The 57,671-nt window shown below is 60.3% G+C and carries 44 protein-coding genes, 5 rRNA genes and 1 riboswitch (1 of these 50 only partly in view); of the genes, 31 read left to right on the forward strand and 18 right to left on the reverse strand.

Translation table 11 applies throughout. The features are described 5' to 3' along the window. A protein-coding gene (locus LG294_RS00285) for an HAD-IA family hydrolase (RefSeq protein WP_404288401.1) crosses the window boundary here: on the forward strand, positions 1 to 654 show its 3' end. Its footprint begins 2,526 nt before the window's first position; 654 of the gene's 3,180 nt are visible here — the last part of the coding sequence; the start codon falls outside the window, past its left edge; it ends in the stop codon at positions 652 to 654. A 111-nt stretch (positions 655 to 765) separates the two neighbouring features. On the opposite strand, the gene LG294_RS00290 is transcribed toward LG294_RS00285, so the two are convergent. From LG294_RS00290 to LG294_RS00320, 7 genes are all read right to left on the reverse strand, one after another. Continuing rightward, positions 766 to 2,172, reverse strand: a complete 1,407-nt coding sequence (locus LG294_RS00290) for a sugar porter family MFS transporter (RefSeq protein WP_404288403.1) — start codon at positions 2,170 to 2,172, stop codon at positions 766 to 768. 257 nt (positions 2,173 to 2,429) lie between these two features. Beyond that, positions 2,430 to 3,701, reverse strand: a complete 1,272-nt coding sequence (locus tag LG294_RS00295; protein WP_404288406.1) for a uracil-xanthine permease family protein — start codon at positions 3,699 to 3,701, stop codon at positions 2,430 to 2,432. Positions 3,702 to 3,730: 29 nt separating this feature from the next. Continuing rightward, positions 3,731 to 5,167 carry a bifunctional hydroxymethylpyrimidine kinase/phosphomethylpyrimidine kinase gene (gene thiD, locus LG294_RS00300; RefSeq protein WP_404288408.1) on the reverse strand — a complete coding sequence of 479 codons (1,437 nt, stop codon included), beginning with the start codon at positions 5,165 to 5,167 and terminating at the stop codon, positions 3,731 to 3,733. Further along, a complete protein-coding gene (thiE, locus tag LG294_RS00305) occupies positions 5,164 to 5,805 on the reverse strand; it encodes a thiamine phosphate synthase (protein ID WP_404288410.1) in 642 nt (213 codons plus the stop codon). The genes thiD and thiE overlap by 4 nt, the downstream gene beginning before the upstream one ends. Continuing rightward, on the reverse strand, positions 5,798 to 6,592 hold the full coding sequence (gene thiM / locus LG294_RS00310) for a hydroxyethylthiazole kinase (RefSeq protein WP_404288412.1): 795 nt from the start codon (positions 6,590 to 6,592) through the stop codon (positions 5,798 to 5,800). Before thiM ends, thiE begins: the two co-directional genes overlap by 8 nt. Further along, positions 6,582 to 6,676: riboswitch (TPP riboswitch) on the reverse strand. Its footprint overlaps the gene before it by 11 nt. 34 nt (positions 6,677 to 6,710) lie before the next feature. Continuing rightward, complete coding sequence (locus LG294_RS00315) at positions 6,711 to 7,079, reverse strand: GntR family transcriptional regulator (RefSeq protein ID WP_404288414.1); 369 nt, start codon at positions 7,077 to 7,079, stop codon at positions 6,711 to 6,713. Then, a complete protein-coding gene (locus LG294_RS00320; RefSeq protein ID WP_404288416.1) occupies positions 7,076 to 8,605 on the reverse strand; it encodes a hypothetical protein in 1,530 nt (509 codons plus the stop codon). Before LG294_RS00320 ends, LG294_RS00315 begins: the two co-directional genes overlap by 4 nt. Positions 8,606 to 8,692: 87 nt before the next feature. On the opposite strand from LG294_RS00320, the gene LG294_RS00325 reads away from it, so the two are divergent. Both LG294_RS00325 and LG294_RS00330 read left to right on the forward strand, forming a co-directional pair. After that, positions 8,693 to 10,126: an aldehyde dehydrogenase family protein gene (locus LG294_RS00325; RefSeq protein ID WP_404288418.1), complete on the forward strand. Its 1,434-nt coding sequence runs from the start codon at positions 8,693 to 8,695 to the stop codon at positions 10,124 to 10,126. 76 nt (positions 10,127 to 10,202) lie between these two features. Next, positions 10,203 to 11,645 carry an amino acid permease gene (locus LG294_RS00330; RefSeq protein ID WP_404288420.1) on the forward strand — a complete coding sequence of 481 codons (1,443 nt, stop codon included), beginning with the start codon at positions 10,203 to 10,205 and terminating at the stop codon, positions 11,643 to 11,645. Here LG294_RS00330 and pgm read toward each other — a convergent pair. Beyond that, a complete protein-coding gene (pgm, locus tag LG294_RS00335; RefSeq protein ID WP_404288421.1) occupies positions 11,642 to 13,240 on the reverse strand; it encodes a phosphoglucomutase (alpha-D-glucose-1,6-bisphosphate-dependent) in 1,599 nt (532 codons plus the stop codon). The two genes, LG294_RS00330 and pgm, sit on opposite strands and share 4 nt — an antisense overlap. A 55-nt stretch (positions 13,241 to 13,295) precedes the next feature. Here pgm and LG294_RS00340 point away from each other — a divergent pair, with 55 nt between their 5' ends. Further along, a complete protein-coding gene (locus LG294_RS00340) occupies positions 13,296 to 13,619 on the forward strand; it encodes a DUF4190 domain-containing protein (protein ID WP_404288423.1) in 324 nt (107 codons plus the stop codon). Between the two features lie 89 nt (positions 13,620 to 13,708). On the opposite strand, the gene LG294_RS00345 is transcribed toward LG294_RS00340, so the two are convergent. After that, entirely contained in the window at positions 13,709 to 15,166 is a 1,458-nt protein-coding gene (locus LG294_RS00345) for a peptide MFS transporter (protein ID WP_404288425.1), read from the reverse strand. A gap of 94 nt (positions 15,167 to 15,260) precedes the next feature. Next, a complete protein-coding gene (locus LG294_RS00350; protein ID WP_404288427.1) occupies positions 15,261 to 16,607 on the reverse strand; it encodes an amidase in 1,347 nt (448 codons plus the stop codon). Positions 16,608 to 16,674: 67 nt separating this feature from the next. Between LG294_RS00350 and LG294_RS00355 the strand changes: the two genes are divergently transcribed. Then, positions 16,675 to 17,001 carry a rhodanese-like domain-containing protein gene (locus tag LG294_RS00355; RefSeq protein ID WP_404288429.1) on the forward strand — a complete coding sequence of 109 codons (327 nt, stop codon included), beginning with the start codon at positions 16,675 to 16,677 and terminating at the stop codon, positions 16,999 to 17,001. Next, positions 16,998 to 17,921, forward strand: coding sequence for a prephenate dehydratase (pheA, locus tag LG294_RS00360; protein ID WP_404288432.1), 924 nt, complete (start codon positions 16,998 to 17,000; stop codon positions 17,919 to 17,921). Before LG294_RS00355 ends, pheA begins: the two co-directional genes overlap by 4 nt. Here pheA and LG294_RS00365 read toward each other — a convergent pair. Then, on the reverse strand, positions 17,918 to 18,964 hold the full coding sequence (locus LG294_RS00365) for a diacylglycerol/lipid kinase family protein (protein WP_404288435.1): 1,047 nt from the start codon (positions 18,962 to 18,964) through the stop codon (positions 17,918 to 17,920). The two genes, pheA and LG294_RS00365, sit on opposite strands and share 4 nt — an antisense overlap. 38 nt (positions 18,965 to 19,002) lie before the next feature. On the opposite strand from LG294_RS00365, the gene serS reads away from it, so the two are divergent. After that, positions 19,003 to 20,280: a serine--tRNA ligase gene (gene serS / locus LG294_RS00370; protein ID WP_404288436.1), complete on the forward strand. Its 1,278-nt coding sequence runs from the start codon at positions 19,003 to 19,005 to the stop codon at positions 20,278 to 20,280. A gap of 111 nt (positions 20,281 to 20,391) precedes the next feature. Then, positions 20,392 to 21,222: an HAD family hydrolase gene (locus tag LG294_RS00375; RefSeq protein ID WP_404288439.1), complete on the forward strand. Its 831-nt coding sequence runs from the start codon at positions 20,392 to 20,394 to the stop codon at positions 21,220 to 21,222. Positions 21,223 to 21,283: 61 nt separating this feature from the next. Here LG294_RS00375 and LG294_RS00380 read toward each other — a convergent pair whose 3' ends face one another. Then, positions 21,284 to 22,735, reverse strand: coding sequence for an HNH endonuclease (locus tag LG294_RS00380; protein ID WP_404288441.1), 1,452 nt, complete (start codon positions 22,733 to 22,735; stop codon positions 21,284 to 21,286). Positions 22,736 to 22,775: 40 nt separating this feature from the next. Beyond that, on the reverse strand, positions 22,776 to 23,279 hold the full coding sequence (locus LG294_RS00385) for a hypothetical protein (protein ID WP_404288443.1): 504 nt from the start codon (positions 23,277 to 23,279) through the stop codon (positions 22,776 to 22,778). Between the two features lie 224 nt (positions 23,280 to 23,503). Between LG294_RS00385 and LG294_RS00390 the strand changes: the two genes are divergently transcribed. Together LG294_RS00390 and LG294_RS00395 are read left to right on the forward strand one after the other, a co-directional pair. Then, on the forward strand, positions 23,504 to 24,697 hold the full coding sequence (locus LG294_RS00390) for an amidohydrolase (protein WP_404288445.1): 1,194 nt from the start codon (positions 23,504 to 23,506) through the stop codon (positions 24,695 to 24,697). After that, positions 24,694 to 26,184 (forward strand): MFS transporter, encoded by a 1,491-nt coding sequence (locus LG294_RS00395; RefSeq protein WP_404288447.1) that lies wholly within the window; start codon positions 24,694 to 24,696, stop codon positions 26,182 to 26,184. The genes LG294_RS00390 and LG294_RS00395 overlap by 4 nt, the downstream gene beginning before the upstream one ends. Here LG294_RS00395 and LG294_RS00400 read toward each other — a convergent pair. Further along, complete coding sequence (locus LG294_RS00400) at positions 26,181 to 26,810, reverse strand: YitT family protein (protein ID WP_404288449.1); 630 nt, start codon at positions 26,808 to 26,810, stop codon at positions 26,181 to 26,183. The genes LG294_RS00395 and LG294_RS00400 overlap by 4 nt on opposite strands. A 26-nt stretch (positions 26,811 to 26,836) precedes the next feature. Continuing rightward, entirely contained in the window at positions 26,837 to 27,427 is a 591-nt protein-coding gene (locus LG294_RS00405; RefSeq protein ID WP_404288451.1) for a pyroglutamyl-peptidase I, read from the reverse strand. A 39-nt stretch (positions 27,428 to 27,466) separates the two neighbouring features. On the opposite strand from LG294_RS00405, the gene LG294_RS00410 reads away from it, so the two are divergent. Next, positions 27,467 to 28,696: a DNA recombination protein RmuC gene (locus LG294_RS00410; protein WP_404288453.1), complete on the forward strand. Its 1,230-nt coding sequence runs from the start codon at positions 27,467 to 27,469 to the stop codon at positions 28,694 to 28,696. Here the strand turns inward: LG294_RS00410 and LG294_RS00415 are convergent. After that, entirely contained in the window at positions 28,693 to 29,187 is a 495-nt protein-coding gene (locus LG294_RS00415; RefSeq protein WP_404288455.1) for a GNAT family N-acetyltransferase, read from the reverse strand. The two genes, LG294_RS00410 and LG294_RS00415, sit on opposite strands and share 4 nt — an antisense overlap. A 60-nt stretch (positions 29,188 to 29,247) precedes the next feature. Next, positions 29,248 to 29,727, reverse strand: coding sequence for an inorganic diphosphatase (locus LG294_RS00420; protein WP_404288457.1), 480 nt, complete (start codon positions 29,725 to 29,727; stop codon positions 29,248 to 29,250). Between the two features lie 98 nt (positions 29,728 to 29,825). On the opposite strand from LG294_RS00420, the gene LG294_RS00425 reads away from it, so the two are divergent. The 13 genes from LG294_RS00425 (at position 29,826) to panC (ending at position 41,999) form a co-directional block, all read left to right on the forward strand. Further along, complete coding sequence (locus LG294_RS00425) at positions 29,826 to 31,187, forward strand: D-alanyl-D-alanine carboxypeptidase/D-alanyl-D-alanine-endopeptidase (protein ID WP_404288459.1); 1,362 nt, start codon at positions 29,826 to 29,828, stop codon at positions 31,185 to 31,187. 9 nt (positions 31,188 to 31,196) lie between these two features. Next, the gene (locus LG294_RS00430; protein WP_404288461.1) at positions 31,197 to 32,120 is read left to right on the forward strand and encodes a zinc-dependent metalloprotease; all 924 of its coding nucleotides are present in this window, start codon (positions 31,197 to 31,199) and stop codon (positions 32,118 to 32,120) included. After that, complete coding sequence (tilS, locus tag LG294_RS00435; protein WP_404288466.1) at positions 32,117 to 33,073, forward strand: tRNA lysidine(34) synthetase TilS; 957 nt, start codon at positions 32,117 to 32,119, stop codon at positions 33,071 to 33,073. Before LG294_RS00430 ends, tilS begins: the two co-directional genes overlap by 4 nt. Positions 33,074 to 33,123: 50 nt before the next feature. Continuing rightward, positions 33,124 to 33,675, forward strand: coding sequence for a hypoxanthine phosphoribosyltransferase (gene hpt, locus LG294_RS00440; RefSeq protein ID WP_404288468.1), 552 nt, complete (start codon positions 33,124 to 33,126; stop codon positions 33,673 to 33,675). A gap of 107 nt (positions 33,676 to 33,782) precedes the next feature. Continuing rightward, the gene (gene ftsH, locus LG294_RS00445; RefSeq protein ID WP_404288470.1) at positions 33,783 to 35,708 is read left to right on the forward strand and encodes an ATP-dependent zinc metalloprotease FtsH; all 1,926 of its coding nucleotides are present in this window, start codon (positions 33,783 to 33,785) and stop codon (positions 35,706 to 35,708) included. Between the two features lie 10 nt (positions 35,709 to 35,718). Then, complete coding sequence (folE, locus tag LG294_RS00450; RefSeq protein ID WP_404288472.1) at positions 35,719 to 36,297, forward strand: GTP cyclohydrolase I FolE; 579 nt, start codon at positions 35,719 to 35,721, stop codon at positions 36,295 to 36,297. Between the two features lie 5 nt (positions 36,298 to 36,302). Then, positions 36,303 to 37,205 carry a dihydropteroate synthase gene (gene folP / locus LG294_RS00455; protein ID WP_404288474.1) on the forward strand — a complete coding sequence of 301 codons (903 nt, stop codon included), beginning with the start codon at positions 36,303 to 36,305 and terminating at the stop codon, positions 37,203 to 37,205. Continuing rightward, complete coding sequence (folK, locus tag LG294_RS00460; protein ID WP_404288476.1) at positions 37,192 to 38,025, forward strand: 2-amino-4-hydroxy-6-hydroxymethyldihydropteridine diphosphokinase; 834 nt, start codon at positions 37,192 to 37,194, stop codon at positions 38,023 to 38,025. The genes folP and folK overlap by 14 nt, the downstream gene beginning before the upstream one ends. Continuing rightward, positions 38,022 to 38,483 carry a DUF3180 domain-containing protein gene (locus tag LG294_RS00465; protein WP_404288478.1) on the forward strand — a complete coding sequence of 154 codons (462 nt, stop codon included), beginning with the start codon at positions 38,022 to 38,024 and terminating at the stop codon, positions 38,481 to 38,483. Before folK ends, LG294_RS00465 begins: the two co-directional genes overlap by 4 nt. Beyond that, a complete protein-coding gene (locus LG294_RS00470; protein WP_404288480.1) occupies positions 38,452 to 38,949 on the forward strand; it encodes a PH domain-containing protein in 498 nt (165 codons plus the stop codon). The genes LG294_RS00465 and LG294_RS00470 overlap by 32 nt, the downstream gene beginning before the upstream one ends. Then, on the forward strand, positions 38,946 to 40,256 hold the full coding sequence (locus LG294_RS00475; RefSeq protein ID WP_404288482.1) for a PH domain-containing protein: 1,311 nt from the start codon (positions 38,946 to 38,948) through the stop codon (positions 40,254 to 40,256). Before LG294_RS00470 ends, LG294_RS00475 begins: the two co-directional genes overlap by 4 nt. A 4-nt stretch (positions 40,257 to 40,260) precedes the next feature. Continuing rightward, on the forward strand, positions 40,261 to 41,127 hold the full coding sequence (locus LG294_RS00480) for a Rossmann-like and DUF2520 domain-containing protein (protein WP_404288484.1): 867 nt from the start codon (positions 40,261 to 40,263) through the stop codon (positions 41,125 to 41,127). A gap of 17 nt (positions 41,128 to 41,144) precedes the next feature. Further along, positions 41,145 to 41,999 (forward strand): pantoate--beta-alanine ligase, encoded by an 855-nt coding sequence (gene panC / locus LG294_RS00485; protein ID WP_404291595.1) that lies wholly within the window; start codon positions 41,145 to 41,147, stop codon positions 41,997 to 41,999. Position 42,000: 1 nt separating this feature from the next. Here the strand turns inward: panC and LG294_RS00490 are convergent, their stop codons facing one another. After that, on the reverse strand, positions 42,001 to 42,963 hold the full coding sequence (locus LG294_RS00490) for an NAD(P)H-dependent flavin oxidoreductase (RefSeq protein WP_404288486.1): 963 nt from the start codon (positions 42,961 to 42,963) through the stop codon (positions 42,001 to 42,003). A 444-nt stretch (positions 42,964 to 43,407) separates the two neighbouring features. Here LG294_RS00490 and LG294_RS00495 point away from each other — a divergent pair. The 7 genes from LG294_RS00495 to LG294_RS00525 all read left to right on the forward strand — a co-directional run bounded on the left by LG294_RS00495 (position 43,408) and on the right by LG294_RS00525 (position 57,589). Further along, positions 43,408 to 44,933: ribosomal RNA gene (locus tag LG294_RS00495) — 16S ribosomal RNA — on the forward strand. Positions 44,934 to 45,437: 504 nt separating this feature from the next. Then, positions 45,438 to 48,569, forward strand: a 23S ribosomal RNA gene (locus LG294_RS00500). A 206-nt stretch (positions 48,570 to 48,775) separates the two neighbouring features. Continuing rightward, positions 48,776 to 48,892 (forward strand): 5S ribosomal RNA (rrf, locus tag LG294_RS00505). The 16S, 23S and 5S rRNA genes sit together here, the layout of an rRNA operon. A gap of 274 nt (positions 48,893 to 49,166) precedes the next feature. Continuing rightward, on the forward strand, positions 49,167 to 49,430 hold the full coding sequence (locus LG294_RS00510; RefSeq protein WP_404288488.1) for a helix-turn-helix transcriptional regulator: 264 nt from the start codon (positions 49,167 to 49,169) through the stop codon (positions 49,428 to 49,430). Then, the gene (locus LG294_RS00515) at positions 49,427 to 50,623 is read left to right on the forward strand and encodes a type II toxin-antitoxin system HipA family toxin (RefSeq protein WP_404288490.1); all 1,197 of its coding nucleotides are present in this window, start codon (positions 49,427 to 49,429) and stop codon (positions 50,621 to 50,623) included. The genes LG294_RS00510 and LG294_RS00515 overlap by 4 nt, the downstream gene beginning before the upstream one ends. A gap of 1,804 nt (positions 50,624 to 52,427) precedes the next feature. Beyond that, positions 52,428 to 53,953 (forward strand): 16S ribosomal RNA (locus tag LG294_RS00520). Positions 53,954 to 54,457: 504 nt separating this feature from the next. Then, positions 54,458 to 57,589, forward strand: a 23S ribosomal RNA gene (locus LG294_RS00525). Positions 57,590 to 57,671: the final 82 nt, after the last annotated feature.

Raw genomic sequence — 57,671 nt, forward strand, 5'->3', positions numbered from 1 at the left:
CTGCTGTTGCACTACCACCCGCTGGTGATTTACCGCTTCCAGGTCATCAAGCAGGCCGATACGGTACTGGCGCTGTGGCTGCGTTCCAGCGATTTTACTCCCGAGCAGAAACTCGCCGATTTCAATTACTACGACCCATTGACCACTGGGGACTCGACGCTCTCTGCGACCGTGCAGTCAATCCTCGCGGCCGAGGTTGGATATCAGGATCTAGCCTTTGACTACTTCGATCATGCGTTGAATGTGGACCTGGAAAACCTCCACGGAAATACCGCCGACGGCGTGCACGTGGCCTCCGCCGGTGGTGTGTGGGCCGCGCTGGTCAACGGCTTCGCCGGCCTGCGTGATGATGATCGACGGTTGCAATTTGACCCGCGGTTGCCCGAAAGCTTCAGATCCATGCGATTCCAGCTGGCCTACAACGGCTCGGTGATCAAGGTGCGGCTCGATGCCTCCGGAATCGAATTCTCCCTCACCGGCCAGGGGCCGCAAAGCGTCTGGGTGCGCGGTGAAGAAATCGTGCTGCAGGCGGGCCAGCGCAACCGTGTGGCGTTGCGCGATCAGGGACAGCATCTTTCCGGGCGTCCGAGCTTGGAGCACGTACTTTCGCTGCAACGTGAAGCCGGTGTAGAGGTACCAGATAAACCCTGGTAGCCAAAGTGGATCGTACGCGCAGGGCTGCCGCGCAGCGCAATGAAAAAGACGTCCGGTGGGTACCTCATGGTATCCACCGGACGTCTTTCCTCCCGGAGGAGTTTCTTTGTCTTACAAGGTCATTTCTTCGAGCTGGCGGCCCTTGGTTTCGCGCACCATGAAGATCACGAAGATCAATGAAAGCAGGGCGAAGAAGGCGTAGATGCCATAAGCCAAAGCCAGGCCAGCTTCCGCCAGCGAGGGGAAAGTGGTGGAGACGGCGAAGTTTGCGATCCACTGGGCGGAGGCCGCAACGCCGAGCGCCAGCGCGCGGATGGAGTTGGGGAAGATTTCGCCAAGCAGCACCCAAACGGCCGGACCCCAGGTCGCGCCGAAGCCAACCACGAACAGGTTCGCGGAAACCAGCGCCACGATGCCCCAGCTGCCAGGCAGTGAAACTGCGCCGTCGATGGTGACCGACTGGGCGAAGGCGATGGCCATCATGCCCAATGACACGGTCATGATGGACGAACCGATGATCAGCAGCAGCTTGCGGCCGAGCACGTCGATCAGCAGCACTGCAATGATCGTGGCTACCACGTTGGTGATCGAGGTGATCAGCGAGATGGTGAAGGAATCGGATTCGGCAAAGCCGACAGACTTCCACAGCGTCGTGGAGTAGTAGAAGATCACGTTAATGCCGACAAACTGCTGGAAGACCGAGAGCAGGATGCCCACCCATACCAGCGGGTGGAAGCCGAAGCGTCCGAGCAGGTCCTTGAACACCTGGCGGCGCTCGACGTGGACGGTGTTGCGGATTTCCTCGATCTTGGCCTCCGTATCCACGCCTGGAACCATGCCCATATCGCGGGTCAGCACGGTAGCCGCCTCAACGTAGCGGCCGCGTTCGACCAGGTAGCGAGGAGATTCCGGCAGGCGCATTGCCAGCACGCCGTAGAGGATCGCCGGGATAGCCAGGGAGAGGTACATCCAGCGCCAGGCCGAGAGGCCGAACCAGCCGATTGCGTCGGCCGAACCCATCACGAAGACCAGCAGTGCGCTGACCAGGAAGGCAACGAAGATACCCAGCACGATCGCCATCTGCTGCATCGAGCCCAGCCGTCCGCGGTGCTTGGCGGGAGATATCTCGGCGATATAGGCCGGGGCGATTACCGAAGCGAAGCCAACGCCGATACCGCCGACGATGCGCCAAATGATCAGATCCACCGCGCTGAAGCACAATCCGCAACCCAATGCGGAGAGCAGCAGCATCGCGGAGGCGATCACCATGGTGCGCACGCGGCCTATGCGTTCGGAAACCATGCCGGCGATCCACGCGCCGATAGCCGCGCCGAGCAGGGCGCAGGAAACGGTGAAACCGATGGTTAGCGCGTTGAGCCCGAACTCGTGCTCGACAGCGTCCACGGTGCCGTTAACGATTGATGAGTCATATCCGAAAACGAACCCACCCAAGGCAGCCCCGAGGGCTATCAGGATGAGTCGAGCGGATATCTTTCCGTCAGATGTAGTCGCAGTCACAAGGAGCCATGCTATCGGATTGAGCTGGGGCGCAAAACATTTCCAGCGGGTTTTATGCCCAGCGGGGCTCAGGACTCAAGCGACCTTCGGCATAATTAGGAAAGAATCCTTACAATAGCCATTTGTGCGGTCCGGGGATCGGCGCAAACCAACCCCGAAATCTCGCGAAAACCAAGGGTAGCCCAGATGCCGCATCGGCAAAAGAAAACCGGCATCATGAGCTTCGTCACAATGCCGGTTCGCGCTCCCGCCGTGGCCTAGCGCGCAACCTGCTTCAGGTTGCTGCCGCGCATCTTGGCCACGGTATTCATCAGGTGGTAAACCACCAATGCAGCGATGGTGCCTAGCGCGATGCCGCCTACTTGGAACTGGCCGAAGGTCAGGTCGGTGGTGATCGCAATCGCGATGATCAGCCCGGTTCCAGCGGTCATCAGGTTCACCGGGTTCTGGAAATCCACTTTCGCCTCGATCCACAACCGGGCACCGATAATGCCGATCATGCCGTAAAGCACGATCCCCAGTCCGCCGATCACTCCGGCCGGAATGGTGTTGATCAACGCACCGAACTTCGGCAGGAAAGCCAGCGCTATTGCGGAGATCGCCGCGACCCAATAGGCCGCGGTGGAATAAACGCGCGAGGCGGCCATCACGCCGATATTCTCCGCATAGGTGGTTGTCGCCGAACCGCCGCCCATGCCGGCCACCAGGGTTCCGACGCCATCGGCCATCAGCGCGCGTCCGTTGAATTCGGAGAGGTCCTTGCCGGTCATGAGGCCCACGGTGCGCACGTGGCCGATATTCTCCGCGATCAGCACGAATACCGCCGGCAGGAACATCAGTGCCACGCTGAAATCAAAGCTGGGGGCATGGAACTGCGGCAGTCCAATCCAGCCCGCCTCGCCCAGGGCGGAGAAGTCCACCTGGCCCTGGAGAAGCGCAATCGCATAGCCGATCACCAAGCCAACCAGGATCGACAGGCGTCCGAGCAGCCCCTTGAATGCGACGGTCGCCAGCACCACGGCGAGCACCGTGAGGAAGGTCGTTGCAGGGAAGTCGCGCATCGGAGCCAGAGTGGCGCTGGCGAGGTTCAAGCCGATCAGCGCCACGATGGTGCCCATAACCACCGGCGGCATCAACGCGTGAATCCACCGGGTGCCGGTCTTCGCCACGATCGCGCCGACGATGAACAGCGCCGCACCGGTCATCACGATGCCGCCCAGCGCCGCGGAGAAGTCGTCGCCGACCTTCGCGGCCATCACCGGCGCGATCAGCGCGAAGGAGGAACCCAGATAGCTGGGCACCTTGTTCTTCGTGATCAGCAAGAAGATGATCGTCGCGACGCCGGTGAACAGCAGCGTGGTGGTCACCGGGAAGCCGGTCAGCGTCGGCACCAGGATGCTGGCGCCGAACATCGCCAGAATATGCTGGGCGCCGATGGAAATGGTCTGCGGCCAATGCAGCCGCTCATCCGGGGCAACGACCTCACCCTCGGTGATGGTCTTCCCGTTGCCGTGAATGCTCCACTTCATGCGTTCCTCCAGAATTCCTGGCCCCGCGTTTAGGCCGTAGAGAAGTCTACTCCCTTGGCATGCGCTTGGGCGAAGAAAGAGAGCTCATGCTCGGCCGAACGCCGAAACGCATCCCACATCCGCTCGCGCAACCCCGGGTCCGCAAGCTGCCAGGCGGCCGCCACCATATCGATTGCCTGCGCGGTGGCCTCGTCGAATTCCGCCGAGCCGTAGGTGGCCAGCCAGCTCTCAAATGGGTGCCCGGCATAATTCGCTTCGCTCAGCCGATTGCCGATGTCCTGGTAGATCCAGTAGCACGGCAGGATCGCGGCGATCAGCTCCGGATAGCTTCCCGCGCAGGAGCTGAGGTGATTGACGTAGTTCAGCGTGGTCGCGCTCGGCTCGGGTGCCAGGTCCAGCAGCTCGCTGCGGTGCAGCTTCAGCTCGCCTTCCAGGATCCCTTCAGCGCCCTTGGCCCAGAAGCGTTGCGCCTCGATTTGCGGGGCCAGGCTGCTGGCCTGCGCGAGCACCTGAGCATAGCGCTGCAGATACAGAGCATCCTGGGCCAGGTAGTACTCGAAGCGTTCGCGGTTCAGCGTGCCGTCGGAGAGCTCGAGGATGAACTGAAGTCCATCAATCCCACCGCGCAATCCGGCAATCCGCTCCCACCAATCAGCCATCGGATCCATGGTTTGTGCCTCGAAGAGCCCGGCAAAGTGGTTCACCGGTCCGTGCCCGCTGCCCACCTGCAGCTCATCGGCCGCAAGAATCGCCGCATACAGGTATTCCTTCGCCGCGCCCAAGGCCTTGGCCCAATCCCCGCTGCGGGCATAGTGCGTTGCCAGCGCGCTGGATAGGGTGCAGCCGGTGCCGTGGGTATTGCCTGTGGCGTGGCGCGGACCGTCATAGCAAGCGATCAGCCCGGCCGAGCCGACTAGCGCGTCGGGGCAGCGATCTCCGGGCAGGTGGCCACCCTTGGCAATCACCAACACGTCGTACTTCGCCGCCAAGCGTTGGGCCTGCTCCAGCAGCTCCTCCCATGCGCGCACCGGTTGCTCCCCGAGCAGGGCGCCAAGTTCTCCGATATTCGGGGTGAGCACATCCGCCCGGGAAAGCAGCGCATCCAACGCCGAGCCATCGGCCAGCAGCCGGTCCCCGCTGGTCGCGATCATCACCGGGTCCAGCACCACCGGGGCGTTCACGGTTTCCAGCCATCGGGCGACCGCGTCGATGATCTGTGAATTAGCCAGCATGCCGATCTTGATCGCGTCGATGCGCACGTCCGCGGACACCGATTCCAGCTGCTTGGCCACGAACTGCGCGTCGACGGCCTGCACCGCATCCACCCTTAGGGTGTTCTGCGCGGTGAGCGCGGTGATCACGGCCATGCCGTAGCCGCCGTTGGCGCCGATGGTCTTCAGATCCGCCTGGATGCCCGCGCCTCCCGAGGGGTCGGAGCCGGCAATGGAAAGAATGTTGAGGCTCATTTGGCACCTTCCCAGCGGTCCAGCAGTTCGGCGCTCGCCGCCCGTGGATCCTCGGCGGCGCAGATCGCGCGCACCACTGCCATTCCGGCGGCCCCGCCGGCGCGCAATTGGGCGGCATCTGCCGCGCTCAGCGAGCCGATGGCCACGCAGGGCAATTCGGTGAGCCCATTGGCCCGCAGGAATCCGTCAATGCCCAGCGGCGTCGGATGATCCTTTTTCGTGGGGGTAGCGCGGATTGCGCCGACCCCCAGATAATCGATGTATTGCGCGTCGGCGTTGGCCTGGGCCAGCTGTTCATCGGTGGAAGCGCTGAGCCCGATAATCCCCTCGCCGATGACCTCCCGGGCGTAGCGCACCGCTATATCCTTCTGTCCGATGTGGATGCCGGTGACCGCAGCGCCCGCCGCACGGGCGGCGAGGAACACGTCGATGCGGTCATTGACCAGCAGTTCGGCCTTTCCGGCGGTGAGCTGTGCCGCCGCAATGCTCAGTTCAAAGAATTCGCGGGCGGTCTCATTCTTGGCCCGCAGCTGCACCCACTGCACTCCCGCGGCCACAGCGCCTTCGATGGCTTCCAAGGTGCTGCGCGGTTGGCAGCTTTCCGTGTTCGCTACCAGGTAGATTCCGAGATCACGCATTGTTTGCCTCCTCAAGGCGCAGGTTCTGCAATTCTTCGGGGTCCATCGCCGAGAGCTCGTCGAGGAAGGCCATGGCGAAACTTCCCGGACCCCGGCTGATGGCCAATGCCTTCTCGGCGGCCAAGCCATACATGCCATGGGCGGCGATCGCCGCTTCGAAGGGGTCTTCGCTCACCGCGAGCATTCCGGCGCAGATTGCTCCGAGGGAGCAGCCCCCGCCGGTAATCCCGGTCAATCCGATGCCGTTGCTGTGCACCAAGACGCTGCGCGTAGCATCGATGATTGCATCGGCCGCGCCGGAGATCGCGACCACCGAACCGTAGTCGGTGGCCAATTCGCGTCCCGCCTCGATGGCAGCTTGCACGGTGTCCTTCGCGTCCACTCCGCGCCCGGTCGAGCTCCGTCCGGAAAGCGCCAAAATCTCTGAGGCATTACCGCGGATCAGGGTGGGACGCTGGGCCAGGATCTTTCGTGCAAAGTCCGTACGCACCGGCAATGCGCCCACGGCCACCGGGTCCAGCACCCAGGGGGTGCCTGCCTCGTTCGCGCCGTGGATCGCTTCGTCCATGGCACGCAGCTGTTCGGTGCTCGGGGTGCCCAGGTTCACCAGGACGGCCGAGGCAACCGAGGCAAATGGCCCGGCTTCACCGGGCAGATTGGTCATGGCTGGCGCCGCCCCGGAGGCAAGCAGGACATTTGCGGTGAAATTGGTGACCACGGTATTGGTCAGACAAAACACCAAAGGGGATTGTTGCCGGTATTTCTGGGCAACGGAAGTCAGGGTCATGCGACATCCCTCCGCTAGTTTGAACTAGTTCAGGTTCGACGGGTCTCATCTCAGTCGGTGAATCCGACACCCCGTGTCACTGGCTAGAGCGTACTCACCAAAGCCGCGGAAGGACAAATTATTTCCGTGCCCGGCGCTGGACCAGCGCCCGCACGGTGGCCTCGTCGATACCCTGCGCCCGGGCCAGCTCCCACACCCGATCCACCGCTTCCACCAAATCACCGGAGGATTTCTCCCTATCGGCCCCGGCGTTCACCACCGTTCCGGCACGCCGGCGCGAGGAAACCAGTCCGGCTGCCTCGAGTTCCTTGTAGGCGCGGGCTACCGTCCCGGAAGCCACCCCCAAATCGGTGGCCAGTGCGCGTACCGTAGGCAGTTTGCTTCCCGCAGGCAGCTCGCCCAGGGAAATCAGCAAAGAGATCTGCGTGCGGATCTGCTCATAAGGCGGAACCGCCGCATCCAGGTCCACAAAAATATGGTGGCTCATACGCTTTGCGGCACTTTAGCTTCGGGGCGGGCCAAAATGATCACTGCAGGGCAGCAGAAGACGAGGATCGCCACGGCTGACGCGTAGAGACCGGCCCCGTAGCCCCATGCCAGCATGGCCACCGCCGCCGCAGTGGCTACTCGGAGGGCGCGCAATTCGTGGACCTGGCGATACCAAATTTCTTGCTCAGCGGTGACATCCCAAGGCAAGGCCGCTCGGCGAACCCACCAGATGTGGCAGGACGTAGCCAGGAGCAGCGCGGTGATCGCACCGAGCGCAAAGGCCGGCTTGAGCGCAATGAGACCCCAGAAATACTCCAATGGGGGATTGATCAGCAGATATGTACTGCCGCCTACCAGCAGTCCGGCGAGCACATAGACATAGCGCGGCAGGTATGCGCTGTGCCGAGCCAGACCGTGGGTCGCCCTGGATTTCAGGTGCAGGTAACCCAGGAACCCCGCATTCAGTGCCAAGAACAAAATGGCTAGCACTAGGAGCAAAGCCATAACCTGCGGGGCATTCTCTCCGGGACGTGCATCGTACGCGACCTCGGTCTGCGCAAGATACGGAGAGCAGGCCAGCGCTATGAGCGTCAGTGCAGTGGTGAGGAAACCAATGGCAAATAGATTTTCGCGCATCCGCGAGAATGCGGAGGATGGCTTAGCTCCAGGAAGCTTGGCAAAATGTTCCGGTGGTTTCCACAGTGCCATGGCAATGAAGATGATGAGCATTCCAAGATTGGAGGTGTTTTGCCACGGCTGATACATGGCGTGATCCAGGGACGAAAGCCATGAGGCCTTGTACTGCATCGCCGAGGCTCCGACGGCCGCAAACGCCAGAACGGAGGTGCGCAGGAGACGGTTGAGCCAGACTTCGCGCAATACCTGATTATCGTGCGGGCTGAGCGAACTAAGCGGCTTGCGCAGCAAGATGAAGAGCATGGCGATCAGCCCGGCTAGCGCTAGGGATGACAGATTGATGGCGAACAAGGAAATCATCTGGTCCGCCGCGCGCAGACCGCCGGTCGCGGACTGCGAAACCCAAGTGCTTCCGTCGGCATCCATGGAGTCAACCTCATATTGCGGTGCGATCCCGGTGACGTCCTGGATCAGCCACAGGGTAGCGGCGGCGCAAAGGAGCACCAGCAGAGCTACGGCACTCAAGGCCTTGGGCAGTGGGGTCATCACGGAGCGAGGTTTCAAGGACGCCGCCCGGACATTATTCACCGAGGCTGGCCATGAATAGAGGCCGATCAGGTAAATCGCCAGCAGCCAGACGGCCGGGCTGGTGGCGGCGAGCAGATCGCTGGCCCACAAGGATTCGCTGGCGTCCGTGTTGGCCGCTAGCTGGTTGCTCGCCCCGCCGGAGTTGCTCACGAAGAAGGCGATCAACGCGCACCAGAAAGAATGCGACCGCGCTCGGACAAGCGCGGGCCTTTCGTCTTGCCGGGCAACTGCGCGCAGCCACACGTAGATCAGCGCCGCGCCGATCGCCATGCTAAACGCGGCGGAGGAGAGTTGATCCATAATTACCTCCGTAAGTTGAATAACTAATGTATCAAACACCTGATACAAATGGAATATCCCGGGGAATCAATGAAGTAGCATCGATTCATGGGTCTCTTTACCTCAAATCCGCTACCTGATCCCGTCGGCGATGCCGCGCCACCAGTAGACGAGCATCCCTCGCGCATCACCGAGGTTCTCGGACATCTCCGCAGCTCCGCCGATTCGCGCATCACGCACCCGCGGCGTTTTCGTGCCCAGCAGCTGCGGGCCCTGGAAAAAATGCTGGCAGAACGCATGGGTGAATTTCTCGCTGCGCTCGCCGAGGACCTGGGCAAAAGCGCGACGGAGGCCAAATTCAGCGAAATCGACGTGGTGCGTTCGGAAATCGACCATGCCCAACGGCATCTGTCGGAGTGGATGGATTCAACCACCGTCAAAGTCCCTTTCGCGCTGCAGCCGGCCATAGCAAAGGTCGAACCGCGGCCATTGGGAGTGGTGCTGATCATTGGACCGTGGAACTATCCGTTGCAGTTGATGCTCGCTCCATTGGTCGCCGCGATCGCCGCCGGCAATGCGGCGGTGCTCAAACCATCGGAGCTCGCACCGGCCACCTCGGGGGCGCTGGCAAAACTGCTCCCGATGTATCTGGACGCCCGGGTCTACGCGGTCATCGAGGGCGGCGTTGACACCGCCACTGAGCTGCTCCACGCACGCTGGGACCACATATTTTTCACCGGCGGACAGCAGGTCGCGCGGGTCGTAGCCGAAGCGGCCGCCAAACACCTGACACCCACCACCCTGGAACTGGGCGGCAAGAGCCCAGCGGTGGTGGACAACCACCTGTTGCCGACAGCTAAACGCCTGGCCTATGCGAAGTTCATGAATACCGGACAAACCTGCGTGGCCCCGGATTATGTGCTCTCCTTCGGGGACACCGACGCGTTGATCTCGCGGCTTGGCCAAGCAATCACCAGCTTCTACGGCAAAGACCCGATCAACCACCCGGACTTTGGCAGAATCGTCAACCGGAAGCATTTCGACCGGCTCGTGGGCATGCTTGATTCGGGCGAGGTAGTCCACGGCGGTGACTACGACGCCGATACCTTGCGCATCGCACCGACCATCATGCGCCACATCGACCTCGATTCGGCGTTGATGCAGGAAGAGATCTTCGGCCCGATCCTGCCGGTCATCGAGGTGGCCACCTTTGACGAGGCGCTTGAATTCATTGCTTCTCGCCCCTCCCCGCTCGCTGCCTATCTGATGAGTGAGTCCCCGCGACTGCAGTCGATCTTCTCCGATCGAGTGCGCGCCGGAGCAATTGTGCACAATGCGCCACTGGCCCAAATGGTCATCCCGTCCCTGCCTTTTGGCGGGGTGGGGGCCAGCGGAATGGGCTCGTACCACGGCAAGTATGGCTTCGACCGGCTTTCGCAAATCCGCTCAGAACTCAGCAAAACGACGGTCATTGACACTTTGAGCGCAATATATCCTCCATATACGTGGGCTAAGCGAAAGATTATTGATCGCTTACTGTAGCGCGGTTCATAGCTGCTGGAGATTCCCAAGTGGAATGATTGTTAAGGCCCAAAAACCTTAATCCAGGAGCATTTGCATGACTGAGACCGCACCGTCCACCGATGGTTTGAAGCGAGGTCTCAAAGCCCGCCATATGCAGATGATCGCCATTGGCGGGTCGATCGGCACCGGGCTCTTTGTCGCCTCCGGCGGCACGATCGCCCAGGCCGGCCCTGGCGGATCGCTGCTCGCCTACGGGCTGATCGGCCTGATGGTCCTGCTCCTGATGCAGTCCTTGGGCGAAATGAGCGCACGGTTGCCGGTGGCAGGATCCTTCCAGACCTATGCCTCGGTATTCGTCAATCGCCACTTCGGCTTCGCCATCGGCTGGAACTACTGGTTCAACTGGGCTATTACCGTCGCCGCGGAACTGGTTGCCGCGGGCATCGTGATGTCCTACTGGCTGCCGGATGTCCCCGGTTGGATCTGGGCAGGGATCTTCCTGCTGGTGCTCACCGCGCTGAATGCGCTGTCCACCAAGGCCTTCGGCGAAAGCGAATACTGGTTGGCGATGATCAAGGTCATCACGGTGATCGTGTTCCTCGTCTGCGGTGTAGCCATGGTGCTTGGCATTATGGGTGGCAGTTCCCCGGGCTTCAGCAACTGGTCAAGCGGAGACGCGCCGTTCGTTGGCGGCTGGCTCTCGGTGATCTCGGTATTCATGATCGCCGGCTTCTCCTTCCAGGGCACCGAGCTGGTGGGCGTGGCCGCCGGCGAAGCGGAAAATCCGCGGCGCGATATCCCCAAGGCGATCAAGGCGGTCTTCTGGCGCATCATGCTCTTCTACGTGGGCGCAATCTTCATCATCGGCACCCTGCTTCCATACACCGACCCGACCTTGCTCGCCAGCGGTGAGTCTGACATCGCCAGCTCCCCATTCACCATGGTCTTCGAGCGTGCCGGCATTGCCTTCGCCGCGGCCCTGATGAACGCGGTGATCCTCTCCGCGATCCTCTCGGCGGGCAACTCCGGGCTTTATGCTTCTGCGCGCATGCTTTATTCCATGGCCCGCGACGGCAAGGCGCCAAAGATCTTCGGGCGCCTCAACCGCCGCGGAGTGCCGGTACCGGCCATGCTGTTGACCGCTTCGGTAGGCCTTTTCGGCTTCCTCACCGCCCTCATCGGCCAAGGCTCGGCGTACACCTGGCTGCTGAACGTCTCCGGGCTCTCCGGGTTTATCGCCTGGGTGGGCATCGCGGTCAGCCACTACAAGTTCCGCAAGGCATATATCGCCAGCGGACAGGACCTGGCACAGCTTCCCTACCGGGCACCGCTATTCCCGCTGGGGCCGATCCTCGCTTTCGTGATCCTGATCGTGGTGATCGCCGGGCAGAACTATGAGGCGGTACTCCAGGGCCGGGTGCTGGAGGTGCTCTCCAGCTATATCGGCCTGCCGATCTTCCTGCTGCTCTGGGCGGGCCACTGGTGGAAGACGCGCAAGCAGCCTGAGGTCAAGGTCGACCCCTGGAGCCTTCGCTAAGCGGCCAGTGCGGCGTTGACGATGACCTGGGCTTCGCGCAATACCTGCGCGAGGTGCTCGGCGGAGCGGGTGGATTCGGCGTAGATCTTGTAGATGTCCTCGGTCCCCGAAGGGCGGGCGGCAAACCACGCGTATTGGCTGGAGACCTTCAGCCCGCCAATGGCGAACCCCGACGCCTCGGTGAGCTTCGCGGTGATCGAGTCCCCGGCAAGTTCGGTCGCGGTGACCGCCTGCGGGTTCAGCTTGCCCAGCACGGCCTTTTGCGCCCGGGTTGCCGGGGCATCGAAACGGTCGTAGAAACTTTGCCCGTATTGGGCGACCAGCTCAGCGTGGCGCTGGCTCGGACTCTTGCCGGTCACCGCGCGGATTTCGCTGGCGAGCAGCGCAAGCATCAGCCCGTCCTTGTCGGTGCTGAAGGCCTGCCCGTTGAAGTCCAGGAAGCTTGCTCCAGCCGATTCCTCGCCGCAGAAGGCCACCTTGCCGGAGGCCAGTGGTTCGACGAAGTACTTGAAGCCCACCGGCACCTCGCGCAGTTCGCGCCCATGCGCCGCAACCACCTTGTCGATCAGTACCGAAGAAACCAGCGTCTTGCCGATCTGCGCGTCAGCAGGCCACTGCGGGCGATGCGTGAGCAGGTAGTCGATGGCTACGGCCAGGAAATGGTTCGGGTTCATCAATCCGCCATCTGGGGTGACGATTCCGTGCCGGTCGGCGTCCGCATCATTGCCCGTGGAGATATCGTATTTGTCGCGGTTCGCGACCAACGAGGCCATCGCATGCGCCGAGGAGCAGTCCATGCGGATCTTTCCATCTTTATCCAGCGTCATGAAGCCAAAGCGCGGGTCCACTTTTTCGTTGACCACGCTCAGGTTCAGCCCGTAGCGCCGTCCGATCTCACCCCAGTAGTGCACCGAGGCGCCCCCGAGTGGATCCGCGCCGATCGAGATCCCCGAGGCGGCGATCGCTTCGAAGTCGATCACCTGCGCCAAATCGGTGATGTACAGCTCGCGGAAATCGAAATCCGCCGCGTTCGCCATCCCGCGCAGGATTTCCCCGCTGGCCATCAGCTCATTGGCTCGAGCGGCGATCGGACCGGTGATTTCGGATTCCGCCGGTCCGCCATGGGGCGGGTTGTATTTGATGCCGCCGTCAGCCGGCGGGTTATGCGAGGGCGTGATGACCAGGCCGTCCGCAAGCTCGGCCGCGCCTGCGTTGTGGACCAGGATAGCGTGGCTAACCGCCGGGGTAGGGGTCAGGCCGGCATCGGCGAGAACCTGCACGCCATTGCCCGCCAATACCTCAAGGGCGGTCCGGTAGGCGGGTTCGGAGAGCGCGTGGCTGTCCTTGCCGACATACATCGGCCCGGTGATTCCCGCATCCTTGCGGTAATCGACCACCGCCTGGGTGATGGCCGCAATGTGAAGCTCATTGAAGGTTCCGTTCAGCGAGCTGCCGCGGTGCCCGGAGGTGCCGAAGATGACTGCCTGGTCTGGATTATCCGCCGACGGGAGGATTGCGTCGTAAGCGTCAAGTACCGCGTCCAGGTCGATGAGATCTGCTTCGCGGGCAAGCGCTCCGGCTCGTTCGTGTGCCATGTGGTCCCTCTTGTCTTCGTGCATTTTGGCCGGGTTCATAGAATAATCGAAATCGATGACTTACTATCCGAACAATCCGTATCAGCAGCCACGTGAGTCCGCAGGGCTTTCGACGGCATCGCTCGTGCTGGGCATCCTCTCGATGCTCGGCTTCTGCATAATCATCTTAGTTCCATTAGCCGGGGTAATCACCGGTCATCTGGCCCAGCGCCGTGAACCGGCGAGCCGCGGGCTGAGTTTGGCCGGTTTGATCACCTCATGGGTCGGTCTGCTGGTCGCCGTTGTGCTTTACGCGTTCATCATCTGGTTGATTGTCTTCTCCGTTGGGGTGATCGAGAACTACGAAGTCGACTATTCGGGACTGAGCGAGTTCGCTTAGATCGAGGTATTTCAGCATCTTGCCGGTTCTGGCTTAAAGCAAAGGCAGGCCCCCGCATGAATGCGGAGGCCTGCCAAAAAATCCGGAGCTTAGAGCACCGAGCCCATGAGCTTCTTCAGCGCCGGGGTGGCTGCGATCATCGCCACGCCTAGCACGATGGCGGTGCCGCCCATCGCGAGGAAGTACGGGATTTCGTTGCCTTCAACGTAGTAGCCGGCGAGCACACCAGAAAGCGTGGTGCCCAGGGATACCGAGAGGAAGAAGAGCGCGATCATCTGCGTGCCGAAGGCGGCCGGGGCCAGCTTGGTGGCAACGGCCTGGCCGATCGGGGAGAGCAGCAGCTCGGCGATGGTGCACAGCAGCAGGATGCCGACCATTGCAAGCAATGGAGTCATCTCCAGGGATTCGAGCGGGATGAAGCACAGGAAGGCTGCGCCTACGACGACCAGTGCCAGGCCGAATTTCACCGAGGTGCGCGGCTGGCGCTTGCCCAGCTTGGTCCACATGGCAGCGAACACGCTGGCAAGCAAGATGATGAACACCGGGTTGATCGATTGAACCCAGCTCGCAGGCATCTCCCAACCGCCCAGGGAGCGATCCAAGCGGCTATCCGAGTAGGCCGCGATGAAGGTGAACTGCTGCTGGAACAGCGCCCAGAAGGCCGCCGAGCCGATGTAGAACGGGATGAACGCCCAGACGTGCTTGCGTTCGACGGCGCTGACCTTCTTGCTGCGCAGGATCAACACGAAGTACACCACGCTGGCTGCGATCACCACGTAAGCGATGGTGCTTGCCAGGTTCGCCGGGGTTACGATCTTCAGTGCGAAAACGAGCACGATCACGGCCAGGATGCCAGCGAAGATGCCCGCGTAGCGCTTGCGCTCGTTGGCCGGCAGCGGGTTGGCCACCTGCCCTGCGGTTTCCGGCAGGTTCTTGCGGCCCTTGGTGTAGATCACCAGTCCGAGGGCCATGCCGACGGCCGCGGCGCCAAATCCGTAGTGGAAGCCGAGCTTCTGGTGCAGCAGGCCGGTCAGCAGCGGGCCGAGCAGACCGCCGATGTTCACGCCCATGTAGAACAGCGAGAAGCCCGCGTCGATGCGCGAGTCTTCCTTGGAGTACAGCGAACCGACCAAGGCCACGGCATTGGCCTTCAGGCCACCGGAGCCGATGGCCACCAGGATCAGCCCCAAGGTGAGGCCAATGTAGCCCGGCAGCAGCGCCAGGGCGACGTGGCCGGCCATGATGCCGATCGCGGAGAAGAACAGCACCCGTTCGGAGCCGAAGAGGCGGTCCGAGAGCCAAGCGCCAAGAATTGTGGACAGATAGACGGCGCCACCGTAGGCGCCGACGAGCGACAGCGCCAAGCCTTGATCCATGCCAAGGCCGCCGTCGGTGACCGAGTAGTACATGTAGTAGGCCAGCAGGGCCTGCATGCCGTAGAAGGAGAAGCGCTCCCACATTTCGACACTAAAGAGGTTTGCGAGCGCACGAGGATGACCAAAGAAAGTTTTATTGGTTCCCGGGGTGCTCGAAGTAACAGTAGACATGCGTAACATTTTTCGCGTTTCCTTGGGCAAGTGCCCACTTTTGCGATCTATTTCACATGTTTCCCATACCGTCAGTATCGGTAAATTCGCCCGCTCACTTGCCCAATTGTTTGGCCAACGCCAAAAGCATCCCTTCATCGGCGCGCGGCGAGATCAGCTGCACGCTCATCGGCATTCCGGAGCTCGAATTCGTGATCGGAACCGTGATTGCAGCGACCGAGGAGACGTTCACCATCGAGGTATACGGGGTGTACTGGCACTGCAGCATGTAGTCGGTGTCCGCATCCTGCCGGGTGAAATAACCGACTTCCGGCGGCGTCGAAGCCATCGCCGGGGTGAGAATCACGTCATGTGCGGACCATTGTCGCACAAAATTCGCGGCGATCTGCTTCAACCGAGATGCCGCCTGCAGGCTCACCTCCAGGCTGCGCGCGGTGGAACGCCGGCGGAAATCCCGGGCCAACTCGCCGAGCAGGCTCTCATCATCAACCGGAATGTTGCGCAGCCCATTGGTCCACACGGTGGCGAAGGTTTGTGCATAATCGCTTGCGTAGTTCAGCTCCGCGGGTTCCACCCGGTGCCTGGCCTCCAGCAGCCGCTTGGCGCGTTCGAAGGCCTGAAGGGCGGGCGCCTGCAAAGTAATTGGATAGGCGCCCTCGAAAGGGGAAAGGGTGCTGTAGCCGATGCGCAACCCCTTGAGCCTTTCGGGGTAGCTGCCACGCAGCATGGGCAGGTAGTGGTCGCTGCCGCGCATCGCATCGAGCAGCATTGCCGCGTCCAAGGCATCGTGGGCCAGCGGACCGGATACCGTCATCTTCGGTGCGCCGAACCCGTCCAGATAGCCGTCCGCCACGTCGGCGGGCACTCGGCCCAGTGAAGGCTTGAGCCCCACCAGGCCGCAGGCCGCGGCAGGAATCCGCACCGAACCGCCGCCATCGGAACCCGGGCCCACTGGAATCATCCCGGCGGCGATCGCAGCGGCCTGTCCGCCAGAGGACCCCCCAGAGGTCAGCCGCGGATCCAAGGGGTTGCGCGATGGCGCAGCGACAAGGTTCTCCGAGTAGCTGCTCAGCCCGAATTCCGGAACCTGCGTCTTGCCGGTGATCACCACGCCCTCGGAGCGCAAACGCGCGACCAGCGGGTGATCCGCCCTGGCGATCTGGTGCTCCATGGCGGCGGTTCCGTAGGTGGTGGGCATCCCGGCCACCTCGTTCAGGTCCTTGAATGCCGAAGGCAGCCCATGCAGCCGGCCGATCTGCCCGCGCACCTGCTTCTCATCGGCCGCCGCCGCTGCATCCATCGCGTCGGGAGACACATACACAAATGCGCCAAGGGATTCGAGCTCCTCGATGCGACGCAGATAGTGTTCGGTGACCTCGCGGCTGGAACGTTCTCCACTTGCCAGCTCATCACGCAATTTCAGGGCGGATCTCGTCTTCATATCTGCTTTCGAGGCGGGGAATGACTAGTCTTATAAGCAAACACCCAACTTGAGAGGAATGCCAACCATGAGCGACTTTGAGACTGTTCAGGTCACCGACGTACCGAAGGGCGCGTTGATTCTCGACGTGCGCGAAGACTTCGAGTGGGAGGCCGGCCGCGCCGTCGGAGCCAAGCACATCGTGCTCGGCGAACTGCCTGCCCGAGTCGAAGAGCTGGACCCGGATGTTGACACCTACGTCATCTGCCGCACCGGCGGCCGCTCGGCGCAGGCCGCGGCTTGGTTGACCGGCCTGGGCTACACGGCGTTCAACATCGCCGGCGGTTCGGACGCATGGCTGGAGGCCAAGCTGCCGATGGACGCGGATAATGGCCAGGAACCCACCGTTCGATGAAATACGCCTATCTAGGCCCGGCCGGAACTTTCACCGAGGCGGCGCTACTGCAGGTGCCGGGGGCGCACGATTCCGAACGCATCCCGGCCAGCAGCGTTAATAGCGCACTGGCGATGGTCCGCGAAGGCAGCGCCGACGCCGCGATGGTACCGATCGAGAACTCGGTGGAGGGCGGCGTTTCGGCCACCCTGGACGCCATCGCCGCCGGGGAATCCCTGCAGATCATCGCCGAGGTGCTGGTGCCGATCAGCTTCGTGCTGGCGGTCCGCGATAATATCGGCGCGCTGGAGCAGATCCGCGAAATTTCCACGCATGGGCACGCCTGGGCGCAATGCAGATTGTGGGCCGAAGCGAATATTCCGGCCGCGGCATTCACCCCGGCTGCCTCCACGGCCGCCGGAGCGCTGGGACTGCTGGATCCCGAGCAGCACCATGACGCGGCGATCTGTTCACCACTGGTTGCCCAAGCGCGCGGCCTGAAGGTTTTGGTGCGCGGCGTGGAAGATAATGCCGGGGCGGTCACTCGATTCATCCTGGTCACCTCGCCGGGGGCGATCCCGGCGTCGACGGGTGTGGATAAGTCAACGCTGATTCTGCCGCTGGCAGAGGACCGGCCGGGCGCCTTGATGGGCATTTTGGAGCAATTCACCGCGCGCGGCGTCAACCTCTCGCGCATTGAATCCCGTCCCACCGGCGCGGGCCTGGGGCGCTATTTCTTCTCCGTCGACGTCGAGGGGCACATCGCCGAAGAGCGCGTCTCCGCGGCCCTTGCCGGGCTGCACCGGCTCTGCCCGGAGCTGCGCTTCTTGGGGTCCTACCCGGCGGCGCAGGGCACCCGCCCGTTCATCGACACGCACAATTCAGACGGCGCGTTCAGCGATGCCCGGGACTGGGTGCTCAAGCTGAAGTCCCGCCTCTAAGGGGTGCGAATGCGCAGCGAGGACGGGTTGACCGAGACCTGGAGCTCGTTGACCTGCCCGGTCGGATCCCCGTCGATCTGCGTGTTCATCGGTTCCGCGCAGCGCAACGAGATGTCGGTGCTCTGGTAGAAACTCATCACCGGGATCTTATTGCGCGAGCGGAATGCCGTCTTCAGCAGGATCCAGCCCCATCCGGCGGCCGAACGCGGCGAGAGCACAACCGCGTCGAGCAGACCGTCGTCGATCTTCGCATCCGGGACAAAGTCCACGCCCTGCAGCTTGCCGCAGTTGGCGAAGAGCACCGAGCGGACCTTGCGGGACTGCCAAGCGTCATCGCTGGAGAGCTTGATCGAGACCTTCTTGCGTCGCCCGGGCAGCTGACGCAGCCCGGCTTCGGAATAGGCAAGCCAGCCGACCTTCGATTTCAGCTCTTCGTTGGTGTCATCGAACAGGTCCGCGTCGGTACCCACCCCGGCAATCACCAAGAATGCGTGATCTGCGCTGGTGCCATCGAGCAGCTTCAGCTTCATATGGCCAACATCGATGCGCCGCACCATGCCACGCACGGAGATCAGTGCAGCGGTGTGCAGGTCATCGATCGGCACCTCAACGTTCCTGGCCAATAGGTTGCCGGTACCCAATGGCAGCAACCCCAGAGTCGCATCGGTGCCTTCAAGTACTTCTGCGACGGCGCGAATCGTGCCGTCGCCACCGGCGGCAATAATTGTGTCGCATCCGGCATCGAGCGCTTTTTGGGCAGCTTCCTGGCCGGCGTTCTCCGGTGTGGTCTCAAAAACCAGAGGCTCCTCGAGCCCAGCCTCGGCACATACCCGAGCTACCGCGTCACGAGCCTCATCCGCACCTGACTTGGACGGATTGATGACAAGCGCAACCTTCCTCGACTCGGATTGCTCCTTGGCCGAGGGCTGTTGACTCATTGGTTTTCCGTCCTGCGAAAGCTTGCGCACGGAATAGGCGGTCGCGGCCGCGAGCGCTGCTGCGGCACCGGCTACAGAAATAAAGATCACGCGGTTTGTCTGCATAGTGCTCTCATCGTACTCATGATTGCTACGCTTTAGATGTGATCGACCTGAAAATGCTCACCGATAATCCGGATATGTACCGCGCCTCGCAACGCGCGCGCGGTGCCGACGAAGCGCTGATCGACCAGCTGATTGAGGCTGACTCGGCGCGTCGCGAAACCATAGCCACCTACGAACGCCTGCGCGCAGAGCAGAATGCGTTCTCCAAGAAGGTTGGTGCCGCCAAGGGCGAGGAACGAACGGCCCTGCTTGCGGAGGTCAAGGAGCTTGCGGTGGCCGTCAAGGCTGCCCAGGCTTCTTCCGACGAAGCGGCCGCTACGTGCACCTCCTTGCAGCGCTCCATCCCAAACCTGATCATCGACGGCATCCCAGCCGGTGGTGAAGACGACTTCGCTTTGGTGAAGACCGTAGGCACCCCGCGTGACTTCGCCGCCGAAGGCTTCGAGCCGTTGGACCACCTGCAGATCGCCGAGAAGCTCGGCGCGATCGATATGGAACGCGGTGCGAAGGTCTCCGGGTCACGCTTCTATTTCCTGAAGGGCATCGGCGCGCGGCTGGAAATCGCGATGATGAACATGGCACTGGAGCTCGCGGTCGAACGCGGATTCATTCCAATGATCACCCCGACCTTGGTCCGTCCGGAAACCATGCAAGGAACCGGATTCGACGTCGAACACGACGATGAGATCTACAAGCTGGAACGTGACGACCTGTACCTGGTCGGCACCTCAGAGGTCGCGCTGGCCGGATACCATGCAAACGAGATCATGGACCTGTCCGACGGCCCGATCCGCTACGCCGGCTGGTCCACCTGCTACCGCCGCGAGGCTGGTTCCGCGGGCAAGGACACTCGTGGCATCATCCGCGTGCACCAGTTCAACAAGCTCGAAATGTTCATTTACGCCACGGTTGACCAAGCCGAGGCGGAACACGAAGGTCTGTTGGCGATGGAAGAAGAGATGCTCAAGCGCATGGAGCTTCCATACCGCGTCATCGACACCGCCGCCGGGGATCTAGGGATGAGTGCGGCGCGCAAGTTCGACTGCGAGGCCTGGGTGCCATCGCAAGAGACTTTCCGCGAGCTGACCTCGACCTCGAACTGCACGACCTTCCAGTCCCGTCGGCTGAATATCCGCGAACGCGAGATCGTCGACGGCAAGCCTGGCAAGACCCGCGCGGTAGCCACCCTGAACGGCACGCTCGCCACCACCCGTTGGATCGTCGCGATTCTGGAAAACCACCAGAACGCCGATGGCTCGGTCAACGTGCCGAAGGCGCTGCAACCCTACTTGGGTGGGCTTGAAGTCCTGAAGTAACCTGATCGACCGGCCCCGCAAAGGCCGGTCGATTTTCTTTTAATCCGCAGTTCACCAGCCGTTGTGCCGTGGATCATCGCAATATCCACACAGCGGTGGTTAACTAGAATTATGACTATTTTGACTAAGACCGGCATCGACGACCGGCTGGAGAACGAAAAATTGATGATCTGCCTTGACGTCGACGGGACGATCGTCAATCACCAAGGCTCGATGAGCTCCCGGGTCCGCGATGTGGCTCGTGCGGTGGTGACCGCCGGTCATGAGGTAGTGATCTCTACCGGACGTTCGCTCGGTGCGGCATTGCCAATTATGAGCGAACTAGGCATCGACCATGGCTTTGTCGTGGCCAGCAACGGTGGCGTGCTCGCCCGAGTTCAGGGGGAGAAAATAGAAGTTCTGCACCGCGAGGTATTTGACCCGTCGCTTGCGCTGGCGGCACTGATGCGCCAGTTGCCGAACGCGAAATATGCGGTGGAGAACGAATATGGTGAATTCTTGTCCAGCGACGTTTTCACCGACGCAAGTTTTGGCGCCGAATCCAAGGTTGTCGATTTCGAAGAACTGCTGCGCAGCAAGGCTGTCCGCGTGGTGGTCTTCTCCACCGATGCGACGGCCGAAGACTTTGGCCAGGCCGTACACGGTCTGGGTCTTTCCGGTGTCACCTATTCGGTGGGTTGGACCGCATGGTTGGATATCGCCGCCGAGGGCGTCACCAAGGCCAGCGGTCTGGAGCGCTTGCGCACCGAACTGAAGCTCGAATTGGCTCAGTCAATCGCTGTAGGCGATGGCCGCAACGACATTGAGATGCTCCAGTGGGCCGGGCTCGGGGTCGCGATGGGCCAAGCCCCCGACGAGGTCAAGGTCGTTGCTGACGAGGTAACCGCTTCGGTGGACGAGGACGGTTTGGCGATCGTTCTTGAAAGGCTTTTGAAGCGCTAGCTTGCGAGGCAGGGAAAGCCACGTGCCTAACTTTTGGCTGAGCGCGTGAAGAGAGCGGCGGCTATGGATCGGAGTTGCTGGATTCCTGATTTATCAGCCGGAGCTTGACGCCGCGCACCCATCTTGAATCGCATAGTAATTGCGGGAATGGTTTGTGCAGGTATCCGGTCGCCGGTGGAGCCGTCGATAGATACATCATCGACGAGCCGGGGTTCACTCGCATGGTGTGCGGACCTTTGATCGCTACGACTTCATGCCAACCGGGTTTTTCTTTGGCCTTATTGCAGGTCGAGCATCGCCCTGCCGCGTTGTCCCTATCCGTAGGGCCACCTAGATGATGCTGCAGTACGTGGTCCGTTTCTTCAACCGGCCCATCGCAGAATGGGGTGCGGCAGTGCCGGTCTCGAATCCTCACGAAGCGGCGAAGCTTTTCTGGGAAGGCACGGGCCTTTGAATCCATTGCGATCAATTCCCCGTTCCCTGGGGCGGTGTAGAGCCTCATTACGTCGGCAAGCGTTTCTAGGCGATCCAGATGCTCCTGCGCTTTGCCTGATTCCATTTCAGCGAAATTCTGCTCGTTGCCAATGGAGTTGCCGGCGATGAGTTCCCGCGCGTATTGAGGCGGAACGTATCCGTAGCCTTCCATATAAGCCGGTTCGCGTTCGCCGAGGAACAGGGTTCTATCGGTCATGATCAGTCCGACGTGCAGCTGCAATGGCAGTTTCTCCGGCCGGCCGGCCAGCAAGTAGGTGCAGAGCAGATCGGCTTTGATCTGATCCCTGGTACGTGGATCGCCTAGTTTCTTCAAGCGGAATGACTCCTGGCGCAGATGCATCTGCAATGCAGTGCCCGAGACGACTGGCAGGCTGCCGCTGATGCGCACGCAGTTCTTTCCTTTGGAGAAGCGGACATGGCGCTTTGCGTCCATTTGCTTCATTTTCCGGCACTGATCACCGGAGACATAGGCCAAGGTGAAGCGTTGCACGGTGTCGGTGATTTGTTTGGGGCCTTGGGACTCGAGCATGTCTGGGTTGTCACGGAAGGAGGCATCGAACTCGCTCCGGCGTTCGGCTTTGACTTCTTGCAGGGGCGTAAGAACCGCCAGAACTTGGGCTTCGGTGAGTTCTCCGCGGGAGAAGCGCTCTGCGAGGTAGGGCGTATCTTCGGCCAATATTCGGCAGTTGACCAGGTATCCGCGGTAGCCGTTGGGGGACTGTTTCCGGGCTAAGGCGATGGTGCTGGCGGCCCCCCGGGTAAGATCGGCGGAGCAGGTTCCCTGGAACTCATGCTGGCGCACGATTTCTTTTTCGAGTTGGTGCGAGAGGGCCGCTTGGTGATAGCGGTAGCTGGAGATCAGCTCTTCGAGTTCCTCAATGGCGTGGGCGCATTCTGCTTCGCTGCCGTGTTCTTCAATCCACGCCAGTTTGCTCTGCAGCTGACTCATCAGCGACTTGAAATCCTGATGCAGCGCCGGTGTTGGTGGGCGATGTCGTCGCGCCATTGCTTCGGGCATATATTAATTCTACAGCATTAGTTCGAAAATGTCTTCGAATCTAGTGGTGATAATGCTGATCTGAGAGCTCTAGCAGCCTTGCGATACCGCCGCGGGCGTCGATCTCATCGTGGTATCCGGAGCGCACGATGGCGGCGGAAACCGCCTGCGGGGTGATGTCCAGGACCTCGGCAATGGCCTTCTGCTGGCCGCGCACACCAGGGGTGAGCAGATCGACCACCGCCCATTCGGCCTCGGTGCGGGTGCGCACCGAGTGGCCGAGCAAGCGCAGCAGGCCCTCGAGTTCGAGATCGAGGTCTGGATCGCCGCAGGAAACGCTGATCGGCACGCGTTCCCCCCGGTGAGTGGCAGCCTCCAGGGCTCCCAGGGCGCGACGCTGGGCAATGCCTTCGACGAGGTCAGCCTGATCCGGGACCGGCTCGTAGAGCGTGCCGACCCCTAGCCCGATGTGGCAGAAATTCAACCGGGCGCAACGCATGATCGCGTCGATAGCCGAATGGGCGTCGTGCGGCACGCCCAGCAGCAGCTTCCCGCTGAGCGCCATGAACGGAGCATGGGTGTGCACCTGCTCCAGTTGGTCCCAGAGGAGTTCGGCGGCCGCCTGCACGTCGGTGACGGAGCGCGGCTTCGGGCTGAGCGCAAGGACAAACATGATTCAAGTATTGCCTGAGCCGGGGATTTTGTCGTGCAACCGGTGAATGTGACACATATCTTCCGGCCGAAGCCACGTGGGCATATATTGGGTCTTATCTGCTGAAAGGGAGCCCCATGGACATCGCACGCAAGGTATTGGCCGATCTCGACAAGGAACTTCAGTGGGTCCATGAGACCTATCGCGACCTGCATCGGCATCCGGAATTGAGCCTGGAGGAAACTCGCACCTCGGCGCTGGTGGCGGGCAAGCTGGAAGAGTTCGGCTACCAGGTCCAGCACTTGGGCGGAACCGGGGTGGTCGGAGTGCTGGACAACGGCCCCGGGCGCACGGTGGTGGCCCGCGCGGATATGGACGCGCTTCCGGTGCAGGAGGCCACGGGGCTGGACTACGCCTCGGAAAATGACGGAGTGATGCACGCCTGCGGGCACGATGTGCACGTAGCGGCCCTGCTGGGCGCTGCCAAGCTGCTGGCCGATCATCGCACCGAATGGTCCGGCACGTACATCGCGCTCTTCCAGCCGGCCGAGGAGACCGCGCAGGGCTCCGCGGCGATGGTTGCCGACGGGCTGGCGGACAAGATCCCGGCACCCGATGTGGCCTTCGCCCAGCATGTGATGGGGCTGCCCGCCGGGGAGCTGCAGACCATCGCCGGCCCGGTGCTTTCGGCCGGGGATTCGATCCGCATCACCGTGCACGGTACCGGTGCCCACGGTTCGATGCCGCAGCTGTCGGTTGACCCGGTGGTGCTGGCCGCCTCGATCGTGATGCGCCTGCAGTCGGTGGTCTCCCGCGAGGTGCAGCCCGGCGAATTCGCGGTGCTGACCATCGGCTCGGTGCAGGTGGGCGCGAAGTCCAATATCATCGCGGACAAGGCGACGCTGCTGCTGAACCTGCGCAGCTATGACAACGCGGTGCGCGAAACGCTGATCAAAGCGGTGGAGCGGATCGTGCGCGGGGAATGCGCCGCGGCAGGATCGCCTAAAGAACCTGAGTTCGAATACTACGACCAGTTCCCGCTGACCACGAACGACGCCGCGGTCACCGCGCGGGTGAGCGCCGCCTTCGAAGCGTACTTCGGGGCGGTGGGCAGTGCCGGCAGGCAGAGCGCTTCGGAGGATTTCAGCCGGATCCCCGACGCGTTCGGCGTGCCGTACACCTTCTGGCTGCTGGGCGGAATGGACCCGCAGGCCTGCAAGGAAGGCAAGACGGCGCCGAACCACTCGCCGCACTTCGCGCCGGTGATCGAGCCGACCCTGGCTCGCGGCGTGGAAGCCATGGCCGTCGCTGCGCTGAGCGAACTGGCATGAGCACGACCACCTGGAAGCCGAACGACAAGTGGCTGATCGGCATCGTGCTGGCGGTGATCAACTTCTGGCTCTTCGCCCAGACGCTGCTCAACGTCATTCCCGGCATCCAGGGGGAGCTGGGCATCGAGCGCACCATCGGCAATCTGGCGGTGTCGATCACCTCGCTGTTCTCCGGCATCTTCATTGTCGTCGCAGGCGGGCTGGCCGACCGGCTGGGCCGGGTGAAACTGATGTATGTGGGCATCTACCTGTCGATCCTCGGCTCGGTGCTGATTGCGTTGACTCCGGAGAACCTCGGTGGGCTGACCAGCGGGCTGCTGCTGGGCGGGCGCATCGTGCAGGGGCTGTCCGCCGCGTGCATCATGCCCTCGACGATGGCGCTGGTGAAAACCTACTACGCGGGCAAGGAGCGGCAGCGGGCGCTGTCCTACTGGTCCATCGGCTCCTGGGGCGGCTCGGGCTTCACCGCGCTGTTCGGCGGGCTGATGGCCACCTCAATCTTCGGCTGGCGTTCGATCTTCTGGATCTCCATCGTGCTCTCGATCCTCGCGCTCTTCCTGCTGCGTGGCACTCCGGAATCCAAGGCTGAAACCCAGGGCCCGGCCGCGCGGTTCGACTTCGGCGGGCTGATCGCGTTCATCATCGCGCTGGTCGCGGTGAACGTGTACATCTCCCAGGGCCCGGCGCTGGGCTGGTTGTCGCTGGCCGGCATCGGGCTGGTGGTCATCTCCGTGATCGCCGCCCTGGTGTTCTTCTCGATCGAGTCGCGCAAGGAGCACGCGTTCCTGGACCTGAAGCTCTTTGGCAACATGACCTTCACCGGCGCGACGCTGTCAAACTTCCTGCTCAACGGCGCGGCCGGCACGCTGATCGTGGCCTTGGGCCTGGTGCAGGTGGCCGCCGGACTCAGCTCCCTGCAATCCGGGCTGCTGACCCTGGGCTACCTGATCTCGGTCATCGCCACAATCCGCGTCGGCGAGAAACTGCTGCAGCGCTTCGGCCCGCGCCGCCCGATGATCTGGGGCAGCGCCATCGCGGGCCTGGGCATCTTGCTGACCTCGATGACCTTCGTGCTGGTCGAACAGTACATCGTGCTCGCGGTGATCGGCTTTACGCTCTTCGGCGTCGGGCTGGGCTTCTACGCTACCCCGTCCACCGACGCGGCGCTGTCCAGCGTGCCGGACAATCAGGCAGGAGCCGCGGCCGGCATCTACAAGATGGCCTCCTCGCTGGGCAATGCCATCGGCGTGGCGATCTCCGCCGCGCTGTATGTCGCCGCGCAGGCGGCAAACCCGGACATGATTCGTTCGTGGGGGCTGTTCATCGGCAACCAAGAGAATGTGGGTCTGCGCTTCGGCGGGACGGTGGGCGTGCTGTTCAACCTGCTGATGGTGGTGATCGCGATCATCTCGATCATGGTCACCGTGCCACGCGAAAAGCAAAAAACCGGCAACGAGGTTCCGTCGACCCCGTCGATCGGCGCCTAGGGGGCCAGCTTGATGATGGTGAAGCGGAAGAAGAACTGCGTGGACGGGCCGATGAGCAGCGCATAGGCCACCGTGCCAAGGCCCACCGGGCCGCCGAGCAGCCAGCCGACGCCCAGCACCAGCAGCTCGATGCTGGTGCGCACCAGCCGGATGCTCAACCCGGTGCGCAAATGCAATCCGGTCATCAGCCCGTCGCGCGGCCCGGCGCCGAAGTGGCTGCCGATGTACATCGCGCCACCCAGGCCGTTGATCGCGATCGCGCCGAGCAGCGTGAGGATCTGCCAGCCCACCCCGGAGACCTGCGGAAGGATGAGCAGAAAGAGGTCCAGCGCCACACCGATGACAAACACGTTTGCCACCGTGCCGAGCCCCGGCCACTGCTTCATCGGGATCCAGGTCAGCAGCATGAGAACGCCCACGATGATCACCACGGTGCCCAAGGACAGCGGGACGTGGTGGGTGATGCCCAGGTGGAAAACGTTCCACGGATCCACGCCCAGATCGGCGCGCACCATCAGCGCCATCGCCAACGCGAAAAGCAGCAGCCCGCCGAACAGGTTCGCCAGGCGCAGTGGGACGCGGCCGGCGGCAAACTGCTGGCGCGGGGAAAGGTTTGTCAAGCTCATAGGCTCAACGGTAGCCAGTGCCGGGCCTAGCGGCGAAAGCAGATGTCTAACAAGTACTTGCTGAGCGAGTCGACCAGATCCGTGATGCCCAACGCGCTGCGCTGCCCGGCCCTGCCATCGGTTTCCGCGCCTACTAGCGCCCTGGCGTTGCCGGGGCGCAGCGCGGGAACGTGGATAAACTGCGCCGGGATGCCCAAACCGTAGGCGTGGTAGGCGATATGGTTGCAGACAAATCTGCCGGCATCCTCACTGATCGACAGTTGACTAGGTACTTCCAATGTTGCTTCGCGGCGGAGTGCGCCATTGGAGGCGATGCGCTCGCCGGCCGGTTGGCAGCCGTCGTTATCGGCGATGCGCGCATTGTTCTCGTTGACCGCCCAGCGCTCCAGGTTGATCCCGGTGCGCCCGCCCGCCTCGCCGAGCAGCACCACTGCCTCCGGCCGGTGTGCGCTAAGTAACACGCTCAGGGCCGGGAATGCGCGGGAAAATGACACCGGCAGGATTCCCGTCACGATCTGGTGTTCGCCCAGCGTGGCGGGCAGCCGGCGCACGATTTCGGCGCTGGCGTTGTGGGTGTCGGTTCCAAAGGGCTCGAAGCCGGTGACCAGGATGCGCATGGGTCCATTATGTCCGACGGTGCTGATACCTCTTGGTGTATGAATGTTGTGCTGTTGGTGCTTGTACTAATCAATACCCTGCTTGCCGTCGGCGCGCTCTTGCTCATCGTGCGCCGTACCGGTTCCAGTGATCAGGAGCAGATTGCCGCGACGGTGCGCGCAACCCATGGCGAGCTGCGCCAGGACCTGGGCGCGCAGCGCGCGGAGCTGCGAGAGTCGCTGCATGAGGTACGCCGGGACAGCGAGCAGCGCCTGGAATCCATCCGCACCACCGTGGATGCGAAAATTACCGCGCTGAACGAATCGAACCAGCTCATGCACCGCCAGCTTCAAGGTGCGCTGCGCGAAGAACTCGAGCTATTGCGCGTGGGCAACGAGTCGAAGCTCGAGAAGATGCGCGAGACGGTCGACGAAAAACTGCAGGGCACCTTGGAGAAACGGCTCGGAGAATCCTTTGAACTTGTCAGCCAGCGGCTGGAGCAGGTGCAAAAGGGCTTGGGCGAGATGCAGAATCTGGCGGCAGACGTCGGCGGGCTCAAGCGCGTGCTGACAAATGTGAAAAGCCGCGGCACCTGGGGTGAGGTGCAGCTCTCGCGACAACTGGAAGATCTGCTCACCACGGAGCAGTATGCGCAGAACGTGGTGATCCGGCCCGAGAGCCGCGACAGCGTCGAGTTCGCGGTGATCATGCCTGGTCGAGACGAGAATCCGGTATATCTGCCGATTGACTCGAAGCTGCCGCAGGAAGACTACGAGCGGCTCTTGGACGCCCAGGAATCGGGCGACAAGGTGCAGATCGATGCGGCGAGCAAGGCCTTGGATAAGGCCATCATCATCCAGGCGAAGAAGATCGCCCAGAAGTACATCGAACCGCCGCACAGCACGGACTTCGCGATCATGTACCTGCCCACCGAGGGGCTCTTCGCCGAGGTGGTGCGTCGCCCGGGACTTGCCAGCCGTCTGCAAACCGAACACCGGGTGCTGGTCACCGGTCCGACGACGCTGATGAGCCTGCTCAATTCCCTGCAGATGGGCTTCCGGACCCTGGCCATCGAAAAGCGCAGCAGCGAGGTCTGGCAGGTGCTATCAGCGGCGAAGGCCGAGTTTGGCAAGTATGGGGACGTGTGGGACAAGCTGGAGAAGCAGTTGACCACCGCGCAGAACACCGTCAAGGAGGCCGGAACCCGAACTCGGGCGGTGGAACGCAGGTTGAAGGATGTGCAGAGCCTGCCCGAAGAGCCTGTTTTGGAGAAGGTTCTCGGGCTCTAGCGGTTCAGCCGGAGCTTGAATCCGACATGCGAGGCGCTGAAGCCCAGCCGCTGGTAGAACTGGTGGGCTTCGAGCCGAGAGGCGTCCGAGGTGAGCTGGATCAGCCCGGCAGCGCAGGCCGGCGCCGCCGCGTCGATTACCCAGCGCAGCATCGCCGAACCCAGGCCAGTCGAGCGGGAATCGGACCGTACGCGGACCGCCTCCACGTTCAATCTGATGGAACCGCCGCGGGAAATCCCGGGGATGGAAGTCAACTGCAGCATCGCGATGACCTCCCCGGCGCGTTCACCGAGCACCAGGTCGTTGCCGGGATCGGCCAGCAACCGTTCCAAGGCCTGCGCATAGCCCTCGGACTCGGCCGTTGCTTCGCGGGCGGCGCCAAGCACATCATCGGCCAAGAGCCGGCGCAATGCCGGAAGGTCCGCCGCTTCGGCGCGACGCAGCATTACCTCGGCATTCAGCGGCGTGGGCAGGTCGAGCGCAGCGAGCATGGGTTGCCTTTCGAAAAAACTAGGGGCGAGGACCAATCGGTCCCCGCCCCTAGAGCGTGGTTAAGCCTTGAAACGCTCGATGGAGCGAGCCAGCTCGGCCTCGGCAGCCTCGCGGCCTTCCCAGCCCTCGGCCTTAACCCACTTGCCCGGTTCCAGGTCCTTGTAGCGGGTGAAGAAGTGCTCGATCTCCTTGATCAGCCACTCATCCATGTCTTCGAGTTCCTTGATGTGGTCGAAGCGCTTGTCGGTTGGGACGCAAAGCAGCTTTGCATCTCCACCGCCATCATCGGTCATGTTGAAGACGCCGATGGGGCGCGATTCGACGATGACGCCAGGAATCAAATCGACACCCGGGATGAAAACCATGGCGTCCAATGGATCGCCATCTTCGCCCAGGGTCTCGTCGAAGTAGCCGTAGTGGGTTGGGTACTGCATGGAGGTGAAGAGCACGCGATCCAGGCGCAAGCGGTGGGTCTCGTGGTCGATTTCGTACTTGACGCGTGATCCGGTTGGGATCTCGATGGTCACGTCGTGGCTCATAAAAAGCACACTCCTAAACTAGTCTTAGGGATATCCGCTAATAAGCGTATCGCCCCTCGGGGCATAAGTAGCTAAACCCGCGAGAGGAACATGCTCACATGAACACTGCCGTAAGACGCGTACTGACGCTGGCGGTGGCTCTGTTGGCAGTGGTGGGCATGGCTGCGGCGATGTTTAATTCGCCGCGCAGCTTCACCGGAGAACCGCAGGCGCATTACATTCGCGCCAGCGAAACCGTTGCGGAAGCCGATCCGGTCACCGTTAGGGATCTGAATCCCGAAGCTCCCATGCCGGATAATTCGGTGCTTGCCGCGCAAATGGATGCGATCCTGAGCACCAAGGGGGATAAGACCTCCTTCAACGCCCAGGTGGTCGACGTGGCCAGCGGCAAGGTGCTCTACGACAAGAATGCGCAGACTCCTGGAACCCCTGCATCGAGTTTGAAGGTGGCCACCGCAGTGGCCGCGCTGGATACCTTCGGCGGGGAGCACCAGCTGTCCACCAGCGTGTGGCTGGACGGCGACACCCTGGTACTGCGCGGCGGCGGAGATGTGCTGCTGGGCGACGGCGAGTCCGACCCCGTGCACCCAAAGGGCTATGCAGGCCTGGCAACTCTCGCGGCACAGACCGCGAAGGCGCTGGAGGATCGCGGCGTCGGCGAGGTGAAGCTCTGGCTCGACGATTCGCTCTTCGGCGATGCGCAGGTGAACCCGGCCTGGGACAAGTCGTTGTTCACCTCGAACAACATCGGCGAGCTATATCCGATCGCGCACTACGCCGGCCGCGCCTCCGAAAGCACCCGCTCGGCCTATCAGCCAGATGCCGCCCAGCAGGTGCGCAAGGTCTTCGCCGCCGAGCTGGGCAAACAGGTGCAGGTCAGCGAGGGCGGCCGGGGTGCCTACGCCGGCGGGGAGCAGCTCACGCAGGTGCTCTCGGCCCCGTTGCGCGTGCAGGTCAAACACATGCTGCTGGTCTCGGATAACTATCTGACCGAAACCTTGGGCCGCCTGGTTGCGGTGAACAAGGGCCTTGACCCGAAGCAGGCGGGGCTGGCCGTGCAGCAGGTTGCCGAAGCATATGGCGCAACCGGCATATCTTTGGTGGATACCAGCGGGCTGGCGGCAACCAATCAAGTTTCGCCGGCGGCGTTGACCACGTTGCTCCGTGCCGCGGCCACCAGCGGAAAACCCGAATTGCGCGAGCTGGTCTACTCGCTGCCCGTCGCCGGCTACAACGGGACCCTGATGAACCGGCTCAATGCGGCCGCTACGCTGGGGCTGGTGCGGGCGAAAACCGGCTCCCTGAGCGGGGTGGCCACGCTGACCGGAATGACGCTGACCGCTGATGGCCGGCTGATCGCCTTCAGCATCTTCGCAGCACAGCCCGACGGGGCGCTGGCACCACATAAACCAACCATCGACCAGGCAGTCACCGCCCTGCGCGGCTGTGGGTGCCGGTAGGAGAATTACATGAGCCAGTTCATCGATTGGGATCTTGCCGTAGGCACCGCAAAAACGCTGATGCCCGCGGGGCCTGCGCTGAGCAGCAAACAGGCGGCGCGGATCGTCGAAGAACTGCGCATCGCCGCCGGGCAGGGGCTCACCGAGGCGGAACGGATCTCGAAGCTGAGCGCCACCGCGCAATCCGAAACTCTCGTGGTGGACCGTGCCGGATGGGCCAAAGCGGTCAGCCAGAACTTCGCCGCAATGCTTCCCGAGATGCCGAAAACGCCCACCGCTCTGCCGCTGATTGCCGGTGCGGAACTCGGTGCGGTGCTTTCGGTGCTCGGCACCCGGGTGCTGGGCCAGTTCGACCCGTTCGCAGGTCCCCGGCTGCTGCTCAACGCCCCGACGATCACGCAGATCCGGGGGGAGCTGAACTTGAATGCGCGGGACTTCTACCTGTGGATCGCCACCCATGAGCAGACCCACCGGCTGCAGTTCGAACATGCGCCGTGGATCCCGGGAGTGATGAAGCAGACGCTGGCCGAAATCTTCGAGCCGCTGAACGAGAAGACCAACTCGATGAACGACATCGGGGCGCGGTTCAAATCCATGCGCAGCGAGGTTGGCAAGCTGACCAGCATCATGTCGGTGCTCGAAGGCCATGCAATGGTTGTGATGAACGACGTCAGCTCGATTCGCACGATCAAGACCATTCGCAATCGCTTCACCGCCCGCGGTAAGAACCGTTCGCCCTGGGCGACTTGGATCGGCAAGCTGCTGGGCATGGATGCCAAGGCGCGCCAGTATGAGCGCGGAGCAAAGTTCGTGCGCCACATCGTGGACGAGATCGGCTATGCGCAGTTCAATGTGATTTTCACCGAGCGGGAGCTTTTCCCCAGCTCTGCGGAGCTTGATAACCCGGCACTCTGGCTGGCCCGCACGCGATGAGCCGACCGATCGACCTGGCCCGCAACGCGGTGGCGGCGCAAGCCGGTGCGTTCGCGCTGCTCGGCGTTTCGGGCGGGGCCGATTCCATGGCCTTGGCCGCAGCCGCCAGCCAGTTGCGTGAGCGCATCCGCTTTGGCGTGGTGATCGTGGACCACGGCTTGCAAGCCGGCAGCGCCCAGGTGGCGCAGCGCGCAGCCGCGCAATGCCAGGCGCTGGGCTTGGAGATGGTGCTGATCAAGACGGTGCGCACCGCTGGTGATGAGGCCTCCGCCCGGGCCGCGCGGTATGCGGCCTTCGAGCAGGCATTGGAAGAAACCGGGGCGCAGCGGCTGCTGCTCGCGCACACCAAAGACGATCAGGCCGAACAGGTGCTGTTGGGGATCCTGCGCGGTTCGGGCACCAGGTCATTAGCCGGAATGCCGGTCTCGCGCGGGCCCTACGCCCGCCCGCTGCTGGAATTGACCCGCGAAGGAACCGAGGCGATCTGCGCGTCGGCCGGAATCGATTACTGGGATGACCCGAGTAATACTGACACCGCCTATCGACGCAATCACATCCGTCACGCGGTGCTCCCATTTTTGCGTGAACAGCTCGGCGGGCACCTGACCGAGGCGCTGGCCCGCACCGCGGCGCTGGCCGCGGCGGACGCCGACGCACTGGACTCCTGGGCCGAACGAGCCTGGGAGCAGGCGCGTTGCTCCGCCGGGGTGGAACTGCGAATTCTTGCCACTTTTCCCGAGGCCATCGCCTCCAGGGTGCTGCGTTTGGCCGCCGCCGAAGCAGGAGCGCTGAACCTTGGAAGCGAGCGCACGGCGGCTCTCTGCGCGCTGGCCGGAGTGGGAATGGCCAAGTCCCGTTCGGCCGGTCCGGTGCAGCTCGAAGGCAAGGTCAGCGCGCTGCGGCGCTCCTCGGTGATAGTTTTCACGACCACAAGATCAACAACATTAAACTAAATGTGGCACTCTAGTTGAGTACCCCACCTCTGAGAATCAGGAGAACCCTCGTGGATTCGAACGCAGTCAAGGCCGATCTCGCGCACGTACTTTACACCAAGGAAGAAATCCAGGCTCGTATCGACGAACTGGCCGCACAGATCGACAAGGATTATGAGGGACGCGACATCCTCGTTGTCGGCGTGCTCAAGGGTGCGGTGATGGTCATGGCGGATCTGGTCCGCGCGCTGAACTCCCACCTGTCCATGGACTGGATGGCGGTCTCCTCCTACGGTTCCGGAACCCAGTCTTCCGGCGTGGTGCGCATCCTCAAGGACCTGGACACCGATTTGATGGGCAAGCATGTGCTCATCGTCGAAGACATCATCGATTCGGGCCTGACCTTGTCCTGGTTGAAGGCCAACTTGGAATCCCGCGGCCCGGCCTCGGTGGAAATCTGCACCCTGCTGCGCAAGCCGGAAGCGGCAAAAGTGGAAATCGACGTGAAATACGTCGGCATGGATATTCCAAATGAATTTGTTGTCGGCTACGGCCTGGACTACGCAGAAAAGTACCGCAACCTGGACTGCGTGGGCACTTTGGCTCCGCACATCTACGAGTAGGGAACTTTTAGCGCCACCTAGGCGTTGAACTGAATCGAAGGTGGCGTTGCCCGGACGCCGGCAGAACGCGTGAGGGGGATGCGAAAGGTACGGGACCTTTCGGATCGATGAAAACTAAGAAGATTTTTAACAGCTGGATCATTTGGGTCCTGGTCGGTGTGACCGCGATGGTGTTGTTCCTGCCAATGGTATTTGGCAACGGTTCGGCACAAGTGGATACCTCCGTGGGCCTGAATCAACTCACCAGCGGTAACGCCACCGAAGCTAAGATCTTCGACGGAGATCAACGAGTAGACCTGACCCTGCGCGACGCGCTAAACGTCGACGGAGTGGATAAGGGAAAGAAAGTTTCCTTCTACTACTCCGTACCCCGCGCCGATCAGGTAGTCGATGCGATGAACGACGCCCAGTTGAGCAAGTTCACCGATCAGCCGGTGGAAAACAACTGGTTGCTCTCGATGCTCGGCATTATCATCCCCTTCATCCTGATTGCAGGTATCTTCTGGTTCATCCTGGCGCGTAGCCAGGGCGGCGGCTCGAAGGTCATGCAGTTCGGCAAGTCCAAGGCGAAACTGATCACCAAGGATATGCCGCAGGTGACCTTCGTCGACGTGGCCGGCGCCGACGAGGCGGTGGAGGAACTGCACGAAATCAAGGAGTTCCTGCGCGAACCGGCGAAGTTCCAGGCGGTCGGCGCGAAAATTCCCAAGGGCGTGCTGCTCTACGGCCCTCCGGGCACCGGCAAAACGCTGCTGGCCAAGGCCGTGGCCGGCGAGGCCGCTGTCCCGTTCTATTCGATTTCGGGTTCCGACTTCGTCGAAATGTTCGTCGGTGTGGGTGCCTCGCGCGTCCGCGACCTATTCGAACAGGCAAAGACCAACTCTCCGGCGATCATCTTCGTCGATGAGATCGATGCCGTGGGCCGGCACCGCGGGGCCGGAATCGGCGGCGGCAACGACGAACGCGAGCAGACGCTGAACCAGCTGCTGGTCGAGATGGACGGCTTCGACGCCTCCACCAACGTCATCCTGATCGCCGCAACCAACCGTCCGGACGTGCTTGACCCGGCGCTGCTGCGCCCGGGACGCTTCGACCGGCAGATCCCGGTGGAGGCACCGGATCTGAAGGGCCGCGAACAGATTCTGAAGGTCCACGTGGCCGGCAAGCCGATGGACGCCACGGTGGATCTGAACGCAGTGGCGAAGAAGACCCCTGGCTACACCGGCGCGGATCTGGCAAACGTGCTTAACGAGGCGGCGCTGCTCACCGCCCGCTCGAACGCAAACCTGATCGATGACCGCGCGCTGGACGAGGCAATCGACCGCGTGATGGCCGGACCGCAGAAGCGCACCCGCTTGATGGACGAACACGAACGCAAGGTCACCGCCTATCACGAGGGTGGCCACGCGCTGGTCGCCGCGGCGATGAACCAGACCGCACCGGTCACCAAGATCACCATCCTGCCCCGCGGCCGCGCCCTGGGCTACACCATGGTGGTCCCGGAGTCCGATAAGTACTCGATCACCCGCAACGAACTGCTGGACCAGATGGCCTACGCCATGGGCGGCCGCGTCGCCGAGGAGATCGTCTTCCACGATCCGTCCACCGGCGCTTCCAACGACATCGAGAAGGCCACCGACACCGCACGGCGGATGGTCACCGAATACGGCATGAGCGAGAAGGTCGGCGCCGTGCGCCTGGCCTCTTCGGCCGCAGCGCAGGGCATGGGCACCGCAAGCCGGGACTACTCCGATGAGATGGCGCACCTGGTGGACGAAGAGGTGCGCACGCTCATCGAGCAGGCGCACGATGACGCCTACTGGGCGCTGACCGCCAACCGCCACGTGCTGGACCGCCTCGCCTTGGCTCTGCTGGAACATGAAACGCTGAACCAGAAGGAAATCGCCGAGCTCTTCGTCGATCTGGTCAAGCGCGACAAGCGCGACGTGTGGCTGAGCAACGACCAGCGTCCGGTCCACGAACAAGGCCCGGTATTAAGCCCCAAGGAGCGCGCGGTCCGGTCGACCGACTAGTATCGAAGTCGTGATTGAAGTCAATGAGATCGACCAGCCGCGCATTGCCGCGGCGGTCCGCGAAATCCTCGAAGCGATCGGCGAAGATCCGGACCGTGATGGCCTGGTGGACACCCCGAAGCGGGTAGCCAAGGCTTACGCCGAATTCTTCGCCGGTTTGCATCAGGATGCCGCCGAACACCTGTCCACCACATTCGACATCGAACATGACGAACTGGTGCTGGTCAAGGACATTCCGTTCTACTCCACCTGCGAGCACCATCTGGTCCCGTTCTACGGCACCGCGCATATCGGCTACATTCCGGGCCGCGGCGGCAAGGTCACCGGGTTGAGCAAGTTGGCGCGCCTGGTCGAGGTCTTCGCCCGCCGCCCGCAGGTGCAAGAACGCCTGACCACCCAGATCGTCGATGCGCTGGTCGAACACCTGGAACCCACCGGTGCGATCGTTGTCGTGGAATGCGAGCACATGTGCATGTCGATGCGCGGGGTGCGCAAACCCGGCGCGAAGACCGTCACCAGTGCCGTGCGCGGACAGCTGCGGGAGACCGCAACCCGTGCCGAAGCCATGAGCCTGATCCTCGGAAGGTAGAAAACATGTCACTTGGAGCCATCCCGGGCACCGGCCCGGCCACCAGCCCGCTGACCGTGATCCGCAAGTCGAAGCGGAAGACCTTCGCCGACCTGCCTACCGGGCGAACCCTGGTGATGGGGATCCTGAACGTCACCGAGGATTCCTTCTCCGACGGCGGGCAGTACCTGGGCACCGACAAGGCGCTGGACCACGGGCTGAAGCTGCTCTACGCCGGGGCCGACATCATCGACGTGGGCGGGGAATCCACCCGTCCGGGAGCCAAGGACGTGGATCCTGCCCTGGAGCAGGCGCGCATCATCCCGGTGATCGAGGCGCTGGCCAAGGCCGGCGCGGTGATCTCCGTGGATACCATGCACGTGTCCACCGCCCGCGCGGCCATCGCCGCCGGCGCCCACCTGATCAACGACGTTTCCGGGTTGACCTATGAGGACGGCATGGCGGAACTGATTGCCGAAACCGGCGTGCCCTACGTGCTGATGCACCGCCGCGGCACCGCCGCGAATATGGTGCATGAGGCAAACTACGGGGACCCGGTGGCAGAGGTGCTCGCCGAAATGCGCACCCTGCGCGACGAATTCCTGGCCAAGGGAGTTAAACCCGAACAGCTGATCATCGACCCGGGACTGGGCTTCGCCAAGGACGCCGAGCATAACTGGGCGCTGCTGGCCAACCTGGCGGCCTTCGAGTCGCTGGGCCACCCGGTGCTGATCGGCACCAGCCGCAAGCGTTTCCTCGGTGAACTGCTCGCCGACGGCAAGACCCCGCGTGAACCGCTGGGCCGCGACGGCGCGACGGCGGCGACCACAGTGCTCGCCGCCCGGGACAAGGTGTGGGCGGTGCGCGTGCACGATGTGGCGGGCAGCCGCGACGCGCTGGAAGTCGTGAAGGCCTATGGATCGCATTAGCATTGAGGGAATTTCCGCCACCGGCTATCACGGGGTTTTCGACTTCGAGAAGCGCGAAGGGCAGGAATTCCGGATCGACGTGGTGCTGCACGTGGATATCACCCGGGCAGCGCTGAGCGATGACGTCGCGGACACCGTGGACTACGGGGCCGTCAGCCAGCTGGTAGTGGCGCAGATCCAGGCCGGACCCTGGGACCTGATCGAAAAGCTCGGACACGAGATCGCCGAGGCGATTCTCGCAGCTTGGCGCTCGGTGGCCGCCGTGGACGTGGTGGTGCACAAGCCGCAGGCTCCGATTCCGGTCCCCTTCTCCGACGTGAGCATCTGCCTGACCCGCCAGCAGAGCGTGCATACCGCGATTATCGCGTTGGGCGCGAATCTCGGGGACAGCGCCGCAACGCTGCGCTCGGCCATCGCGGAACTGCGCGAACACCTCGAGGTGCTCCAGATCTCTCCGGTAGCCATCACCAAGCCGGTGGGCGGCCCGCCCGAACAGCCGGATTACACCAATCAGGTCATCAAGGTGCGCACCACCCTCGGCCCGCACGAGCTGCTTGAGCTCTGCCAAAGCGTCGAGGCGAACCATGAGCGCACCCGCGAGGTGCGTTGGGAAGCGCGCACGCTGGATCTGGATCTGATCACCTTCGACCAGCTGCGCCTGGACGAGGAATCGCTGACCTTGCCGCATCCGCGCGCCCACACCCGCGGGTTCGTGCTTGCCCCGTGGAGCTGGATGGACGCCGACGCGGTGCTCAACGGCCAGCTGGTCTCCCGGCTGGCGGAGGCCGCGGCAGACACCAAGGACATCATCAGGCTATGAACCGACTCAAGGTGAGCACGCTCAGCTGGTGCACGCTGCTTGGCGGCGTGACCGGATGGGTTGCGCTGCGCCTGCTCACGGCCACCGGCAGGTTCTCCCCGGTGCTCGACTACACCGCGCTGTTCTCCCTGGGCGCGGTGTGCGCGGTGATCCTCTTCCTCGGCATCCGGGTGAAGCGTTCGACCTTGGGCCGCGGGCATATCGACCCGATCGCCGCCGCGCGCACGCTGGTGCTTGCGCAGGCTGCGGCCTACGCCGGCGCACTGATCGCCGGCTGGCATGTGGCCCCGCTGATTACGCTGCTGTTCGCCTCCGGTTCGAGCCCCACGCTCACCCGCGCGCTGGTCCTTGCCGGTGCCGGAATCGTGATGGTCATCATCGGCTACCTTGTTCAGCACCTTTGCAAACTACCGCCCGAGGACACCGATGAAAACACCGATGGAATCGTCACCGAATAACTTCACCGCGGTGGATCCCGACTATTTTAAGGTCAAGCTGGTCACCTGGCTGATCCAGACCGGCAGCTACCTGCTGGTGGCGCTGCTGCCGTTGATCCTGCGCCTGTTCGGCATCCCCGTGCCCTGGTGGTTGGTCATCCTCCCGCCGGTGCTGGTCCTCGGCCTGGCTTTGCCGATCCTGCGCGTGCTACGCCGCCAGGTGCGGGCTTTGGGTTATCTGGAGCGCGCAGAAGACCTGCTGGTTCGCTCCGGGGTGCTTTGGCGCAAACAACTTGTCATCCCCTACGGACGCATGCAGTATGTGGAGGTCACCAGCGGGCCGGTGGAACGCCGCTATGGACTGTGCAAGCTGACGCTGAACACCGCCGCCGGGGCCGCCACCGCGGTTATTCCCGGGCTTCGCGCAGAAACAGGCGAGGAATTGCGTGAACGCTTGGTCGCGGCCGGCGAGGCGAACCTGCTGTGAACGAATGGCAGCGGGTCCACCCGGCCAGCCCCTTTGTCCACGGCTGGCTGGCGATCGTGGGTTTGGCCTGGGTGTACTGGCAGAATACCGATGACATTCCCTGGGAGGAGCGTTTCACCGGCAGCCGGCTGACCTGGACCGTGGGCATCGGCTCGGCGGCGCTGGCGCTGGTGCTCATTTTCTACGCGCTGTCCTGGTACTTCACCCGCTACCGGATCAGCGAAACCCACGTCTATGTGAACTCCGGAATGGTTTTCCGCAGCCAAAAGCAGGCACGCATCGACCGCGTGCAGGGGATCGATATCGCCCAACCCTTGGTGGCTCGGCTGCTGGGCTTGGCTGAACTCCGCTTCGATGTGGCCGATGGCTCCGCCTCGGTCATGCGCCTGTCCTTCCTGCGCAAGGCGCACGCCCACCAGCTGCGTGCCGAGATCCTGGCTCTGGCCCAGGGCGAGATCCCGGTGCAGGAAGAAGCCGCGCAGCCGGTTCCGCTGATGGCCAAGGTGCCAGCCGGACGCCTGCTGGCCTCGCTTTTCCTGCGGCTTCCCACGGTGATCGGCGTGCTCTTGGCCCTGGTCTTGGGCATTCTGAGCATCTCGGGGGTCGGCGTGCTAGTCGCCGGACTGGTGCCGATGCTGCTCGGCTTTGGCGGCTGGTTCTACAAGGAACTGAACAACTCATGGAACTTCAGCGCGAGCGCCACGGACACCGGCCTGCGCATCAGCCACGGGCTGGCCGACACCAAGCAGCAGTCGTTGCCCGCCGGCCGGGTGCAGTCGATCCAGATCAGTTCGCCGGCTTTTTGGCGGCTGCTCGGCTGGTATCGGGTGGAGGTCAACGCGCTGGGTGTCGGTGAAGAAGAAATGTCGAATCTGCTGGTGCTGCCCGTGGGGGACTTCGAATCAGTCACCCAGGTTATGGGAATTTTGCTGCCCGAGTTGGGGGTTGAGAACCAGCGCGAGGTGCTGTTCACCGCCATTACCACCGGAAACGACCACGGATTCATCAGCTCACCGATGCGTGCCAAGGCGCTGTCTCCGGGAGCCTGGAAGCATCAGGCGTTTTTGAGCACCGGCAGCTGCGTCATCACCCGCTTCGGATGGCTTTCGCGCAGCGCGGCTTTCGTACCGCATGGGCGAATCCAGGGCATGGCGTTGCAGCAGGGGCCTTGGGAGCGTCGCCGGGAGCTAGCAGGGATTCGCCTGTACAGCGCAGGCGGCTCGATCGTGGGCTATATGCACCAGCTCGATGAGCAGGTAGCGACAGAATTTTTTGCGGCGCAAGCGCAGCGACAGGTTGAAAGGTAGATCAGTGCAGGCACCACGCTTAGGCATTGGAATCATCTCTGCGGGCAAGGTCGGAGCGATCCTCGGAGCCGCGTTGGCCGCCGCCGGGCACCGGATCACCGGCGTCCACGCGGTCTCCGAAGCATCGCGGGAGCGTGCCGAGGTGTTGCTTCCCGGCGTGGAAATTCTGGATCCGGCAGAAATCCTGCGGCGCAGCGAGCTGGTGCTCTTCGCCGTGCCAGATGACGTGCTCGGCGAACTGGTCCAGGGTTTGGCGGCCGCCGGGCACTTTGTGACCGGTCAGCTGGTTGCCCACACCGCCGGACGCTACGGCACCGGGATCTTGGAACCGGCGCGAGCCGCTGGAGCATTCCCGCTGGCCATCCACCCGGCAATGACCTTTACCGGGATGAGCTTGGATCTGCAACGCCTGACCGACTGCGTCTTCGCGGTCACCGCAGATGAAATCATGCTCCCAGTGGCTCAAGCGCTGGTGGTTGAGATGCGCGGAGAGCCGGTGGTGATCGCCGAGGAGGACCGCGTGAGCTATCACGCAGCCCTTGCACACGCGGCAAATCATCTGAACACCATTACCGCCCAGTCGGCGGATATGCTGCGCCGGATCGGGGTGCAGGATCCGGCGGCCACCCTGCGTGCGTTGATGGGCGCCAGCCTGGATAACGCCTTGCGTTCGGGAGCCGGAGCCTTGACCGGGCCGGTCGCCCGAGGCGATGTGGGTACCGTCAGAGCGCATCTGGCCGCGATGGCCAAGGATCAAGCCGAGACCGTGGACAGCTACCGCAGCCTGTCACGGGCTACCGCGCAACGTGCGGCGGCACTGGGGCGGATCTCACCGGGGACACTTCAAGAACTGTTGCAGGTTCTAGAATAGAGGGCGTGAAGACCCCGATGATTGTTCATACCCGTGATGAGCTGAAGACAGCGATCGCTCAGGCCAACCCGAAAACTCTGGGCTTTGTTCCCACCATGGGGGCATTGCACCAAGGGCACGCACGGCTTTTCGACAAGGCTCGTGATGAAAACGAATTGGTGGTCAGTTCGATCTTCGTCAATGAGCTGCAATTCAATGACGCGCAGGACTACGCCAACTACCCGCGCGACCTCGATGCCGATGTGCAATTAGCTGCGCAGGCCGGAGTTGATATCGTCTTCGCTCCGAACGCCGAGGAAATTTATCACGCGGGTATGCCGCTGATCCGGTTGAACAGCGGGGCGCTGGGCGAAATGTACGAGGGGGCCTCCCGCCCGGGGCATTTCGACGGGATGCTTGCGGTGGTGGCTAAGCTGCTTCACTTGGCGGATCCGCGGCAAGGCGAATACCGTGCCTACTTCGGGCAGAAAGATGCTCAGCAGTTGGCGCTCATTCGGCGGATGGTCGCGGATCTGGACTACCCGGTTCAGCTGCGCTCGGTGCCGATCGTAAGAAGCTCCGAGGGATTGGCGCTGTCCAGCCGCAATGCGCTGCTCAATACCGAAGAACTGCGTGCGGCCTTGGTGCTGCACCGTGCGATCGAATTGATCTCCGGGCGTGCCGCCCGCCATGAACCGCTGAACATTGACGACGCGCTGGGCCTGTTCCAGATGGAACCGCTTGTCGAACTCGACTATTTCGTGGTGGTTGACCCCAATACTCTCCAAGAGCTGGCCTTCAATTGCCAGGACACCCCCTTTACCGGGGTGGGACTCGTTCTGGTAGCGGCGAAGGTCGGCAATGTGCGCTTGATCGATAACCAGCCAATCTAAGTTAGTCGAAGCGTCGTGCGGTCTGCTCGAGGATTTCGCGGAATTGTCCCAACTCGGCCATGATCTGCGCGGCGCTTTCTTCTGCTTGAACGAATTGGACCGCTTCGCCCGCATAAACCGGGGCCATCGAGACCAGTGATTGCGCACGAGCATTGCTCATCTGTTCCCGCAGCTGTTCCGTGGCAGCGGCCTGCAGCCCCGGAATGTCTTCGGCCCAGCGCTGGCTGAATTCGTTTCTCAGCGCCCGTCCGCCGAACTCTTCCGCCCAGGGAAGCTGCTGAGCGATATCAAAGGCGCGGGTGTATACGGTGTCGTCTAATCCGGAGGCCAGGACCGCGGCCTTTACCTTCTCGTTTCCGCTGGCTTCGGTACTGGCAAGGAAACGCGTCCCTACCCAAGCCGCATCTGCGCCGGCGGCCAATACGGCAGCGACGGCCCGAGCGGTCCCGATCCCGCCGGCGGCGATCACCGGTTTCACGTTCTGCATTGTCGCCAGTTGCAGCAGCGGTAGCGTTCCCGCTTCGTTGCGGCCATGTCCGCCACCTTCGCCGCCCCGGGCAATCACTACATCGATATCATCTTGCAGGGCCCGGGCAAGGTCTTCCGCGTTTCCCACCTGCATGGCAGTGAGCACTCCCGCTTCGTGGGCTAGGGCAGCACTCCTGGTTGGGTCACCGAAACTCAATACAACCAATGACGGCTCGTAGTCGAGGAAGCTTTCCAAGGCGCTCAAGTCATTTTCCAAAGACCACGCCATGAAACCGACACCCCACGGGGAATCTGTTGAGTTCAAATACGCGGCCTGCTCCGAAATCCATTCGCTGGCCGGGGCGGCCGGGCAGCCGATCATCCCTACGCCGCCAGCGGCGCTGACGGCAGCTGCGAGCTTGCCGCCGGCGGCCCCGGCCATCGAGGCGTTGAAGATTGGCTCACGGTATCCAAGGAGTGTCTGAAGGTCGCTCATAACGCCAGACTAGGACACCAAAATGAATGTGACGCAGAACCCCCTGGATCGATTTGTAAGTTAGCCAAAGTCTCTGTATAGTTTTTCTCTGTTGCCGGAACGAAAACAACGTGGAATACACGTAGAATTCATCCGGTGGCAAAGAGCTTTTCACAAGGCGTTTCGACTGGTTTTGACTGGTTCACGAAACATGCTAGAGTTGAAAAGTTGCTCCGGAGCGAAGCAGCCGCCGATTATGGTGGTTGTGGTGTCGAGAGTGTTTGTTGTTTGAGAACTCAATAGTGTGCCAAGTTTATTGATACCGAATTATTTTTAATTTGGTGGATATATAACATTTGCTTGGAATGATGCACCCCCGTGTGTTGTTCCGAGTGTTTTTATTCGCCAGGATTTTATCACTGATTCTTCCCTTATTTTCCGAGGGGTTTCGGTGGCTTTTTGTTTTTTATGGAGAGTTTGATCCTGGCTCAGGATGAACGCTGGCGGCGTGCTTAACACATGCAAGTCGAACGATGACCCCCAGCTTGCTGGGGTGATTAGTGGCGAACGGGTGAGTAACACGTGAGTAACCTGCCCCCGACTCTGGGATAAGCCCGGGAAACTGGGTCTAATACCGGATATGACCTTTGACCGCATGGTTTTTGGTGGAAAGATTTATCGGTTGGGGATGGACTCGCGGCCTATCAGCTTGTTGGTGAGGTAATGGCTCACCAAGGCGACGACGGGTAGCCGGCCTGAGAGGGTGACCGGCCACACTGGGACTGAGACACGGCCCAGACTCCTACGGGAGGCAGCAGTGGGGAATATTGCACAATGGGCGAAAGCCTGATGCAGCGACGCCGCGTGAGGGATGACGGCCTTCGGGTTGTAAACCTCTTTCAGTAGGGAAGAAGCGAAAGTGACGGTACCTGCAGAAGAAGCGCCGGCTAACTACGTGCCAGCAGCCGCGGTAATACGTAGGGCGCAAGCGTTATCCGGATTTATTGGGCGTAAAGAGCTCGTAGGCGGTTTGTCGCGTCTGCCGTGAAAGTCCGAGGCTCAACCTCGGATCTGCGGTGGGTACGGGCAGACTAGAGTGATGTAGGGGAGACTGGAATTCCTGGTGTAGCGGTGAAATGCGCAGATATCAGGAGGAACACCGATGGCGAAGGCAGGTCTCTGGGCATCTACTGACGCTGAGGAGCGAAAGCATGGGGAGCGAACAGGATTAGATACCCTGGTAGTCCATGCCGTAAACGTTGGGCACTAGGTGTGGGGGACATTCCACGTTTTCCGCGCCGTAGCTAACGCATTAAGTGCCCCGCCTGGGGAGTACGGCCGCAAGGCTAAAACTCAAAGGAATTGACGGGGGCCCGCACAAGCGGCGGAGCATGCGGATTAATTCGATGCAACGCGAAGAACCTTACCAAGGCTTGACATGTTCCAGACCGCCTCAGAGATGGGGTTTCCCTTCGGGGCTGGTTCACAGGTGGTGCATGGTTGTCGTCAGCTCGTGTCGTGAGATGTTGGGTTAAGTCCCGCAACGAGCGCAACCCTCGTTCCATGTTGCCAGCACGTAAAGGTGGGGACTCATGGGAGACTGCCGGGGTCAACTCGGAGGAAGGTGGGGATGACGTCAAATCATCATGCCCCTTATGTCTTGGGCTTCACGCATGCTACAATGGCCGGTACAATGGGTTGCGATACTGTGAGGTGGAGCTAATCCCTAAAAGCCGGTCTCAGTTCGGATTGGGGTCTGCAACTCGACCCCATGAAGTCGGAGTCGCTAGTAATCGCAGATCAGCAACGCTGCGGTGAATACGTTCCCGGGCCTTGTACACACCGCCCGTCAAGTCACGAAAGTTGGTAACACCCGAAGCCGATGGCCTAACCACCTTGTGTGGGGGGAGTCGTCGAAGGTGGGACTGGCGATTGGGACTAAGTCGTAACAAGGTAGCCGTACCGGAAGGTGCGGCTGGATCACCTCCTTTCTAAGGAGCTAACCAATTATTGGTTGCCCGTTTCTGCCACGAGTGTTGGCAGGCGGGTTGCTCATGGGTGGAATATCAATGAACTCAGTACCGGAAAACGCGTTGACCTGATGGTTGGGGCGGGGTATTGGCTATGGCTGCATGGTGTTCATGCTCTTTTAGTACGCGTCCCTTTGGGGGTGTTGGAATGAGGGTGTGGGGGTTGTGCGGTTTGTATGGTTTGGCATGCTGTTGGGTTTTGAGGCAACAAGCGTCCTGTCCCTTTGGGGGTGGGTGTTTGGTGTTTCAGTGTTTGTCCTGTGTCTTTGCGCGCTGGCTTAATGGGTTCCTTTTTGGGGGTCTTTGGTCGGTGGTGCGGGGGTGTGGGGTTGTTGTTTGGGAACTGTATAGTGAACGCGAGCATCTTATAAGATGACCATGTCGGATGCCTTTCGGGGTGTTCTTGCGTGGTTGTTTTGTGATTTTGTTGATTGTTTTATTGCTCAATCTGAGACTTTGATTTGTGTTGAAGTTTTTAAGGGCGCACGGTGGATGCCTTGGCATCAGGAGCCGATGAAGGACGTGGGAATCTGCGATAAGCCTGGTGGAGTCGATAACCGGACGTTGAGACCAGGATTTCCGAATGGGGAAACCCCGTACGGTGTCATGCCGTATGACCTGCAGCTGAATGTATAGGCTGTGTGGAGGGAACGCGGGGAAGTGAAACATCTCAGTACCCGCAGGAAGAGAAAACAATAGTGATTCCGTTAGTAGTGGCGAGCGAACGCGGATGGGGCTAAACCGGTTGGTGTGTGATAGCGGATAGGCGTTGCATCACCGGGGTTGTGGGGCCTACATGTGCTAACCCTATCTGGTTAGCGGGATGAGGTGCAGGCGTATAGGTGAATCGGTTGGAATGCCGGACCAGAGAGGGTGATAGTCCCGTAGGTGTAATGCGTGTCTGCCGTTCTAGTGTGGGTACCCGAGTAGCACGGGGCTCGAGAAATCTTGTGTGAATCTGCCAGGACCACCTGGTAAGCCTGAATACTACCTGATGACCGATAGTGAATCAGTACCGTGAGGGAATGGTGAAAAGTACCCCGGGAGGGGAGTGAAATAGTACCTGAAACCGTGCGCTTACAATCCGTTAAAGCATCCCACTTGTGGGGTGTGATGGCGTGCCTTTTGAAGAATGAGCCTGCGAGTTAGTGCTGTGTCGCGAGGTTAACCCGTGTGGGGAAGCCGTAGCGAAAGCGAGTCTGAATAGGGCGTTTGAGTGGCACGGTCTAGACCCGAAGCGAAGTGATCTACCCATGGCCAGGTTGAAGCGCGTGTAAGAGCGCGTGGAGGACCGAACCCACTTCAGTTGAAAATGGAGGGGATGAGCTGTGGGTAGGGGTGAAAGGCCAATCAAACTTCGTGATAGCTGGTTCTCCCCGAAATGCATTTAGGTGCAGCGTTACGTGTTTCTTACCGGAGGTAGAGCTACTGGATAGCTAATGGGCCCTACAAGGTTACTGACGTTAGCCAAACTCCGAATGCCGGTAAGTGAGAGCGTAGCAGTGAGACTGTGGGGGATAAGCTTCATAGTCGAGAGGGAAACAGCCCAGAACGCCAACTAAGGCCCCTAAGCGTGTGCTAAGTGGAAAAGGATGTGGAGTTGCTGTGACAACCAGGAGGTTGGCTTAGAAGCAGCCACCCTTGAAAGAGTGCGTAATAGCTCACTGGTCAAGTGATTCCGCGCCGATAATGTAGCGGGGCTCAAGCACACCGCCGAAGTTGCGTCATTCAAATATTTGCCTGGTTTCGATTGGGCGTTTGGATGGGTAGGGGAGCGTCGTGTGGACGGTGAAGTCGCGGTGTAAACCAGCGGTGGAGACCACACGAGTGAGAATGCAGGCATGAGTAGCGAATGACGGGTGAGAAACCCGTCCGCCGAATGATCAAGGGTTCCAGGGTCAAGCTAATCTGCCCTGGGTGAGTCGGGACCTAAGGCGAGGCCGACAGGCGTAGTCGATGGACAACGGGTTGATATTCCCGTACCGGCGAAGAACCGCCCATACTGAGCTTTTGATGCTAACCACCACTGAGCATGATGTTGCGGCCTTCGGGCTGCTTTTGTGTGAGGTGCTGGGAACCAATTTTGTGAGGTAAGCGTATTAACAGGTGTGACGCAGGAAGGTAGCCGAGCCAGGCAATGGAATTGACCTGGTCCAAGGGTGTAGGCCGAGAGATAGGCAAATCCGTCTCTCATTTATGGTTGAGACCTGATAGGCACCCACTTCGGTGGGTGATTTGGTGATCCTATGCTGCCTAGAAAAGCATCGGCGCGAGGTTCTAGTCGCCCGTACCCCAAACCGACACAGGTGATCAGGTAGAGAATACTAAGGCGATCGAGAGAATCATGGTTAAGGAACTCGGCAAAATGCCCCCGTAACTTCGGAAGAAGGGGGGCCTGCCCCGTGAGGAAGACTTGCTCTTCTTTTGCGGGTGTGGGCCGCAGAGACCAGGGGGAAGCGACTGTTTACTAAAAACACAGGTCCGTGCGAAGTCGCAAGACGATGTATACGGACTGACTCCTGCCCGGTGCTGGAAGGTTAAGAGGACCGGTTAGCAACTTGTTGCGAAGCTGAGAATTTAAGCCCCAGTAAACGGCGGTGGTAACTATAACCATCCTAAGGTAGCGAAATTCCTTGTCGGGTAAGTTCCGACCTGCACGAATGGAGTAACGACTTCCCCGCTGTCTCAACCATGAACTCGGCGAAATTGCAGTACGAGTAAAGATGCTCGTTACGCGCAGCAGGACGGAAAGACCCCGAGACCTTTACTATAGTTTGGTATTGGTGTTCGGTGCAGCTTGTGTAGGATAGGTGGGAGACTGTGAAGCTCGGACGCTAGTTCGGGTGGAGTCATCGTTGAAATACCACTCTGGCTGTACCGGTCACCTAACTTCGGACCATGATCTGGTTCAGGGACAGTGCCTGATGGGTAGTTTAACTGGGGCGGTTGCCTCCTAAAATGTAACGGAGGCGCCCAAAGGTTCCCTCAGCCTGGTTGGCAATCAGGTGTCGAGTGTAAGTGCACAAGGGAGCTTGACTGTGAGAGTGACAGCTCGAGCAGGGACGAAAGTCGGGACTAGTGATCCGGCGGCACCTCGTGGAAGGGCCGTCGCTCAACGGATAAAAGGTACCTCGGGGATAACAGGCTGATCTTGCCCAAGAGTCCATATCGACGGCATGGTTTGGCACCTCGATGTCGGCTCGTCGCATCCTGGGGCTGGAGTAGGTCCCAAGGGTTGGGCTGTTCGCCCATTAAAGCGGTACGCGAGCTGGGTTTAGAACGTCGTGAGACAGTTCGGTCCCTATCCGCTGCGCGCGTTGGAAATTTGAGAAGGGCTGTCCTTAGTACGAGAGGACCGGGACGGACAAACCTCTGGTGTGTCAGTTGTACTGCCAAGTGCACCGCTGATTAGCTACGTTTGGAAGGGATAACCGCTGAAAGCATCTAAGCGGGAAGCCTGCTTCGAGATGAGATTTCCATGCACCTTGAGTGTGAGAGGCCCCCAGCTAGACCACTGGGTTGATAGGCAGGATGTGGAAGCAAGGACTAAAGACTTGTGTAGCTGACCTGTACTAATAGGCCGATGACTTACAACACACACTAAAGCAATCGTTGAAGACAATGATGCTCGCGTTCACTATACGGTTACGAGACAACAACTCTTGTAGCACACTGGATCATTGGCTTGATCGTCAGTATTTCCGGCTCACCTTGGGTGGGTTGGGGGTGGTGATGGGTCGGGGTGGTGGTGTGGTTCATAAGACTTAATGGCACTGGATCATCAGGTGTTGTTTCGAGACTGTTACGGCGGTCATAGCGTGGGGGAAACGCCCGGTCCCATACCGAACCCGGAAGCTAAGGCCCACTGCGCCGATGGTACTGCACTCGTGAGGGTGTGGGAGAGTAGGTCACCGCCGGACTTAACTTGAAGTATGTAGTTTGTTTTGATGATGGTTTGAGGCCCTTGCACCTGGTGGTGCGGGGGCCTCACCTGTTTAACCCGCCGTACCGGCGGGGCGGGGTTGGGGTTGTTTGGGTTCTGCCAGGTATGTGGTGGGACCCTTTTCTTGTTTAACCCTTTCCTATGAGGCGAGTCGAAAACTCGACCGGCGTGATGCTGCCGTTACTCCGTGAGCCGGCTACATAAGGCTGAAGAAATCATGAATTCGGCAGTATATTGCCGTAAATGTTCTAATGAGGCATTATGATGAGGGTAAACGTAAAAATCGGCGATATTTTGCCGGACTGGAGCAGGTCGTGAATTCTCTGTCAGAAATTGGCTTCGCTATACAGCAGACAAGAAAAGAGAGCGGACTGACTCAAGAGCAGCTAGCAGAGCTGGCAGATATCTCTGAGCGCACTTTGCGTGCAATTGAAACTGCTAGTGGAAACCCCTCGATCATGGCCGTGCTGTCTGCAGCCGCAGTTCTTGGGCTGAAAATTGTGGTGGAGAAATGAGCCATGAAATCCAGGACCTCAAGCGAGTGCAGCGAGCGGATGTCTATCAAGGGTCGGTGCTCGCTGGGCACTTGACGCGTCTGAGTGACGGAGGCATCGAGTTTTCGTACACCGATGAATACATAGAATCTGGTGAGCGTGGAATCGCGACTGCTTTGCCCTCTTCCCCAGTTCCTTATGTAGGTCCAGGTGGTGGATTGCCGGCTTTCTTCTCTGGGCTATTGCCAGAGGGGCATCGACTTACGGTATTGAAAGATGCAGCGAAAACTAGCCTGTCAGATGAGCTGACTCTACTGATGGTTGTGGGTGGCGATACGCCAGGCAATGTTCGCGTAGCTCCGACAGGCACCGAACTGATCGCACCTCCTGCCGTGGCCGCGATTGCTGATCCAACAGAACTAGATTTCGCGATGTTGGCGAGAAGTCTTGACCGGCACTCAATTCCTGGTGTGCAGGAAAAAATCAGTGCCACAATGCTCACTACACCTTTGGCCTTGGATGGCGGGGCATATCTACTTAAACTGAATCCGCGCGATCATCCGCATCTCGTTGCCAATGAAGCGCTACATCTTCGGGCGGCTCGGGCTCTGAAGTTACCAGTGGCCAAGAACCAGCTAGTTTTCGACACTCATCAAGTCGAGGGGCTACTTGTCGAGCGCTTCGACCGACAGGTTTCTGCAAATAGTACGGTAGTGACACGGTACGCGCAGGAAGATGGATTGCAGGTTCTCGATTTACCCCCAGCCCTGAAGTATTCAGTCAGCGCCGAGCAGATTTCAGAGGCTCTTGCTTCGCATTGCCAGGCGTCGATACTGGCTAAGCGTAATTTATACCTTCAGTTTCTGTTCGCGTGGTTGACAGGCAACGGAGACTTGCATGGAAAGAACGTTTCCATGCTGGCTGATGCACATGGAAGGTTCTCAATGGCACCAATCTACGACGTTCCCTGCACACTCATTTACGGCGATGACACCATGGCTTTGACGGTCGCTGGCAAAGCCAAGAATCTCAAGAGGAAGCACTGGCAAGAATTGGCGCGGACGATGGGACTCACCGATAGAGCGGCTCAGTCGGCTAATCAGTTGGCGCTAAAAGCAGCAAATCTGATTGATCTGAGTGAGCTTCCGTTTGAAGGATCGCCCCTCCGTGGAACACTGCGTGAACTACGATTTCGTCGCATGGAAATTGGGTAATAGTCGGAGGATGCGAGGCTCTTCCATGTTGAGGAGAGCCATCGAATCACCGACGCCTTGCCGCGAGAATTGGGCTGGATCACTCCCATAGTTCAGGGTAGGGTCCAGATGACGCTCTGCTCCAGTGTGGAGATGGGAAGTTGTGCCAGTGACCGGCCATGAGCGTTTAGGAAACGGCCCCTGGAGGTAGGGGTTCCCGACACGTGCTGCCGCAGACGTCGACGCTAATTGTCTGGCGGTCTGTGCCGTGTTGCATTACGTCCAGACACCATCCACTCTTACCAGAACCTGAGTTCGTATGTTCTGGTTCACGAGGAAGTGACAACGATTGCTGTAGTGCGCTTTGCCTGGGTTGTAGCCGTACGCGCAGCTTCGCTTTATATTTTGATACTTCCCAATGAGTCGTCGACATGTTGCCATATGGAATGCTGACAATTGTCGTCGGACGAATTGATCTGCGGAAGCACAGGGCTGTTGGTGCGAGCAGTGGCAGGAACGTACCTTATCGATCCGGGTATCTTCCGGCCAGTCACGAATAGGTGTCCGAGGCGCTTATGACCTAGCGATTTCTATTTCAGGGTTCATCGACAAATATTGAGCCAAATCGTACACACCCAATTAGAGACCACAGATCCGAGCTCGGACGGCTAAGGACGACTAGCTGAGTAGTAGTCAGCCAGAGTCAGAGGGATAGGTTGTCACGCCGAGAGCCCAGATTCTCATTTCTTCGGGCTTGCCGCCCAACGTAAAGTACCGTGTCTGGTCCCTGACTGCCTCCTAGCGGGAATCGTTCCAGAGCCAAATACCGCGCTATTCGAGAAATAGTCCTTCCTGTCAACGTGATAGGACGCTAAGGTTCGTTTACTTCAACCGAGCAGAGTGCGGCATCCATACCGATCTCGCTACATGGCCGAAGAATGAGTTGTGTTGTAGAAGCTTGCACTGGGCAACGCGCTGCCCTTGGAATCGCCCGGCAAGTAATCCAGGTCGGACGAAAGGGCCCTTGCCGCGTTGGAGCTGCTCGGAGAATCGAAGCGTAGTAGTGGTGCCAGAGGCAAAGCGATTGAATCGGGCTCATGATAGGTGAGTAACTTGATGCAGTTGCAACGTGTGTTGGCTGAGGGGCGAGAATGTGGGCGGCATACCTTTGAGCATTCGTAAGGCTGGCAAGACTACCTACCAATGGGTTGATCCAATAGAGCGTAGGCAAGCGATTCAGTTCTAGTTTTGCCCTGTGCGGCTAGGCAGGTTTCGTCCGCCCTATCAATAGCGCTCTTGAGCGGACCAAAAACTGAAATTAAAGTCGAATTATTCCTGTGTGCACGGTCACCCCGGAAAAGGGCCTCCCGATTTGAAACATCCCGGAAATCTGTGTATAGTTTTTATCTGTCGCCGAAACAAGGCCGGAACAAAAACCGGTACAAAATTCGGTGATAATCCCCAGAAAATCAAGAGTTTTACACAGGTCACTGTGGATAAATCAAAATTAATGGGAACCAAGAATGCCGATTCAAATCACAAACAATTGATTTGACTTTCAGGAATTCAACGGTATAGAATATAAATATAACGCTGGACGAAATTGCCGCTTGAAAGAGTGGGCAGAGAACCGGTAAGTGTTTGTTGTTTGAGAACTCAATAGTGTGCCAAGTTTATTGATACCGAATTATTTTTAATTTGGTGGATATATAACATTTGCTTGGAATGATGCACCCCCGTGTGTTGTTCCGAGTGTTTTTATTCGCCAGGATTTTATCACTGATTCTTCCCTTATTTTCCGAGGGGTTTCGGTGGCTTTTTGTTTTTTATGGAGAGTTTGATCCTGGCTCAGGATGAACGCTGGCGGCGTGCTTAACACATGCAAGTCGAACGATGACCCCCAGCTTGCTGGGGTGATTAGTGGCGAACGGGTGAGTAACACGTGAGTAACCTGCCCCCGACTCTGGGATAAGCCCGGGAAACTGGGTCTAATACCGGATATGACCTTTGACCGCATGGTTTTTGGTGGAAAGATTTATCGGTTGGGGATGGACTCGCGGCCTATCAGCTTGTTGGTGAGGTAATGGCTCACCAAGGCGACGACGGGTAGCCGGCCTGAGAGGGTGACCGGCCACACTGGGACTGAGACACGGCCCAGACTCCTACGGGAGGCAGCAGTGGGGAATATTGCACAATGGGCGAAAGCCTGATGCAGCGACGCCGCGTGAGGGATGACGGCCTTCGGGTTGTAAACCTCTTTCAGTAGGGAAGAAGCGAAAGTGACGGTACCTGCAGAAGAAGCGCCGGCTAACTACGTGCCAGCAGCCGCGGTAATACGTAGGGCGCAAGCGTTATCCGGATTTATTGGGCGTAAAGAGCTCGTAGGCGGTTTGTCGCGTCTGCCGTGAAAGTCCGAGGCTCAACCTCGGATCTGCGGTGGGTACGGGCAGACTAGAGTGATGTAGGGGAGACTGGAATTCCTGGTGTAGCGGTGAAATGCGCAGATATCAGGAGGAACACCGATGGCGAAGGCAGGTCTCTGGGCATCTACTGACGCTGAGGAGCGAAAGCATGGGGAGCGAACAGGATTAGATACCCTGGTAGTCCATGCCGTAAACGTTGGGCACTAGGTGTGGGGGACATTCCACGTTTTCCGCGCCGTAGCTAACGCATTAAGTGCCCCGCCTGGGGAGTACGGCCGCAAGGCTAAAACTCAAAGGAATTGACGGGGGCCCGCACAAGCGGCGGAGCATGCGGATTAATTCGATGCAACGCGAAGAACCTTACCAAGGCTTGACATGTTCCAGACCGCCTCAGAGATGGGGTTTCCCTTCGGGGCTGGTTCACAGGTGGTGCATGGTTGTCGTCAGCTCGTGTCGTGAGATGTTGGGTTAAGTCCCGCAACGAGCGCAACCCTCGTTCCATGTTGCCAGCACGTAAAGGTGGGGACTCATGGGAGACTGCCGGGGTCAACTCGGAGGAAGGTGGGGATGACGTCAAATCATCATGCCCCTTATGTCTTGGGCTTCACGCATGCTACAATGGCCGGTACAATGGGTTGCGATACTGTGAGGTGGAGCTAATCCCTAAAAGCCGGTCTCAGTTCGGATTGGGGTCTGCAACTCGACCCCATGAAGTCGGAGTCGCTAGTAATCGCAGATCAGCAACGCTGCGGTGAATACGTTCCCGGGCCTTGTACACACCGCCCGTCAAGTCACGAAAGTTGGTAACACCCGAAGCCGATGGCCTAACCACCTTGTGTGGGGGGAGTCGTCGAAGGTGGGACTGGCGATTGGGACTAAGTCGTAACAAGGTAGCCGTACCGGAAGGTGCGGCTGGATCACCTCCTTTCTAAGGAGCTAACCAATTATTGGTTGCCCGTTTCTGCCACGAGTGTTGGCAGGCGGGTTGCTCATGGGTGGAATATCAATGAACTCAGTACCGGAAAACGCGTTGACCTGATGGTTGGGGCGGGGTATTGGCTATGGCTGCATGGTGTTCATGCTCTTTTAGTACGCGTCCCTTTGGGGGTGTTGGAATGAGGGTGTGGGGGTTGTGCGGTTTGTATGGTTTGGCATGCTGTTGGGTTTTGAGGCAACAAGCGTCCTGTCCCTTTGGGGGTGGGTGTTTGGTGTTTCAGTGTTTGTCCTGTGTCTTTGCGCGCTGGCTTAATGGGTTCCTTTTTGGGGGTCTTTGGTCGGTGGTGCGGGGGTGTGGGGTTGTTGTTTGGGAACTGTATAGTGAACGCGAGCATCTTATAAGATGACCATGTCGGATGCCTTTCGGGGTGTTCTTGCGTGGTTGTTTTGTGATTTTGTTGATTGTTTTATTGCTCAATCTGAGACTTTGATTTGTGTTGAAGTTTTTAAGGGCGCACGGTGGATGCCTTGGCATCAGGAGCCGATGAAGGACGTGGGAATCTGCGATAAGCCTGGTGGAGTCGATAACCGGACGTTGAGACCAGGATTTCCGAATGGGGAAACCCCGTACGGTGTCATGCCGTATGACCTGCAGCTGAATGTATAGGCTGTGTGGAGGGAACGCGGGGAAGTGAAACATCTCAGTACCCGCAGGAAGAGAAAACAATAGTGATTCCGTTAGTAGTGGCGAGCGAACGCGGATGGGGCTAAACCGGTTGGTGTGTGATAGCGGATAGGCGTTGCATCACCGGGGTTGTGGGGCCTACATGTGCTAACCCTATCTGGTTAGCGGGATGAGGTGCAGGCGTATAGGTGAATCGGTTGGAATGCCGGACCAGAGAGGGTGATAGTCCCGTAGGTGTAATGCGTGTCTGCCGTTCTAGTGTGGGTACCCGAGTAGCACGGGGCTCGAGAAATCTTGTGTGAATCTGCCAGGACCACCTGGTAAGCCTGAATACTACCTGATGACCGATAGTGAATCAGTACCGTGAGGGAATGGTGAAAAGTACCCCGGGAGGGGAGTGAAATAGTACCTGAAACCGTGCGCTTACAATCCGTTAAAGCATCCCACTTGTGGGGTGTGATGGCGTGCCTTTTGAAGAATGAGCCTGCGAGTTAGTGCTGTGTCGCGAGGTTAACCCGTGTGGGGAAGCCGTAGCGAAAGCGAGTCTGAATAGGGCGTTTGAGTGGCACGGTCTAGACCCGAAGCGAAGTGATCTACCCATGGCCAGGTTGAAGCGCGTGTAAGAGCGCGTGGAGGACCGAACCCACTTCAGTTGAAAATGGAGGGGATGAGCTGTGGGTAGGGGTGAAAGGCCAATCAAACTTCGTGATAGCTGGTTCTCCCCGAAATGCATTTAGGTGCAGCGTTACGTGTTTCTTACCGGAGGTAGAGCTACTGGATAGCTAATGGGCCCTACAAGGTTACTGACGTTAGCCAAACTCCGAATGCCGGTAAGTGAGAGCGTAGCAGTGAGACTGTGGGGGATAAGCTTCATAGTCGAGAGGGAAACAGCCCAGAACGCCAACTAAGGCCCCTAAGCGTGTGCTAAGTGGAAAAGGATGTGGAGTTGCTGTGACAACCAGGAGGTTGGCTTAGAAGCAGCCACCCTTGAAAGAGTGCGTAATAGCTCACTGGTCAAGTGATTCCGCGCCGATAATGTAGCGGGGCTCAAGCACACCGCCGAAGTTGCGTCATTCAAATATTTGCCTGGTTTCGATTGGGCGTTTGGATGGGTAGGGGAGCGTCGTGTGGACGGTGAAGTCGCGGTGTAAACCAGCGGTGGAGACCACACGAGTGAGAATGCAGGCATGAGTAGCGAATGACGGGTGAGAAACCCGTCCGCCGAATGATCAAGGGTTCCAGGGTCAAGCTAATCTGCCCTGGGTGAGTCGGGACCTAAGGCGAGGCCGACAGGCGTAGTCGATGGACAACGGGTTGATATTCCCGTACCGGCGAAGAACCGCCCATACTGAGCTTTTGATGCTAACCACCACTGAGCATGATGTTGCGGCCTTCGGGCTGCTTTTGTGTGAGGTGCTGGGAACCAATTTTGTGAGGTAAGCGTATTAACAGGTGTGACGCAGGAAGGTAGCCGAGCCAGGCAATGGAATTGACCTGGTCCAAGGGTGTAGGCCGAGAGATAGGCAAATCCGTCTCTCATTTATGGTTGAGACCTGATAGGCACCCACTTCGGTGGGTGATTTGGTGATCCTATGCTGCCTAGAAAAGCATCGGCGCGAGGTTCTAGTCGCCCGTACCCCAAACCGACACAGGTGATCAGGTAGAGAATACTAAGGCGATCGAGAGAATCATGGTTAAGGAACTCGGCAAAATGCCCCCGTAACTTCGGAAGAAGGGGGGCCTGCCCCGTGAGGAAGACTTGCTCTTCTTTTGCGGGTGTGGGCCGCAGAGACCAGGGGGAAGCGACTGTTTACTAAAAACACAGGTCCGTGCGAAGTCGCAAGACGATGTATACGGACTGACTCCTGCCCGGTGCTGGAAGGTTAAGAGGACCGGTTAGCAACTTGTTGCGAAGCTGAGAATTTAAGCCCCAGTAAACGGCGGTGGTAACTATAACCATCCTAAGGTAGCGAAATTCCTTGTCGGGTAAGTTCCGACCTGCACGAATGGAGTAACGACTTCCCCGCTGTCTCAACCATGAACTCGGCGAAATTGCAGTACGAGTAAAGATGCTCGTTACGCGCAGCAGGACGGAAAGACCCCGAGACCTTTACTATAGTTTGGTATTGGTGTTCGGTGCAGCTTGTGTAGGATAGGTGGGAGACTGTGAAGCTCGGACGCTAGTTCGGGTGGAGTCATCGTTGAAATACCACTCTGGCTGTACCGGTCACCTAACTTCGGACCATGATCTGGTTCAGGGACAGTGCCTGATGGGTAGTTTAACTGGGGCGGTTGCCTCCTAAAATGTAACGGAGGCGCCCAAAGGTTCCCTCAGCCTGGTTGGCAATCAGGTGTCGAGTGTAAGTGCACAAGGGAGCTTGACTGTGAGAGTGACAGCTCGAGCAGGGACGAAAGTCGGGACTAGTGATCCGGCGGCACCTCGTGGAAGGGCCGTCGCTCAACGGATAAAAGGTACCTCGGGGATAACAGGCTGATCTTGCCCAAGAGTCCATATCGACGGCATGGTTTGGCACCTCGATGTCGGCTCGTCGCATCCTGGGGCTGGAGTAGGTCCCAAGGGTTGGGCTGTTCGCCCATTAAAGCGGTACGCGAGCTGGGTTTAGAACGTCGTGAGACAGTTCGGTCCCTATCCGCTGCGCGCGTTGGAAATTTGAGAAGGGCTGTCCTTAGTACGAGAGGACCGGGACGGACAAACCTCTGGTGTGTCAGTTGTACTGCCAAGTGCACCGCTGATTAGCTACGTTTGGAAGGGATAACCGCTGAAAGCATCTAAGCGGGAAGCCTGCTTCGAGATGAGATTTCCATGCACCTTGAGTGTGAGAGGCCCCCAGCTAGACCACTGGGTTGATAGGCAGGATGTGGAAGCAAGGACTAAAGACTTGTGTAGCTGACCTGTACTAATAGGCCGATGACTTACAACACACACTAAAGCAATCGTTGAAGACAATTATTGCTCGCGTTCACTATACGGTTACGAGACAACAACTCTTGTAACACACACTGG

It is taken from the genome of Glutamicibacter arilaitensis, assembly GCF_044793945.1.
Lineage (GTDB): Bacteria > Actinomycetota > Actinomycetes > Actinomycetales > Micrococcaceae > Glutamicibacter > Glutamicibacter arilaitensis_B.

Excerpts from the sequence above, each read along its gene's own strand:
- LG294_RS00400 (WP_404288449.1), bottom strand. The coding sequence starts at position 26,810 with ATGAGCTTGACAAACCTTTCCCCGCGCCAGCAGTTTGCCGCCGGCCGC.
- LG294_RS00375 (WP_404288439.1), top strand. The coding sequence starts at position 20,392 with ATGACTATTTTGACTAAGACCGGCATCGACGACCGGCTGGAGAACGAA.
- LG294_RS00465 (WP_404288478.1), top strand. The coding sequence starts at position 38,022 with ATGAACCGACTCAAGGTGAGCACGCTCAGCTGGTGCACGCTGCTTGGC.
- LG294_RS00420 (WP_404288457.1), bottom strand. The coding sequence starts at position 29,727 with ATGAGCCACGACGTGACCATCGAGATCCCAACCGGATCACGCGTCAAG.
- LG294_RS00430 (WP_404288461.1), top strand. The coding sequence starts at position 31,197 with ATGAGCCAGTTCATCGATTGGGATCTTGCCGTAGGCACCGCAAAAACG.
- pgm (WP_404288421.1), bottom strand. The coding sequence starts at position 13,240 with ATGGCACACGAACGAGCCGGAGCGCTTGCCCGCGAAGCAGATCTCATC.
- LG294_RS00295 (WP_404288406.1), bottom strand. The coding sequence starts at position 3,701 with ATGAAGTGGAGCATTCACGGCAACGGGAAGACCATCACCGAGGGTGAG.
- LG294_RS00385 (WP_404288443.1), bottom strand. The coding sequence starts at position 23,279 with ATGGCGCTCAGCGGGAAGCTGCTGCTGGGCGTGCCGCACGACGCCCAT.
- tilS (WP_404288466.1), top strand. The coding sequence starts at position 32,117 with ATGAGCCGACCGATCGACCTGGCCCGCAACGCGGTGGCGGCGCAAGCC.
- LG294_RS00390 (WP_404288445.1), top strand. The coding sequence starts at position 23,504 with ATGGACATCGCACGCAAGGTATTGGCCGATCTCGACAAGGAACTTCAG.
- LG294_RS00320 (WP_404288416.1), bottom strand. The coding sequence starts at position 8,605 with ATGGATCAACTCTCCTCCGCCGCGTTTAGCATGGCGATCGGCGCGGCG.
- LG294_RS00470 (WP_404288480.1), top strand. The coding sequence starts at position 38,452 with ATGAAAACACCGATGGAATCGTCACCGAATAACTTCACCGCGGTGGAT.
- LG294_RS00340 (WP_404288423.1), top strand. The coding sequence starts at position 13,296 with ATGACTTACTATCCGAACAATCCGTATCAGCAGCCACGTGAGTCCGCA.
- LG294_RS00510 (WP_404288488.1), top strand. The coding sequence starts at position 49,167 with ATGAGGCATTATGATGAGGGTAAACGTAAAAATCGGCGATATTTTGCC.
- LG294_RS00515 (WP_404288490.1), top strand. The coding sequence starts at position 49,427 with ATGAGCCATGAAATCCAGGACCTCAAGCGAGTGCAGCGAGCGGATGTC.
- thiD (WP_404288408.1), bottom strand. The coding sequence starts at position 5,167 with ATGAGCCTCAACATTCTTTCCATTGCCGGCTCCGACCCCTCGGGAGGC.
- folP (WP_404288474.1), top strand. The coding sequence starts at position 36,303 with ATGTCACTTGGAGCCATCCCGGGCACCGGCCCGGCCACCAGCCCGCTG.
- LG294_RS00325 (WP_404288418.1), top strand. The coding sequence starts at position 8,693 with ATGGGTCTCTTTACCTCAAATCCGCTACCTGATCCCGTCGGCGATGCC.
- LG294_RS00355 (WP_404288429.1), top strand. The coding sequence starts at position 16,675 with ATGAGCGACTTTGAGACTGTTCAGGTCACCGACGTACCGAAGGGCGCG.
- pheA (WP_404288432.1), top strand. The coding sequence starts at position 16,998 with ATGAAATACGCCTATCTAGGCCCGGCCGGAACTTTCACCGAGGCGGCG.
- LG294_RS00365 (WP_404288435.1), bottom strand. The coding sequence starts at position 18,964 with ATGCAGACAAACCGCGTGATCTTTATTTCTGTAGCCGGTGCCGCAGCA.
- folK (WP_404288476.1), top strand. The coding sequence starts at position 37,192 with ATGGATCGCATTAGCATTGAGGGAATTTCCGCCACCGGCTATCACGGG.
- LG294_RS00425 (WP_404288459.1), top strand. The coding sequence starts at position 29,826 with ATGAACACTGCCGTAAGACGCGTACTGACGCTGGCGGTGGCTCTGTTG.
- LG294_RS00330 (WP_404288420.1), top strand. The coding sequence starts at position 10,203 with ATGACTGAGACCGCACCGTCCACCGATGGTTTGAAGCGAGGTCTCAAA.
- LG294_RS00395 (WP_404288447.1), top strand. The coding sequence starts at position 24,694 with ATGAGCACGACCACCTGGAAGCCGAACGACAAGTGGCTGATCGGCATC.
- LG294_RS00350 (WP_404288427.1), bottom strand. The coding sequence starts at position 16,607 with ATGAAGACGAGATCCGCCCTGAAATTGCGTGATGAGCTGGCAAGTGGA.
- thiM (WP_404288412.1), bottom strand. The coding sequence starts at position 6,592 with ATGACCCTGACTTCCGTTGCCCAGAAATACCGGCAACAATCCCCTTTG.
- LG294_RS00345 (WP_404288425.1), bottom strand. The coding sequence starts at position 15,166 with ATGTCTACTGTTACTTCGAGCACCCCGGGAACCAATAAAACTTTCTTT.
- LG294_RS00405 (WP_404288451.1), bottom strand. The coding sequence starts at position 27,427 with ATGCGCATCCTGGTCACCGGCTTCGAGCCCTTTGGAACCGACACCCAC.
- LG294_RS00380 (WP_404288441.1), bottom strand. The coding sequence starts at position 22,735 with ATGCCCGAAGCAATGGCGCGACGACATCGCCCACCAACACCGGCGCTG.
- LG294_RS00410 (WP_404288453.1), top strand. The coding sequence starts at position 27,467 with ATGAATGTTGTGCTGTTGGTGCTTGTACTAATCAATACCCTGCTTGCC.
- LG294_RS00415 (WP_404288455.1), bottom strand. The coding sequence starts at position 29,187 with ATGCTCGCTGCGCTCGACCTGCCCACGCCGCTGAATGCCGAGGTAATG.
- thiE (WP_404288410.1), bottom strand. The coding sequence starts at position 5,805 with ATGCGTGATCTCGGAATCTACCTGGTAGCGAACACGGAAAGCTGCCAA.
- panC (WP_404291595.1), top strand. The coding sequence starts at position 41,145 with ATGATTGTTCATACCCGTGATGAGCTGAAGACAGCGATCGCTCAGGCC.
- ftsH (WP_404288470.1), top strand. The coding sequence starts at position 33,783 with ATGAAAACTAAGAAGATTTTTAACAGCTGGATCATTTGGGTCCTGGTC.
- LG294_RS00315 (WP_404288414.1), bottom strand. The coding sequence starts at position 7,079 with ATGAGCCACCATATTTTTGTGGACCTGGATGCGGCGGTTCCGCCTTAT.
- LG294_RS00490 (WP_404288486.1), bottom strand. The coding sequence starts at position 42,963 with ATGAGCGACCTTCAGACACTCCTTGGATACCGTGAGCCAATCTTCAAC.